The 56,128-nt window shown below is 61.4% G+C and carries 51 protein-coding genes and 1 pseudogene; 21 read left to right on the top strand and 31 right to left on the bottom strand.

Annotated features, from left to right (window positions below):
• Window positions 1-289: 289 nt before the first annotated feature.
• The 3 genes from BFP96_RS18810 to BFP96_RS18800 are packed head-to-tail and all read right to left on the bottom strand — an operon-like array spanning window position 290 to window position 1,983.
• Window positions 290-691 (bottom strand): DUF4440 domain-containing protein, encoded by a 402-nt coding sequence (locus BFP96_RS18810; protein WP_065936804.1) that lies wholly within the window; start codon window positions 689-691, stop codon window positions 290-292.
• Window positions 692-1,504: an SDR family oxidoreductase gene (locus BFP96_RS18805; protein WP_065895308.1), complete on the bottom strand. Its 813-nt coding sequence runs from the start codon at window positions 1,502-1,504 to the stop codon at window positions 692-694.
• Between the two features lie 14 nt (window positions 1,505-1,518).
• Entirely contained in the window at window positions 1,519-1,983 is a 465-nt protein-coding gene (locus BFP96_RS18800; protein ID WP_065895309.1) for a multidrug transporter, read from the bottom strand.
• 195 nt (window positions 1,984-2,178) lie between these two features.
• On the opposite strand from BFP96_RS18800, the gene BFP96_RS18795 reads away from it, so the two are divergent.
• A complete protein-coding gene (locus BFP96_RS18795) occupies window positions 2,179-2,661 on the top strand; it encodes a hypothetical protein (RefSeq protein WP_128875760.1) in 483 nt (160 codons plus the stop codon).
• Window positions 2,662-2,753: 92 nt separating this feature from the next.
• Here the strand turns inward: BFP96_RS18795 and BFP96_RS18790 are convergent, their stop codons facing one another.
• The 14 genes and pseudogenes from BFP96_RS18790 to yaaA all read right to left on the bottom strand — a co-directional run bounded on the left by BFP96_RS18790 (window position 2,754) and on the right by yaaA (window position 21,368).
• Window positions 2,754-4,205 (bottom strand): mannose-1-phosphate guanylyltransferase/mannose-6-phosphate isomerase, encoded by a 1,452-nt coding sequence (locus BFP96_RS18790; RefSeq protein ID WP_065895311.1) that lies wholly within the window; start codon window positions 4,203-4,205, stop codon window positions 2,754-2,756.
• A 95-nt stretch (window positions 4,206-4,300) separates the two neighbouring features.
• Window positions 4,301-4,387 (bottom strand): annotated as a pseudogene (locus BFP96_RS31835) (outer membrane lipoprotein carrier protein LolA); the annotation flags it as partial.
• 40 nt (window positions 4,388-4,427) lie between these two features.
• Window positions 4,428-5,084, bottom strand: coding sequence for an alginate O-acetyltransferase AlgF (locus BFP96_RS18785; protein ID WP_016978194.1), 657 nt, complete (start codon window positions 5,082-5,084; stop codon window positions 4,428-4,430).
• A gap of 16 nt (window positions 5,085-5,100) precedes the next feature.
• Entirely contained in the window at window positions 5,101-6,288 is a 1,188-nt protein-coding gene (locus tag BFP96_RS18780; RefSeq protein WP_065936803.1) for an alginate O-acetyltransferase, read from the bottom strand.
• Window positions 6,289-6,299: 11 nt separating this feature from the next.
• Window positions 6,300-7,832: an MBOAT family O-acyltransferase gene (locus tag BFP96_RS18775; protein WP_065895313.1), complete on the bottom strand. Its 1,533-nt coding sequence runs from the start codon at window positions 7,830-7,832 to the stop codon at window positions 6,300-6,302.
• Window positions 7,833-8,023: 191 nt separating this feature from the next.
• The gene (locus BFP96_RS18770; RefSeq protein WP_065895314.1) at window positions 8,024-9,133 is read right to left on the bottom strand and encodes a mannuronate-specific alginate lyase; all 1,110 of its coding nucleotides are present in this window, start codon (window positions 9,131-9,133) and stop codon (window positions 8,024-8,026) included.
• A gap of 8 nt (window positions 9,134-9,141) precedes the next feature.
• Entirely contained in the window at window positions 9,142-10,590 is a 1,449-nt protein-coding gene (locus tag BFP96_RS18765; RefSeq protein WP_065936830.1) for an alginate O-acetyltransferase, read from the bottom strand.
• Window positions 10,591-10,601: 11 nt separating this feature from the next.
• Window positions 10,602-12,170, bottom strand: coding sequence for a mannuronan 5-epimerase AlgG (algG, locus tag BFP96_RS18760; RefSeq protein WP_065885858.1), 1,569 nt, complete (start codon window positions 12,168-12,170; stop codon window positions 10,602-10,604).
• Window positions 12,170-13,657 carry an alginate export family protein gene (locus tag BFP96_RS18755; RefSeq protein ID WP_065885859.1) on the bottom strand — a complete coding sequence of 496 codons (1,488 nt, stop codon included), beginning with the start codon at window positions 13,655-13,657 and terminating at the stop codon, window positions 12,170-12,172. The genes algG and BFP96_RS18755 overlap by 1 nt, the downstream gene beginning before the upstream one ends.
• The gene (gene algK / locus BFP96_RS18750) at window positions 13,654-15,033 is read right to left on the bottom strand and encodes an alginate biosynthesis TPR repeat lipoprotein AlgK (RefSeq protein ID WP_065936802.1); all 1,380 of its coding nucleotides are present in this window, start codon (window positions 15,031-15,033) and stop codon (window positions 13,654-13,656) included. Before algK ends, BFP96_RS18755 begins: the two co-directional genes overlap by 4 nt.
• A gap of 80 nt (window positions 15,034-15,113) precedes the next feature.
• Window positions 15,114-16,280 carry an alginate biosynthesis protein Alg44 gene (locus BFP96_RS18745; protein ID WP_065895316.1) on the bottom strand — a complete coding sequence of 389 codons (1,167 nt, stop codon included), beginning with the start codon at window positions 16,278-16,280 and terminating at the stop codon, window positions 15,114-15,116.
• Between the two features lie 36 nt (window positions 16,281-16,316).
• Window positions 16,317-17,798, bottom strand: a complete 1,482-nt coding sequence (gene alg8, locus BFP96_RS18740; protein WP_165386538.1) for a mannuronan synthase — start codon at window positions 17,796-17,798, stop codon at window positions 16,317-16,319.
• Window positions 17,799-17,881: 83 nt separating this feature from the next.
• The gene (locus tag BFP96_RS18735; RefSeq protein WP_057724657.1) at window positions 17,882-19,198 is read right to left on the bottom strand and encodes a nucleotide sugar dehydrogenase; all 1,317 of its coding nucleotides are present in this window, start codon (window positions 19,196-19,198) and stop codon (window positions 17,882-17,884) included.
• Between the two features lie 1,390 nt (window positions 19,199-20,588).
• Complete coding sequence (yaaA, locus tag BFP96_RS18730) at window positions 20,589-21,368, bottom strand: peroxide stress protein YaaA (RefSeq protein ID WP_065936800.1); 780 nt, start codon at window positions 21,366-21,368, stop codon at window positions 20,589-20,591.
• A gap of 244 nt (window positions 21,369-21,612) precedes the next feature.
• On the opposite strand from yaaA, the gene BFP96_RS18725 reads away from it, so the two are divergent.
• From BFP96_RS18725 to moaE, 5 genes are all read left to right on the top strand, one after another.
• Entirely contained in the window at window positions 21,613-22,737 is a 1,125-nt protein-coding gene (locus tag BFP96_RS18725) for a polysaccharide deacetylase family protein (RefSeq protein WP_065936799.1), read from the top strand.
• 340 nt (window positions 22,738-23,077) lie between these two features.
• Window positions 23,078-24,472, top strand: coding sequence for a PhoH family protein (locus BFP96_RS18720; protein ID WP_065885865.1), 1,395 nt, complete (start codon window positions 23,078-23,080; stop codon window positions 24,470-24,472).
• A gap of 151 nt (window positions 24,473-24,623) precedes the next feature.
• A complete protein-coding gene (moaC, locus tag BFP96_RS18715) occupies window positions 24,624-25,097 on the top strand; it encodes a cyclic pyranopterin monophosphate synthase MoaC (RefSeq protein WP_056858942.1) in 474 nt (157 codons plus the stop codon).
• The gene (locus BFP96_RS18710) at window positions 25,094-25,336 is read left to right on the top strand and encodes a MoaD/ThiS family protein (protein ID WP_065936798.1); all 243 of its coding nucleotides are present in this window, start codon (window positions 25,094-25,096) and stop codon (window positions 25,334-25,336) included. The genes moaC and BFP96_RS18710 overlap by 4 nt, the downstream gene beginning before the upstream one ends.
• 2 nt (window positions 25,337-25,338) lie before the next feature.
• Window positions 25,339-25,788 (top strand): molybdopterin synthase catalytic subunit MoaE, encoded by a 450-nt coding sequence (moaE, locus tag BFP96_RS18705; RefSeq protein WP_065897346.1) that lies wholly within the window; start codon window positions 25,339-25,341, stop codon window positions 25,786-25,788.
• A 146-nt stretch (window positions 25,789-25,934) separates the two neighbouring features.
• Here moaE and rhlB read toward each other — a convergent pair whose 3' ends face one another.
• The gene (gene rhlB / locus BFP96_RS18700; protein ID WP_065885869.1) at window positions 25,935-27,395 is read right to left on the bottom strand and encodes an ATP-dependent RNA helicase RhlB; all 1,461 of its coding nucleotides are present in this window, start codon (window positions 27,393-27,395) and stop codon (window positions 25,935-25,937) included.
• Window positions 27,396-27,490: 95 nt separating this feature from the next.
• Window positions 27,491-28,147 carry an alpha/beta hydrolase gene (locus tag BFP96_RS18695; protein WP_065897349.1) on the bottom strand — a complete coding sequence of 219 codons (657 nt, stop codon included), beginning with the start codon at window positions 28,145-28,147 and terminating at the stop codon, window positions 27,491-27,493.
• A 345-nt stretch (window positions 28,148-28,492) separates the two neighbouring features.
• On the opposite strand from BFP96_RS18695, the gene BFP96_RS18690 reads away from it, so the two are divergent.
• The 4 genes from BFP96_RS18690 (at window position 28,493) to BFP96_RS18675 (ending at window position 32,662) form a co-directional block, all read left to right on the top strand.
• Window positions 28,493-29,524: an amino acid ABC transporter substrate-binding protein gene (locus BFP96_RS18690; protein ID WP_016978213.1), complete on the top strand. Its 1,032-nt coding sequence runs from the start codon at window positions 28,493-28,495 to the stop codon at window positions 29,522-29,524.
• Between the two features lie 72 nt (window positions 29,525-29,596).
• The gene (locus tag BFP96_RS18685; RefSeq protein ID WP_065936797.1) at window positions 29,597-30,778 is read left to right on the top strand and encodes an amino acid ABC transporter permease; all 1,182 of its coding nucleotides are present in this window, start codon (window positions 29,597-29,599) and stop codon (window positions 30,776-30,778) included.
• Between the two features lie 10 nt (window positions 30,779-30,788).
• Window positions 30,789-31,886, top strand: a complete 1,098-nt coding sequence (locus BFP96_RS18680) for an amino acid ABC transporter permease (protein WP_016978216.1) — start codon at window positions 30,789-30,791, stop codon at window positions 31,884-31,886.
• An 11-nt stretch (window positions 31,887-31,897) separates the two neighbouring features.
• Window positions 31,898-32,662, top strand: coding sequence for an amino acid ABC transporter ATP-binding protein (locus BFP96_RS18675; protein ID WP_003171943.1), 765 nt, complete (start codon window positions 31,898-31,900; stop codon window positions 32,660-32,662).
• A 51-nt stretch (window positions 32,663-32,713) separates the two neighbouring features.
• Here the strand turns inward: BFP96_RS18675 and BFP96_RS18670 are convergent, their stop codons facing one another.
• Together BFP96_RS18670 and BFP96_RS18665 are read right to left on the bottom strand one after the other, a co-directional pair.
• Window positions 32,714-33,193, bottom strand: coding sequence for a type II toxin-antitoxin system MqsA family antitoxin (locus BFP96_RS18670; RefSeq protein WP_065897352.1), 480 nt, complete (start codon window positions 33,191-33,193; stop codon window positions 32,714-32,716).
• The gene (locus BFP96_RS18665; protein WP_065895324.1) at window positions 33,190-33,501 is read right to left on the bottom strand and encodes a type II toxin-antitoxin system MqsR family toxin; all 312 of its coding nucleotides are present in this window, start codon (window positions 33,499-33,501) and stop codon (window positions 33,190-33,192) included. Before BFP96_RS18665 ends, BFP96_RS18670 begins: the two co-directional genes overlap by 4 nt.
• Window positions 33,502-33,721: 220 nt before the next feature.
• On the opposite strand from BFP96_RS18665, the gene BFP96_RS18660 reads away from it, so the two are divergent.
• On the top strand, window positions 33,722-34,987 hold the full coding sequence (locus tag BFP96_RS18660) for a CynX/NimT family MFS transporter (RefSeq protein WP_065895325.1): 1,266 nt from the start codon (window positions 33,722-33,724) through the stop codon (window positions 34,985-34,987).
• On the opposite strand, the gene BFP96_RS18655 is transcribed toward BFP96_RS18660, so the two are convergent.
• The 9 genes from BFP96_RS18655 to BFP96_RS18615 form a co-directional block, all read right to left on the bottom strand.
• Window positions 34,984-35,628, bottom strand: coding sequence for a DUF1120 domain-containing protein (locus tag BFP96_RS18655; protein ID WP_065895326.1), 645 nt, complete (start codon window positions 35,626-35,628; stop codon window positions 34,984-34,986). The genes BFP96_RS18660 and BFP96_RS18655 overlap by 4 nt on opposite strands.
• Window positions 35,629-35,653: 25 nt before the next feature.
• Window positions 35,654-36,793 (bottom strand): DUF1120 domain-containing protein, encoded by a 1,140-nt coding sequence (locus tag BFP96_RS18650; protein WP_065936796.1) that lies wholly within the window; start codon window positions 36,791-36,793, stop codon window positions 35,654-35,656.
• A gap of 11 nt (window positions 36,794-36,804) precedes the next feature.
• Entirely contained in the window at window positions 36,805-39,240 is a 2,436-nt protein-coding gene (locus tag BFP96_RS18645; RefSeq protein ID WP_170876027.1) for a fimbria/pilus outer membrane usher protein, read from the bottom strand.
• Between the two features lie 116 nt (window positions 39,241-39,356).
• Window positions 39,357-40,061, bottom strand: a complete 705-nt coding sequence (locus tag BFP96_RS18640; protein WP_065936795.1) for a fimbria/pilus chaperone family protein — start codon at window positions 40,059-40,061, stop codon at window positions 39,357-39,359.
• A gap of 33 nt (window positions 40,062-40,094) precedes the next feature.
• Entirely contained in the window at window positions 40,095-40,778 is a 684-nt protein-coding gene (locus tag BFP96_RS18635) for a DUF1120 domain-containing protein (RefSeq protein ID WP_065936794.1), read from the bottom strand.
• A 3-nt stretch (window positions 40,779-40,781) separates the two neighbouring features.
• A complete protein-coding gene (locus BFP96_RS18630; RefSeq protein WP_065895331.1) occupies window positions 40,782-41,399 on the bottom strand; it encodes a DUF1120 domain-containing protein in 618 nt (205 codons plus the stop codon).
• A gap of 12 nt (window positions 41,400-41,411) precedes the next feature.
• Complete coding sequence (locus tag BFP96_RS18625) at window positions 41,412-42,032, bottom strand: DUF1120 domain-containing protein (RefSeq protein ID WP_065895332.1); 621 nt, start codon at window positions 42,030-42,032, stop codon at window positions 41,412-41,414.
• A 33-nt stretch (window positions 42,033-42,065) separates the two neighbouring features.
• On the bottom strand, window positions 42,066-42,704 hold the full coding sequence (locus tag BFP96_RS18620; RefSeq protein WP_065936829.1) for a DUF1120 domain-containing protein: 639 nt from the start codon (window positions 42,702-42,704) through the stop codon (window positions 42,066-42,068).
• A gap of 15 nt (window positions 42,705-42,719) precedes the next feature.
• Window positions 42,720-43,343 carry a DUF1120 domain-containing protein gene (locus tag BFP96_RS18615; RefSeq protein ID WP_065936793.1) on the bottom strand — a complete coding sequence of 208 codons (624 nt, stop codon included), beginning with the start codon at window positions 43,341-43,343 and terminating at the stop codon, window positions 42,720-42,722.
• A gap of 408 nt (window positions 43,344-43,751) precedes the next feature.
• Here BFP96_RS18615 and BFP96_RS18610 point away from each other — a divergent pair, with 408 nt between their 5' ends.
• The 7 genes from BFP96_RS18610 to dacB all read left to right on the top strand — a co-directional run bounded on the left by BFP96_RS18610 (window position 43,752) and on the right by dacB (window position 51,886).
• Window positions 43,752-44,570 carry a response regulator gene (locus BFP96_RS18610; RefSeq protein ID WP_065936792.1) on the top strand — a complete coding sequence of 273 codons (819 nt, stop codon included), beginning with the start codon at window positions 43,752-43,754 and terminating at the stop codon, window positions 44,568-44,570.
• 197 nt (window positions 44,571-44,767) lie between these two features.
• On the top strand, window positions 44,768-45,403 hold the full coding sequence (locus BFP96_RS18605; protein WP_065936791.1) for a response regulator transcription factor: 636 nt from the start codon (window positions 44,768-44,770) through the stop codon (window positions 45,401-45,403).
• Window positions 45,404-45,493: 90 nt separating this feature from the next.
• A complete protein-coding gene (locus BFP96_RS18600) occupies window positions 45,494-45,964 on the top strand; it encodes a nuclear transport factor 2 family protein (RefSeq protein WP_065885884.1) in 471 nt (156 codons plus the stop codon).
• 36 nt (window positions 45,965-46,000) lie between these two features.
• Entirely contained in the window at window positions 46,001-46,273 is a 273-nt protein-coding gene (locus BFP96_RS18595) for a GIY-YIG nuclease family protein (RefSeq protein ID WP_065895336.1), read from the top strand.
• A gap of 75 nt (window positions 46,274-46,348) precedes the next feature.
• Window positions 46,349-47,284 carry a glutathione S-transferase family protein gene (locus tag BFP96_RS18590; protein WP_065936790.1) on the top strand — a complete coding sequence of 312 codons (936 nt, stop codon included), beginning with the start codon at window positions 46,349-46,351 and terminating at the stop codon, window positions 47,282-47,284.
• A 110-nt stretch (window positions 47,285-47,394) separates the two neighbouring features.
• Window positions 47,395-49,809: a TonB-dependent siderophore receptor gene (locus tag BFP96_RS18585; RefSeq protein WP_065936789.1), complete on the top strand. Its 2,415-nt coding sequence runs from the start codon at window positions 47,395-47,397 to the stop codon at window positions 49,807-49,809.
• 619 nt (window positions 49,810-50,428) lie between these two features.
• On the top strand, window positions 50,429-51,886 hold the full coding sequence (gene dacB, locus BFP96_RS18580; RefSeq protein WP_065936788.1) for a D-alanyl-D-alanine carboxypeptidase/D-alanyl-D-alanine endopeptidase: 1,458 nt from the start codon (window positions 50,429-50,431) through the stop codon (window positions 51,884-51,886).
• A gap of 1 nt (window position 51,887) precedes the next feature.
• Here dacB and BFP96_RS18575 read toward each other — a convergent pair whose 3' ends face one another.
• Window positions 51,888-52,667: an IclR family transcriptional regulator gene (locus BFP96_RS18575; protein ID WP_065885889.1), complete on the bottom strand. Its 780-nt coding sequence runs from the start codon at window positions 52,665-52,667 to the stop codon at window positions 51,888-51,890.
• A gap of 118 nt (window positions 52,668-52,785) precedes the next feature.
• On the opposite strand from BFP96_RS18575, the gene hmgA reads away from it, so the two are divergent.
• From hmgA to maiA, 3 genes are read left to right on the top strand one after another with little or no spacing between them, the layout of a single operon-like run.
• The gene (gene hmgA / locus BFP96_RS18570) at window positions 52,786-54,069 is read left to right on the top strand and encodes a homogentisate 1,2-dioxygenase (protein ID WP_065895339.1); all 1,284 of its coding nucleotides are present in this window, start codon (window positions 52,786-52,788) and stop codon (window positions 54,067-54,069) included.
• A gap of 3 nt (window positions 54,070-54,072) precedes the next feature.
• On the top strand, window positions 54,073-55,359 hold the full coding sequence (gene fahA, locus BFP96_RS18565) for a fumarylacetoacetase (RefSeq protein ID WP_065936787.1): 1,287 nt from the start codon (window positions 54,073-54,075) through the stop codon (window positions 55,357-55,359).
• Window positions 55,360-55,371: 12 nt separating this feature from the next.
• A complete protein-coding gene (maiA, locus tag BFP96_RS18560) occupies window positions 55,372-56,007 on the top strand; it encodes a maleylacetoacetate isomerase (protein WP_065936786.1) in 636 nt (211 codons plus the stop codon).
• The last annotated feature ends 121 nt before the right edge of the window (window positions 56,008-56,128 follow it).

Genomic DNA, 56,128 nt, shown 5'->3' with positions numbered 1-56,128 from the left:
GCGCCTAAGATCAAAAGCAAAAGCGCGGCGGCCTTAGAGCCGACCGGTATCTTGTGTCGATCCTGGCCCAACTGTGGGAGGGGGCTTGCCCCCGGATGGCGGCCTCGGGGCTAACCCTGCGTCCTGCCGGGTTGCCCACGGATTCAAGCCTGCGTTCGGCCAGCGTGGTTTAACGGGGCGCCTAAGATCAAAAGCAGATCAAGAGCGGCTCGCTTCGCATCGTGGTTACGGTTGAGCGCTACAGAGTTGTGTAATTGGGGGCAAGCCCCCTCCCACATTTAGACCCGCGTTAAGCTTTGATAAACGTCTCGTGCAAGTGTCGCCACAACAGCGCGCCACTCGCCTGCTTCTCAAACACCACGGTCGCGCGACGATCCGTCCGGGTGCCGCTGTTGTCCACCTGATGCTCCCGATACGTCACCGTCGCACCGCGCGCATGCCGGTCAATCCCGGCCATTTCACTCAAGGTGATTTTCAGCCCAGGACGCATGCCGCCCAGGCGAGTAAACAGCGCGTTGACCCCGGCTGCATTGACGCGTGTGCCGGTGGCGGGGGCGATCATGCTGAATTCGGGAGAGAAGCGCGCGAGCAGGTTCTGCAAAGTGCCCTCAGGGGCGACGCCGGCGAACCATTGCTCGATTTCGACGTGGGTCTGGATTACTTCTTCAAAAAAATCGCTGTAGTCGATCATTTACAAATTCCCCTTCAAACCAAAGCGTTTCTTCAGTACGGCTTCCAACAACCCCTTGGGCAACAACGCCGCCATCAACGGCAACGCGCGGCTGCCATTGCCCGAACGCAACAGGCGCGGTGGTCGTGCTTGCTGCACGGCCTTGAGCACATCCGCCGCGAACTCGTTGGCTGGGGTGGGTTTGTCCTGGGACGCCTGACTGCGCGCACGAATACCTTCGCGCAACGGCCACCACGGCGATTGTTCGTTGATCAGCAATTCGGCCTGGGCGCCGGCGTTTTTTGCAAAGCTTGTATTGATTGCGCCGGGCTGTACTTCCATGACCCGTACACCGAACGGCGCCAGCTCCATGCGCAACGCATCGCTCAAGGCATGCACGGCGGCTTTGGAAGCGCAGTAGGCGCCGGCGAACGGCGTGACCAGTACACCGGAAACGCTGCCTATATTCACCACCAGGCCCTTGCGCTTGCGTAGCGCGGGGAACAGCGCCTGGGTGACGCCGACGATGGAGAACACATTGGTTTCGAACTGACGTTGCATGGCGTCGGTGCCGCCATCGAGCAGCGGGCCCATAGCCCCGTAGCCGGCGTTGTTGACCAGCACGTCCAGCTCGCCCAACTGTGCGGCCAGTTGCTGCAAGGCGGCGCTGTCGTTGACGTCCAGTTGCACGGCGTTGAAGCCAGCGGCGGCGAGGGCGGCGACGTCGTCCGGGCGGCGGGCGCTGGCCCAAACGTTAAAGCCGGCGGTTTTGAAGCTGTCGGCCAGGGCACGGCCAATGCCGCTGGAACAACCGGTGATGAGTACGGTGGGCATGGATCAATCCTTTGTCAGTCCGAGAAACTGCCTTGCAGGTGCTCGGCGCGAAATTCCAGGGTTTGCGGGCGATAGCCGGGGCGCAGTGGCGGGGTGGGCAGGCAGTCTTCCCAGGTGGCGCCGGCCTGCAGTTCCCCGGGGCCACGATAACGGGGGGCGGCGTAGACGTTGTCGGCCAGGTTCACCGTGTCGCCCGGTGCATAGGCCGCGACGCGCCAACGCAATTCGGTGAGGGGCACGTCGTTGCCATTGTTCAAGACCAGCTTCAACGGGCGGTCGGCAGGGCATTCCTGCGGGGCGTAGGTGATGCGCAGTTCCAGGCGGGCCAGTTGCGCGGCTTCGCGGTTGTCCAGCCACACCACCCACACCGCCACCAAACCCAGGCCGACGGCAGCGGCCAGCGATACCGGCAAGGCCTTGGCCGGGTAGCGCAGCAGCAGGATCAGCCAAGTGATGATCAGCAGCACACCGAAGAACATAACGATAACCTCACAAGGGATCAAACATCCTACTCGTGGGGCGCCCCGATTGCCTATTGCGCTCGATGCTTTTCCCAGGTGCACAGGTCTCTGGCCCGAGGGCATGGGAACCGCATCGAGCTTTTTTGCCACAACATATTTAAATGGAATGATCTGACGCCAGGGAGGTAACCAACCGATAAGTCAGGTGCCTTTATGACCGTATCAAACATTGCTACACCCGTGCTGACCTCCCTTACCGCACCGATGGCTCCGCCCCCGTCCGCCGCGGCGGCAGCAATCATTCATGCGCCTGACCAGGAGGTCGGATCAACGTCATTGCCACGTATGCAGAACCTGGGGCTGACGAACTTGCGGCAGACTGTCATGCAAGGCCTCAATGACCAGGTCAGTTCGCGCTTTCCCACTGCCCTCAACAACAACGACACCAAAGATAAAGCCGCAGGGGCAGCCCTTACCGTGGGTGGCGCGATGTTGCAAGGGGTCGGAAAGCAGCTCGCCAGGTCGGGTGGTTTTGGTGCGAAAGTTGCGGGTGCGGCAGCCACATGGATGGGCAGGGGCGCCGAGGAAATCGGCAAGGATAAATACAGCAATGCGGGTAGCAGCTCTAACGGGAGCGGGGGCTATAACGCCTACTCCCCATCGAACTGGAAGCGTTCAAGTGATCAGAGGCCATAGGTTCAGAAGCTAACTGAGCTGAAAACCCCCCGCCCAACCGACTGCGGATAGGGAACGCAGTTGGCTGGACGGGGGTTTCTGTTACGACTCGTTTATTGCGCAATAGTTTTCACTGACACGCCACGTTCAATCGGCGTGGAGCGACCGTAGATATCTTCGAAACGCTCGATATCGTCTTCGCCCAGGTAGCTGCCCGATTGCACCTCGATGATCTCCAGCGGGATCTTGCCCGGGTTGCGCAGACGGTGCACCGAAGCGATAGGGATGTAGGTGGACTGGTTCTCGCAGAGCAGGAACACGTTGTCGTCACAGGTGACTTCAGCGGTGCCGCTGACCACGATCCAGTGCTCGGCGCGGTGGTGGTGCATCTGCAGCGACAGGCAGGCGCCCGGCTTGACCGAGATGTGCTTGACCTGGAAACGCCCGCCCATGTCCACCGAGTCGTAGGAGCCCCACGGACGATAGACTTCACAGTGATTCTGGGTCTCGCTGCGGCCTTGCTCGTTAAGGGTGTTGACCATCTGCTTGACGCCCTGGACCTTGTCCTTGTGAGCAATCATCATCGCGTCCTTGGTTTCCACCACCACGATGTTGTCCAGGCCGATCACCGAGACCAGCTTGCCGTTGCCATGCACCATGCAGTTGCGGCTGTCCTGGATCACCACGTCGCCTTTGCTCACGTTGCCGTTGGCGTCTTTGTCATTGACCGCCCACAGCGAGGCCCAGCAGCCCACGTCGCTCCAGCCGGCGCTCAACGGCACCACACAGGCGCGCTGGGTTTTTTCCATCACGGCGTAGTCGATGGAGTTGTCCGGGCAGCAGGCGAAGGTGGCTTCGTCGAAGGTCACGGTGTCGGCGGTCTGCTCGCTGCGTTCCAGGGTCAGCACGCAGGTGTCGTAGATGTCCGGGTCGTGCTTTTTCAGCTCTTCCAGGAAACGACTGGCGCGGAACAGGAACATGCCGCTGTTCCAGAAATAGCCGCCGCTTTTGACGAACTCGACGGCGCGTTTTTCATCGGGTTTTTCCACGAACTGCTGCACGCGGCTTACGCCTTCAGGCAGCAGTGAATCGTTGCTGGACTTGATGTAGCCGTAACCGGTTTCCGGACGGGTTGCCGGCACGCCGAACAGCACCATCTCGCCGCGCTCGGCGGCCACGGTGGCCAGGGCCAGGGCGCGTTGCAGGGCTTTCTGGTCGTCGATCACGTGGTCGGCAGGCAGCACCAGCATCAGCTCGTCACGGCCTTCATTGACCAGCATCATCGCGGTCAGGGCCACGGCCGGCGCGGTGTTACGGCCGAACGGCTCCATCAGGATGCGCTGGCACTCAAGCTTGCGCGCGCTCAGTTGCTCGTTGACGATAAAGCGGTGGTCCTTGTTGCAGACCACGATGGGGGAGTCCATGCCTTCGAACACCAGGCGTTCCAGGGTTTGCTGGAACAACGTGTGCTCGCCGGTCAAGGCCAGGAATTGCTTGGGGAACTGTTTACGCGAAAGCGGCCAAAGACGTGAGCCGCTACCACCGGAAAGGATGACTGGAATCATGGGTGTTTCTCCTTGAATCAGTTTGGGTCAGAGCTACGAAGGTTTGTCGTTTCACTCTTGTTTTTGTCTCGGTCCGAACCGGCGCCTCGATCCCCTGTAGGAGCGAGCTTGCTCGCGAAAAACCTGAGAGCACCGCGATAAACCAAAGGCGCTGCGTCATCGTTGACGTTCTTCGCGGGCAAGCCTGCTCCTGCAGTAGATTGCGTTCAGTTCGGGAAATAATCAGCGGGTCGACACTGGGCGTTTCACCCAGACCGGCGACAGGCTTGAACCGGAACCGGTGACGTACAGCACCGCTGCCTCACCGCGTTCCAGGGCAACCGGCTTCACATCGCCGACTTTCTTGTCACCGTCATACAACGCCAGGCTCACCTTCACCGGGTTGATTTCACGTTCGCCACGGCCCTTGGCGGCCACCGACTTGACCACGTCGGTCTTGCCGTCGGCAGTCTTCAAGGTCAGGGCCTTGTCGCTGAGGTTCTGCACGCGCACCAGGGATTTCTGCTTGTTCTTGAACGGTGGTTCCTCGATCAACTGAGGCTGGCCGCTGCCGCTGTTGACCAGGGTGTAGTAGTGATCGGCGGCGAGCTTGACCGGTACGGTCTGGCTGCCGACTTTGGCGCTGTAGTCGCCGCCCGGCATGAAGCTGAAGTCGCTGCTGGCCAGTGGCGCAACGTCGCTGAGGTTGGTGGCGCCGACCGTGGCGCTGACTTCCTGGTTGCTGGCGTTGTAGATGCGCACGAAGCTCGAGCCTTTCGGCGCCGTTGGGCCGTAGAGCGCGGCATCACCACCGGCGAAGGCGGACATGGATACGAAGCTCAGGCCGGCGGCGATAGCCAGGGTCTTGGCGAGACGACGAGGAGTTGTAGTGAAAGTCATGTGAGTTACCTCTCTTTCAGTTTTGCGCCCGGTCGGGCGTCTCGGATTTCTGATTTTTAAAAGCAGGGGTGTTGCTTGCCATGTTCTGTTGGCGCGAACCGGCTTGTTTAAGCTGCGCAACCCACGCGGGGTCGGCATCACCGATTTCGTTGTTGACGGGCAGATAGCGTTCGGGGAACTCCCAGATCAGCACCTGGGGCGGGTTGTTCTTGAAATCGTCGCTTTTCAGGTAGCTGAGCATCGGCAGGATCGGGCCGTGGCCGTCTTCGGCGTAGCTGACCACGTCGCTGCCCAGGGCTTGCTTGAGGGCGCCGACGAAGTTCCAGTTGGGGTTGGCGCTGTAGCTGGTGCCCACCAGGGCCACCGGGGTTTCGCTGTCGCTGAACAGCGCGTCATCACCTTTCTCTTCGGCCAGGTGGGTGACGCGTTTTTGCAGCGGCTCCTTGGGCGGCATCAGGTTTTCGAACAGCGGGTCCAGGGGCAGGAACAGACGCAGGTCGCCTTTATGCGGTTCGGTCTTCTCGGCTTCGGTGACAAAGCGCTGCGGCTCGCCGCTCAGCGGAGTCTTGTCGGCAATCGCCCTGGCCAGTTGCTTGGCGGCGATTTCCGCGCCGTCCGGGGTCCAGTGGGTATCGGTGCGCAGGAACACTTGCTTGCCGGCGAGCTTGGCCTGTTGCAGCGGGCCGAGCAGGTCCGGGGCAGGGATGTTGTCTGCGGCCACACGGGCATGGAAATCCTGGTACAGGTTGGCGTGGATGCTTGCTGGTTTCACCTCACCCAGGTGTTCCGGGTACAGGCGCACCTTGGCCGGCACGATCGCCATCACCAGTTGGATGCCCTGAGCCTTGAGCTTCTGGCGCACGCCTTCGACCAGTGCGTAATTGCCTTGCAGGTTCTGGTCTTCATTGACGGCGGGGTTGAATTCCTCGTCGCTGTACAGCCAGTGATCGCGGCCCAGCACCACGCCAGGGCGACCTTCGTTGAACAGCTTGTAGTCCAGCGCCGCCCACAGGTTGGTGCCCAGGCGCTTGATCGGGAACGCCTCGTCGTAATGGGTCTCGACGGCCTTGGTCCAGCGCCCGTTGAGCACCGTGGCATCGGCGTTGGTGCTGAAGCCCAGGAAGCTGCGCAGTGACCAGGCGCCCAGTGCCAGCAGCAGCACCAGGAACAGGCTGATATAGAGGATGCGTAATGAACGGGTCATGGTCGGCTCCCTCAGAATTGGAAGTAAAGGAACGGCGAGAAACTCTGCGCCGACAGTTTCAGGATCGAGGCCACGAACAGCAGCAGCACCGCCGCGCGCATCGCGTAGCGTGGCCAGTCAGCGGTCCAGTAGGCCGGTTGCACGGCGGCGTCACGGCCCACGCTGAAGCCGGGCTCGTGGATGCTGCCGGGGTTGTCGCCCGGTACGGCCTTGATCAGGCTCGGATCACTCGGCTTGGATTTCTCGGCAGGGCGATTGCGGTAGAAATCACGCAGGCCAAAGAACGCCAGCGTTGCGTAGGCCACCACCAGGGTCGCCACTTGCAGGCCGGTGAGGTTGGCGCGGTTGAGTTCCGACAGCGACCACTCGCTAAAGCTGAACATGGCACCGTACATACGCCCGGCGACGTGCAGGTTTTCGGCACGGAAGATCACCCAGCCCATCACCACCAGCAGGAAGGTGAAAGCCCAGCGCAGCACGTTGAAGCTGCGTGGCGCCGTATTGAGGCCGATGGCTTTTTCAATCGCCAGCCACATGCCGTGCCAGGCGCCCCACACGATGTAGGTGATGTTGGCGCCGTGCCACAGGCCACCGAGCAGCATGGTCAGGAACAGGTTGCGGTAGGTGGTCAGCGTGCCTTTGCGGTTGCCGCCCAGGGTGATGTACAGGTAGTCACGCAGCCAGGTGGACAGGCTGATGTGCCAGCGCCGCCAGAACTCGGTGATCGACTGGCTGATGTACGGCTGCTTGAAGTTTTCCATGAAGCGGAAACCCATCATCAAGCCCAGGCCGATGGCCATGTCGCTGTAGCCGGAGAAGTCGAAGTACAGCTGCGCGGTGTAGGCCAGCGCGCCGAGCCAGGCGTCACCCGTGGTCGGGTTTTGCAGGGCGAAGCAGTGGTCGGCCACCACCGCCAGGGTATCGGCGATGAAGACTTTCTTGATGAAACCCTGCATGAACCGCGTGCAGCCTTCGGAGAACTTGTCGAGGGTGTGGGTGCGGTTGTTGAACTGGTCGGCGAGGTCGCGAAAGCGCAACACGGGGCCGGCGATCAGGTGCGGGAAGATCGCCACGAACGCCGCGAAGTCGATCAGGTTGCGCGTTGCCGGGGTGTCGCCGCGATACACGTCGATGATGTAGCTGATGGACTCGAAGATGTAGAACGAGATCCCGATCGGCAACAGCACGTGGGTGAGGATAAACGGCTCCAGGCCCGCCGACTTCATCATCACATTGATGCTGTCGACGCCGAAGTTGGCGTACTTGAAGTAGCCGAGGATGCACAGGTCGACGGCCACGCCGAGCAGCAGCCAGCGCTGCGCCGGTTGGGTGCGCACGCCGGCGGCACCGACCTTGAGGCCGATCCAGTAATTCCACAGCGTCACGGCGGCGAACAGCGCCAGGAAGTCCACTCGCCACCAGGCGTAGAACACGTAGCTGGCAATCAGCAGCAGCAGGTTGCGATAGCGTTGCCCGCTCAAGTAGTACAAGCCGAGAAAGATCGGCAAGAACAGAAACAGGAACACGTTGGACGAGAAAACCATCCCGATCTCTCCATGTTTAAACCAACAGTCAAGGGCCGCAGCCCCCCCAAACCCCCCCGCGAAATTCGGGGGAGGCTTTGATCGTTCCCACGCTCTGCGTGGGAATGCCTCTTGTGACGCTCTGCGTCACGCTTTGGGACGCGGAGCGTCCCGTGCTGCATTCCCACGCAGAGCGTGGGAACGATCAGCGACTAGCTGCCTTTGTTGCCTTTTTCATGCGTCGGGTCGTAGACCTTGGTCAGGTCGCCGCCCAGGCGGAAGGTCTTGAACGGTTGCATGCCGTGCTTGCGCTCGATCACTTCCGGGGCACAGGTGTAGAGGGTGCAGAAAGGCTCGAGCCAGGCGAATTTCATGTCCTGCTTCAAGTCCTTCATGTCCTGCTCCTTGCCGTTCTTCTGTTCGAAGATGTCCGGGTCCTTGACCCCGGCCAGCACCTTGTCGCCCAGGCGCTTGAGCGCGCTGTTGTTTTCCTGGCGCAGGTCCACGCCGTTGACCAGGGCAAAACTGGCGATCATCGACAGCGGTGGCAGGGCGTAGTTGTGGTACGACAGGGCGCGTTGCTGACGCTTCAGTTCGTTCGGCAGGAAGCCCTGGTCGTCGACTTGGTTCACACCGACCTTGTATTCCTTGACGGCCCAGTCAAACAGGTCGCGGCGGTTGGTGGCGATGGAGGTCGCCATCACCGACCAGGCGGCCCAGTAGGAATGGTTGTTGGTTTTTTCCAGCGGCAGGTTGTCCCAGTCGCTCACCACCTGATCGGCCAGTTTGTTGAACCAGGCTTCGATCAGTTGCGATTCCTGCTGGTGGTTGGCCAGCGGGTGCGACTCGGAGAACTTCAGGCGCACATAGGCCGAGGCCATGCTGCCCAGTGCCCATTTGCGCATGGACTTGCCGGTGTGGTTGAAGTCCTTGGACATCAAGGCATCGGCCTTGGCCCACGACACCAGCCAGTTCAGCGTGCATTCGAGCTGCTCTGGGCGGCCGTCGCGCATGAACTGCATCACGCGTTTGCTGGTGTCTTTCTCCAGCTTGGTGATGTCGGCGGTGCTGTCGCGAAAGGCTTTTTCCGACTGCACATTCAGTGTCGAGCGAGCCTTGTCCGAGCCTTCGTACTTGCTGCGAAACTGCAACGGCCCGGTGTAGGGCGTCGGCATGGTGTCGCAGTTTTCCTTAAAGTCGCCGGTCTTGAACGCTTCGATCGGGGCGAAATAGCCCTGGGGCGGACGCAGTGGCGCGGCCGCATTCACGGCGCCGGCAAACATGGCCAGGCCCAGCAGGGTGGGGAGCAGTAACTTTTGCATAGGTAACCTCACTTCCCGAGTTGGGCGGTCTGCTGACCACCGCTTGGGAATACGTTGCGTGTGCAAATTTTCGCTTCGACTTTCTGCGCGGCAGCGCCCTTTTCCGGGCCCTGCACTTCCACGGCCAGCAAGTTCTGCGAGGCCCAGTCTTCATCGGTGCGCAGTTCAAAGGCGAAACGCCCGTCTGTATCGGATGTTTCGGGTTTCTCGATCTTGATGTCCTCGTGGCGCCCGTTCATGTACCAGAGGGTGGCTTGCAAGGTTTTCACCGACGGATCGGCGAAGCGGATATCGACCTGATGGGTGGCATTGCGCAGGTCTTTGTTCGCGCTGTTGACCATCAGTTCGTTTTTGCCCGGTTTCAATGTGGTGCTGGCCGACATCTGCGCGGCCTTGCCTTCGCAGCCGTTGTCGAGCAGCGCCATCATCTGGCGGTAGATGGTTTCCTGGTCGAGACGGTACAGCGGCGAGAACTCCCAGATGAGGATCTTCGGCGGGTTTTTCTGGAACTCTTCGCTGCCCAGGTACTGGATCATCGAGCCTTCCAGGCCACCGCCGGGGAAGGCGACGTTGAGGATGTCGGCACCGATTTCTTCCTGCAGGAAGCCGGCGAAGTTGTAGTTCTTGCCGCTGTGGCTGGTGCCCACCAGGGTGATCTGCGGGTCGCCCGAATCGCCGAACAGGTCGCCGTCACCGGCTTCACCCTTGGGTTCGGTGGTGAACTGGTCCATGTACTGGATCGCGTAGCTGGTGCCGCACAGTTGCCCGGCCATGTTGTGCAGGGTGCCGGTCTTGCCCATGCGACCCGAGCGTTTGGTCTCGAATTCGCGCTTGGGGATTTCCGCGTACTGCGGCATCTGCTTGACCTTGGCCGCGACGATTTTTGCGGTGCGCTGGGCGCCGTACGGGGTCCAGTGCTGGTCGCCACGGAAGTAGAAATCATGGGCCGGCAATTCGTCGGGCAGTTGCTCGTTGGTGAGCGGCGACAGGTCCGGCACCACATAGCCCATCTTGGCGAAACGGCCGAGCATGGTTTTGTAGTTGCCCAGGGCCTTGTCGAAATCGAACCTGGCTTTTTCTTCGGGGTTGAGCTTGTTGCGGTTCACCAGGCCACGGGTCGGCTGGTAGACCACCACCAGTTCCACGCCCTTGCTCTTGAACGCATCGTGCAACTGCTGCATGCGCTTGTAGCCGGCCGGCGTGGTGTCGAATTCGGTGCGCAGGTCTTCCTGGGTACGGAACAGCCAGTCGCCCTGGGCTTGCACCAGGGTGGTGAAGTTCTGCTGGTAGCGCGTGGTGTAATTCTTCGCGTCGTGGGCGGCCGGGCACAGGCTGCAGCACGGTTCGGCGGTGAAGGTCGGTGCCTTCACTTCATCGGCGCGCACGCCCTGGCTGGCCGCGAGCAGGCCGAGGGTCAGACCCGAGAGGCTCAGCAGTTTGATCATGTGTGGGTGCATAAGGGTCATCCTCAGTCCTGCAGTTCGGTCTGGCGTTCGACGGGGTCGATCAGCACGGCTTTCTGCTGGCGCACCAGCAGGTCGAGAATTTCTTCCTGGCGCTCGCCCAGAATGCCGGAGAAGCTGATGCCGCTGGATTTGGTCGGCGCCAGCATCGACACGCGGTACAGCTCGATACTCAACGGCGAGTCGATGGACAGCGGTCCGCTGCCGTTACCCGCCAGCTCACCGCCGACCACGATCAGCGAGACCTTGGCGTCGAACGGATCGAGGGCGATGTCACGGTCGGTGTCGGTCAAGTCCTTGATGTGGCCGTACACGCCGGTCAGGCCGTTGGCCATGGCGGTGTTTTCGTAGAGCTTGATGTTCACGCTGTTACGCACGCGGATGCCGTGGCGACGGTTGCTGATCACCTTGTTGCCCCACAGCAGGTTGTCACCGCTCTCGTAGAGGGTGATGCCGTCGGTGTGGTTGCGGTAGATCTCGTTGTCGACGATCAGGTTGTTCACGCTGTTACGGTCGATCACCAGGCCCGACAGTTTGTTGTCGTAGCTGCGGTTGTTGAAGATGAAGCTGTCGTTCACTTCCCGGGAAATGATGATGCCGTGCTTCTTCTTCGTGCCGTACACGGTGTTGTCGGCGATGATCAGGCCGTGGGAACGGTCATGGGGGTCAATGCCGTAGACGATGTTGTCCTTGTAGGTATTACCCTTGATCACAAAGCCTGTGGTCTCGTAGCAGTAGAAGCCGTACCACATGTCCGAGAACTCGGAATCAATGATCCAGCCGGTCGGCTCTGGACGCTTGAGCACCTTGGCCATGTTCGGCGTGTACTGGGAAATACTCACCCCGTACGACTTACTGTTGGCATAGCCGAAGCTGGCCATCTTGGTCTTGGAGATATAAGTCTCGGTGCCGCCCCAGGCCAGCAGGAACGGGCGGAACTCCTTGGGCGACTTGAACAGCGCCGGGCCGTTGGTTTTTTCATCCCAACCGGTGACCTTGGTGTCACGCACGAACAGTTGGCCGTCGTTGATCAGGAACGAACCGGCTTGCTGGGACAGGCGCAGTTCCTGGGTGTTCTTGTCGATATCGAGGATGCCTTTACGACCGACCACGATGGGCAACTTGGCCAGGAACACGCCAGGCGATGTCTCGCTGAAGTACTGCTTGGGCACCTTGCCCAGCAGGTCCTTGAGGTTCATGTAGCCGTCGTCGACAAAGATCGCCTGGGGAATGCCATGCTGGCGCACCACCCATTCGGCCATCTTGTTGTCGCCGCCGATAAAGTCCTTGAGCGCGTCTTCCTGCATCATGCGGCGGATGCTGATCTTGCCCGGTTTGCTTCTGACGATCTTTTTTTCCATGGCCGCAGCGGTGTAGCCCGACAGGTCGGGCAGCGCCGGCTTGGCCATTTCCAGCGGCGCGGTGGGCGGGCTGGAAATGGTGTAGGTCTTGGCCTGTTGCAGTTCCTTGGCGATGGTCGGCGCCTTGGCCGCCGTGTCGGCAAACGCTGGGGCACTGGCCACCAGCATTGCCGCGACGAGTAGGCTTTGAGCATTCATTGCGCAGGCTCCCATCAGAATTTCCAGACCACGTCGACAAAGGCGCGGTGCATGTAGGAGTCGACCTGGCTGCCATAGGCGTCGCCCGGCTTGAACACGCCGGCACGCAAGCGCACCAGGGCCGAGGGCTCGTCGATCGACTGGCTCAGCGCGGCGGGCAGCAAGCCTTTCTTGAAGTACTTGGTGACGACCAGGTCCATCTCCTGGCCAAGGTCCTTCTTGCCGTCTTCAAGGGGCAGGGAGGTGCTGGAGAGGATTGCGCCGGTCACGTCGTCGGTGTTGTTCTGCACCGCATCGATGCCGTTGCTGCCCACCGGCTTGTTGCCGTCGACGCGCCAGAACTTGTGGTACACCAGGCTGGCGTCGTAGTCCTCGCGCAGTTGCCAGGAACCGAACAGGCTCATGGACTGCATGTTGTTCATCTCGCCGCGAAACGCCTCGCCGAAGCGGTGCACGCGGGACTGGGTGCCGGTCCAGTTTGAACGGTTGCTTTGCAGGCCGTTCTGTTCGTATTCGGCGCTGGCGCGCGAATAGGCCGCGCCCACTTGCCACTGCGGATCGAGGCGCAGGCGCACGCCGATATCGGTGGCCCAGCCGCTGACGTCATCACTGCGCTTGGCATTGGTCGGGCGGCTGCCATCGGCGTTCAAGGCGTTGACCGTGTCGCGGTCGCCCTTCATGCCGGTGATGCTGGCCCAGTAGTTGACCGTGTTGGTGTTGCGCCAGTTATAGGCGTCGCTGTTGGCTTCGATGCCGAGCCAGGTCAGGTCGCCGTTTTCGCGCTTGTCCAATGGGTCGCTGGCCACGCCCGGTTCGGCGTAGTCGAGCTTGCCGTCGTCATGGGTATGGTGCCCGCGCAGGCCGATCCACTGGCCCGGCGTCCATTGGTAGGCGGCGTCGGCGTAGAAGTGCTGGCGGTCCTTGTCGACCGGCGACAGTTCCTTGAGGTCGGTGCGGTATTCGCTGAAGCGTTCGGCGGCGCCGACGTTGGCCTTGAGCAGGGTGGTGTCGAAGGTCCAGTTCAGCGCTTCGATGTTGGTGTCGCGCCATTGACCGTCGTCATTGCGCAGGCGCTGGCGACCGAACTTGAGGATCTCGCCGGGGTAGGGCGTGAAGCCGCTGTAGCCGACCCAGAACTCGCGCAGGGCCAGATAGTTTTTCTTCGCCTTGCGGTCGTCGTTGCTCGATTGTTCGGTCGTGTCATCCGCCGACTGTTGCAGGGTGTCGGTCTCGATAATGTCGCTGGAGGCCACCGCCTGGCCCATGGCGTAGGCGCTCCACGCGCCGCTTTCGCCGTAGATCCACGGGCGCAGGTCGAGGCCGATACCGTTGACGTCGCCGCCTTTCTGAGTGCCCAGGTCGCGGTCGTCTTCGGACTGCGCGGTGGCTTTGACTTCCAGGCCGAAGTTCTTGGCTTCGGTCAGCGCGGCCAGGGTCGGGCACGACCACAGCAGGGCGAAGGACAGGCCGATGCCGGCCTTGACGAATGGATTGAGCTTCATAGGGATTCCTCGCCGTCTTCTTCTTGCAGGGCGTGCAGTTGCAGCGTGCTTTGGGCCAGGGTGCCGCGGGCGGCCAGCTCCTGTTGCACCAGGCGTTGGCCTTCGGCGCGTTGCTCAGGCGTCAGCGGGGCTTCGAGCTGGGTGGCCAGCTCATTGGCTTCCGGCGTGTCCTGGGCCTTGGCCAGTTGGCTGAAAACATAGGCGTTGAGCGGGTCGGGCTTGGTGCCCTTGCCCTGGGAAAACAGTTGGGCAATGGCGAAATCGGCGCTGTTCTGGCTGTTGCGCGCTGCGGTCAGCAGGTGGTCCAGGGCTTTTTGCGAGTAGACCTTGCCCAGGTAGCCACGGCGGTAGATCTGGCCGAGGTAGTAATCGGCGGCCACTTCACGGCCCACGGCTTTCTCGAAATGCGCCTCGGCAGCCTTGGCGTCGGCCGGCACCCATTTGCCCTCGTAGTAAAGCTTGCCCAGCAACAGCTCGGCGCGTGGCTGGTCGGCGGCGCGGCCGTTGTCCAGGTACTTCATCATCTGGTCGACGTCGCCCAGTTCGGGGAAGTCGTAGAGCAGTTGCGCCAGGCTGACCCAGGACGCGGGGTAACCTGGGGCGATTTTTTCCAGCAACGCCTGGGCGGTTTTTTCGTCCGGCGTGCCGAGGGTGGCATCGCCGAGTACGCGGGCGACGCTGTCGACGCGCTGGGCGGTGACGGTGCCACGGCTGTAGCCTGCTTCCATCTGCTTGAGCAGCTCGGCCTGTTTTTCCGGCTCGGATTTTTTCTGGTAGACGGTGGCCAGCTCGACGTAGCAGATATCGGTGGTGTTGAGCGCCGCCTTGCAGATGCGCTCGACATCATCCAGATGCTGGTCGTAGGTGTTCTGGGTGCGGTACAGCAGCACCTGGGCCAGGCCGGCTTCCGGGTAACCGGCGGCCTGCCATTGGCTGATCTGTTGCTGGGTGTTCACGTCGGGGAAGCTGTGCGGGTATTGCAGGTACAGCATCGCCAGCGGAATCAGGGTATTGCCTTCGCCATTGGCAAAGGCTTTTTTCAGCAGCATTTGCGCTTCATGGTGTTCGGCTTCGGTGGCGCCGGGCTTGGCCACCAGCAGACGGCCGAGACGTGCCTGGGCGCGGGGCGAAGTGTCCGCCGCTGCGCGGTAGGTGGCTTCGGCCTGTTTGATTTGCGCCGGATCGCGGGTACCGACCTGGATATCGGCCAGGCCCACCTGGGCCTCGCTGTAGCCCAGGTCTGCCAGTTGCTGGTAATTCTGCTGGGCGGTGACGGTGTCGCCACGCTTGAGCGCTTCATTGGCCAGGCGTTGGTCGGGCAGGCCGGCACAACCGGCCAGGCTCACCGCAACCGCCAGCAACGCCACCGAACCCATGTGGGAGGGTTTTTTGTGGCAAGCCCGCTCCCACAGGGATTGTGTTGTTCTTGAAATAGGGTTCACAGGCATGTCCTCGCTTACAGACCGTGAGCCATGGCTTTATCGATCAGCCAGTTCAGCGAAGGGCCGCGGTCACTGGTGACTTCCACCGGGCGGCCGGCGTAGGTGCTGTCCAGCGGGGCATCCGGCTTGATCTGCACGCGGATGTCGGAGGACAGGTCGGCGCTGTTCAGGCTGGTGCTGCTGACGATAGTGCCGGTGCGCACCTGCTCTTCGTCGGCGACCTGGAAGCTCACCGGCGTACCTGGACGTACATCGCCAAACTGGCGGTAGGTGAAGCGGGCTTCGACGTTAGCCTGACTGCCACGCGGCACCAGTTGGAAGATCACATCGCCCTTGCTGGCGTACTGGCCGTCGGCGACCAGTTGCTGGGCGACCACGCAATCGCACGGCGAGGTCAGGGTGCCGGTCATTTGCTTGCCGAACAGTTCTTCAACCTTGGCCGGTTGCAGTTGGTCTTCGTCCAGGTGGCCCTTGAGCACATCGAGCATGCTGGTGCTGAAGGTCGCCAGCGGCGCGCCTTTGGCCGCTACCGCGTCACCCTTGAGCAGGCTTTGCACGGTGCCGTCACGCGGCATGGTCACGTTCATGCCCGGTACGCTGACGATACCTGCCTGGGCGTGGCTGACGAAGTACATGCCGTAGAGGGATTTGAAGACGAAACCGAACGCGGCGAGGCCGACCAGGAAGATCGCCAGGCTGAAGGTCACGGCGCGCAAGCGGCCAAAGGCGCTCATGTTGCTGCCGCCGTCCTTGACCTTGCGGGCCTTGGTGAAGTTGTCGCGTTGCAAGGTGGCCAGCACGTCGCCCATGGTCACGATGTCACCGGACAAGTGCGAGGTGATCAGGTGGCGCAGGGTGGAAATATCCTGGGCATCGAGGTTCTGGAACTGGCAGCCGGTGCGGCCGGTCTGGCGGTCGTAGGAGCGAATCTGCAGCTCCACATCCATCGCCAGACCGAGGTTGTCGATCACGAACTGCAGGCGACCCTTGTGCACCTCACCGATGGTCAGCGGCTGGGTGGCGGTGAACGCCAGGCCGCCCGCGGACAAGTCGATCACCCGTGCTTCGGTCTGCGTGCGGTCGGTGTTGAAGAAGCGCAGCTTGGCCGGGATTTTGACCCGGGCGTGCTGGCGCTGGGCTTCGGATTCGTGGACTACGTTGGCGTTTACTTGGCTGTTCATCAGGGCATTCCTTAAGTTAATTCAGGCTTGGCAGGGTCAGACCATCATCAGCAACACGGCGACGAAAATGCTGCCGGCGGAGAAGGTCATGGTCCGAGACGACCAGGTGTTGAACCAACGTTGAAAGCTGGCCAAATCGCGGGTCAGTTTGGTGTCCTGGCGGGTCCAGGACTGTTGATCAAGGCGGAAGAACACGTAGATCTTCACCAGCGCGCCCATGATCTGGTTGTAATAGAGAATCAGCGGATAGGCCGGGCCGATCTTGTGGCCGGAGCACGACAGCAGCAGCGTAAGGATCAGGCGGGTGATGCCGATCCACAGCAGGTACGCGAGGATGAACGCGCCGCCGTATTTGAAGGTGGCGATGATTGCCACGGTCAGGCCGAGCAGGGAGGTCCACATCGACACGCGCTGGTCGAACAGCACCACGCTGGTGAACATACCGAGGCGGCGCACACCCAGGCCCAGGGCGCGGGAGTTCTGGCGCAGGTTGTTGCCGTACCAGCGGAACATCAGCTTACGGCTGGCCTTGATAAAGCTCTTTTCCGGCGGGTGTTCCACGGTGTTGATCGCGGCATCCGGCACGTAGAAGGTGTCGTAGCCCAGGCGCATCAGGCTGAACCAGCTGGACTTGTCATCACCGGTGAGGAACTTGAAGCGGCCCAGGCGCCAGTGTTGCAGCGAGTCGCTTTCCACGTCGGCGATAAAGCCCGGGTCAGTCACCACGCTGGCGCGGAACACCGACATACGCCCGGTCATGGTCAGCACGCGCTTGGACAGGGCCATGGAGCACATGTTGATGTGGCGCTGGGCGAAGCGCAGCTTGTGCCACTCGCTCATGATGTAGCCGCCGCGCACTTCGCAGAATTCGTTGGTGGTCAGGCCACCGACATTGCCGAACAGCTGGAACCACGGCACGGTCTTGCGCACCACGCCTTCGGCCAGCACGGTGTCGCCATCGATCACGGCCACCACGGCGCGGTCATCCGGCAGGTGGCGCGAGATGGCGCGGAAACCGAAAGCCAGGCCGTCGCGCTTGCCGGTACCGGCGATGCGCACGAAGTCGAGCTTGACGTGAGCCGGTGGGTTCATTTTTTCCCAGAGGCTCTTGACCAGCAGCTCATCGGACATTTCCACCAGCGAGCAGACCACGGTGGTGGGGAAGCCGCATTCGATGGCTTCGCGAATCACCGAGCTGTAGACCTGCGCAGTGGTCAGCGCATCGATCCTGAAGCTGGTGACCATCAGGAACACATGGGATGGGTCGGCGGCCTTGCCCAGCTTGCGCACTTTGCGGCGCAGGTGCGGGTAGACCACGTACAGGAACAGCATGCCGCGAAAGAAATGCGTTGCGCCCATCGAGTAGCGCCAGATACCGACGGCGCCAATCAGGAAAATAAAATTCTTCGATTGCGAATCGAAGGTGCTCGCCGGCAACAGCAGGGCGAGTCCCATCAGCAGGCTGAGAAACAACAGCCAGCCGGCGGCTTGCAGAAATACATGTTTTAACTTGGACATAAGCGTCATCCGGAAGGGGAGGAGGCTTCAGGCTGCAAGCGCTGGGGATTAAGCCACTGGCAGCCTGAAACTTGCCGTTGCTGTTACCAGCAAATACCTTCAGTACGGCCGCTTACGCTGGTGGCCTTGGACATGAAGCCCACCAGGTCGACCACTTGCTTGCCTTCCGGAGCGTTATGCGCCAGGGCACGGAACTTCTCGTCACGGTTACCGAGGATGATCACGTCGGAGTTGTTGATCACATCATCGAAGTCCGAGTTGAGCAGGGACGACACGTGGGGGATCTTGCCTTCGATGTAGTCCTTGTTCGCACCGTGCACGCGGGCGTACTCGACGTTGCTGTCGTAGATGCTCAGGTCGTAGCCCTTACCGATCAGCATTTCCGCCAGTTCTACCAACGGGCTTTCACGCAGGTCATCGGTACCGGCCTTGAAGCTCAGGCCCAGCAGGGCGACTTTGCGCTTGTCGTGGCTGGAAACGATGTCGAAGGCGTTCTGCACCTGGGATTCGTTGCTGCGCATCAGCGAGTTGAGCAGCGGCGCTTCCACGTCCAGGGAGCCGGCGCGGTAGGTCAGGGCGCGCACGTCTTTGGGCAGGCACGAGCCGCCGAAAGCGAAGCCCGGGCGCATGTAGTACTGGGACAGGTTGAGCGTCTTGTCCTGGCAGACCACGTCCATCACTTCACGGCCATCGACGCCGACGGCCTTGGCGATGTTGCCGATCTCGTTGGCGAAGGTGACTTTGGTGGCGTGCCACACGTTGCAGGTGTACTTGATCATCTCGGCAACGGCGATGTCCTTGCGGATGATCGGTGCGTCGAGTTCTTCGTAGAGCGACTGCAGGACATCGCCGGAAGCGGTGTCGAACTCGCCGATGACGGTCATCGGTGGGAGGTCGTAGTCGGCGATGGCGGTGGATTCGCGCAGGAATTCCGGGTTGACCGCAACGCCGAAATCGACGCCGGCTTTCTTGCCGGAGCAGTCTTCGAGGATCGGGATCACCACGTTGGCGACAGTGCCCGGCAGTACGGTGCTGCGCACCACGATGGTATGGCGGGTGGTCTTGTCGCGCAGGACAAAACCGATCTCGCGGCATACCGATTCGATGTAGTTGAGTTCCAGGTCGCCGTTCTTCTTGCTTGGCGTGCCCACGCAAATCATCGACAGGTCGGTATCGCGGATGGCTTCGGCGAAGTTGGTGGTGCCACGCAGTCGGCCGGTCTGGATACCCTGGCTCAACAGCTCGCCCAGACCCGGTTCAACGATCGGCGATTTACCGGCATTGATCAGGTCGATCTTTTCCTTGGAGATGTCTACGCCGACCACTTCGTGGCCACGGGCAGACAGGCAACCGGCACATACTGCGCCAACGTAACCCAAACCGAATATGCTGATGCGCATCGCAATTACCTCAATATTTAAATCATGCCATTAGATGGCCGGAGTTCATGTTTACAAGCGTCACTGATGCCGCAAAAGTTAGGCGAATAGACGCCGACTTATCGCGTGCAGGCATGTTGAATAAACGAGTGACTCACTAGTGCACTCAAGTTGTGCGCAGCCAGGCCTTATTATTGGGGCTTGCCCTGAAATGCAGCCGTGCTTCCCTGGAGGAAGACTTCGGCGCCGGTGCGGCAAGGTATCGATGCAGGCAAATTGCCTTTTTTCTCAATGCCTTGGGTGGTTGCACGGGCTCATTTAGGTCAGCGCTGCCTTGGCCTGTAGGGGATAGCAATGCGTACTTATCGCCACCCTTAACTCGATCAGTTGATGGTGTGACCATAGAGTCAAAGTGTTTTAAGACAACTTGACTACTTCCATTGGTCGTTATGTAAGTCATCTCTTACAGCAGCAGAGAATTTCGTTACCGGTGGTATGAGCGGTGCTTCAGGATGAAGTTCCAGCCCGCTCATCCTGTTTCCGGAAATTTCTTGAAATATTGGGAAAGATGGCACTAGTAGTATATTGATAGCACTTGCTATTTAGACCAGTAGTTGTGGGGAGTTGGCGCGAGGGGATAGTTTTGTGCCACTACTGAATAAAAAAAGTGGTGCCACTACGAAAAAAAACGATGAATGTCGAGTGAATAAATCGTTAGGGTTGTGTCTGAGTGTTTTTCTGGCGTCAAATAAGTGACGTTTCGCTGATTTGGAATACCATCAAAATGTGGGAGGGGCTTGCCCCCGATAGCCATAGGTATCTACACAATTTTGGTGCGACACCGCACCTGTGGCGAGGGGATAACGCGTATCTACCTGACGCTCCGAGATCCAAATGTGGGAGGGGGCTTGCCCCCGATGGGGGCCTCAGGGCCGACCAGGATGCTGGATCAGACCGAGTACATATCCGTTTCTGCGGTAACGGCTTCTATTGGTTCCGCTTTTACAGCGGGTCACTTTTGGAAAAGAGCCCCAAAAGTAACCAAAAGGGCTCTTGCCCCACCACTCGGCACCTCGCCCAGGCTCGGTGTGCCCGAACGCAGGCTTGAATCCGTGGGCCGCCGCAATGGGCCATCCATGGCCCAGTGCGGCTAACCCGGCGTCCTGCCGGGTTGCCCACGGATTCAAGCCTGCGTTCGGCCAGCGTGGTTAACGGGGCGCCTGAGATCAAGATCAAAAGCAGATCAAGATCAAGAGCGACTCGCTTCGCATCGTGGTTACGGTTGGGCGCTACAGAGTTGTGTAGATACCTATGCCCAGATAGCGGTCTTTCAGTCAGCTTGTTTGTAGCTGAACCACCGCCATCGGGGGCGAGCCCCCTCCCACATTTGATCGTCAGTCTCCGTACGGCCTTATTCCGGTGCGTGATCGCGCAAGAACACCAGGTTATCCGGCTTGGACTGCTCTGCATTGAAGCGATAGCCCTGCACATCGAACTGCTGGAGCTTGGCCGGATCGTTGATGCGTTCTTCAATCACAAACCGGCTCATCATGCCCCGGGCTTTTTTTGCGTAGAAGCTGATGATCTTGTACTGACCGTTTTTCAGGTCCTTGAACTCGGTGTTGATGATTCGCGCGTTCAGGGCCGTGCGCTTGACCGCCGAGAAGTATTCGTTGGAGGCCAGGTTGAGCAGCACGTCATCGCCTTGCGCGGCCAGCGCTTCGTTCAACCATTCGCTGATGCGCGTGCCCCAGAACGCGTAGAGGTCCTTGCCACGGGCGTTGGCCAGCTTGGTGCCCATCTCCAGGCGGTACGGCATCATCAAATCCAGCGGGCGCAACAGGCCGTAGAGGCCCGAGAGCATGCGCAGGTGGTCCTGGGCGTAGCTGAAATCGGCATCGCTGAAGGTTTCGGCGTTAAGGCCGGTGTATACATCGCCCTTGAACGCCAGCAGGGCCTGCTTGGCATTGGCCGGGGTGAAAGCGGGCGTCCAGCTGCCGAAGCGGGCGGCATTGAGGCCGCCGATCTTGTCGGAGACGTGCATCAACTCGCTGATCTGCGCCGGGCTCAGTTCGCGCAGTTGCTCGATCAGTTCCTGGGAATGGTCCAGGTACTGCGGCTGGGTGAAGCGCGCAGTGACCGGCTTGGACTCGAAGTCGAGGGTTTTGGCGGGGGAAATCACCATCAGCATGAAGTTGGCTCCTGGAATCGTGTGCGCGATTCTAGGGGGTTGGAGCGTTCGACTCCACCTATCAAGCCAATAGGCCCCGGTTTTTGTGTAGGCGCGAGCTTGCTCGCGAAAGTCGTCAACGATAATGCTGGCAGGCTGAATAAACGCGATGCCCAGACGTTTTTCGCGAGCAAGCTCGCGCCTACACAAAAAGGGCGGGGCAGTCCGCTATGATGGGCGGTAACTCTGGAGAGGGAGACCCCCTGTGCGATTAGCGCTTTTATTATCGGCTTGCCTGCTCTGCCTGAATGCCCAGGCCGCGCCGGTTGATGTCGCCAGCCTCGACCGCGCCACCTGGCCGGAAAAACTCGGCAGCCCGGCGCTGTTCGATGTGGCCTCGCGGGCGGAAATCCTGATGTTTGCCCACGGCCTGTTGGCCAGCGAAGCCCTGGACGAGCCCGCGCTCAAGCAGCGCCTGGGGCTGAAGATCATCAACCTGGCCACCATTGACGACCTGCGCCGCCAACTCTGGCAGCGGCTGTTGGAGAACTACACGTTCGCCCAGCAAAGCTGCGAAGAGGACGCTTCGTTCTGTTATCTGGTGGAAAACATGGACGACCTGCGCGAGCAGGCCGGCAAGTTCGCCGTCAGTGACGACTCGTTCTATATAGGCTGGGCCGCGCCCAGCCGGCACTTTCATGAGCGCTATCTCGATGAACTGCTGCGCAAGGCCGCGCTGATGCCGCAGATCAGCAGCGAAGTGGCGCGCTTTGGCGACCACGAGCGCAATGGCGATGAGCTTAACGATCGCATGTTCCTGCTGACCTTCGATGGCGGCCCGGCAACGGTCGGCGGCAATACCGACTGGCTCGCCGATTACCTGCGCAAGCAAAAGATCAACGCTACGTTCTTTGCCCTCGGCAGCAGCCTGCAAACCCGTGTGGAGCGCAGTTCCGCTGCGGATGTGCAGGCGTTGTACCAGGGGCAGTGCGTGGGTATCCAGGGTTGGCAGTATCGCTCTCACAGCCACTGGGTCGATTGGCAGGACTCCATCACCCGCAGTGCATCACTGGTGCAAAACCTGCTGCCGGAAAACTATGTGCCGCTGTTTCGGCCGCCTTACGGGCAACGGCGCGCGGACAGCCAGGGCTTCTTTCAGGCCCAGGGTCTGCAAGTGGCGCTATGGGACATCGATTCCCAGGACGATCCGGGCAAGCTCAAGGCCGAAGAGTCGGCGCAGCGGGTGCTGACGCTGATGCTGCTGTGGCGCAAAGGCGTGATTGTGTTCCATGATCCCCAGGACAAGGCGCGGGTGGCATTGCCAATGTTGTTGCAGTCGACGGCGCAGAGTGGCCTGGGTTGGCAGGACTGTCGTGAAGCATTTCGATGAAATGCCCGGCCCTGTTGGTCGAGGGGGATTTTCGGGGTGATTTGCCGCTACATTTCGATGCAGGCGGACTTCCGACTTTAACGGGGTGTATGGCACTCGGCTAGTGCTATTCGTCATCCTGAAAAATAAACTTCAAAAAAGCGTCAAAGTGCTTTTTCCTGTCATGGGTTTTGCGGTATTACGAAGTCAGACCGCCGAAACCTGCAGCACAGGTGGCGTCTTCCAAGACTCCTAATGTGGGCACTGCACTTGACGTCACACCAGGTGCAGTCGGTGGTCGAATCGAGGCGCAGCACCGCCCAGGTATTGCGTCGACTGGCTCCCACAAAGGTGACCGAGTATGGATGATCATGGACGCACCCCTTCTTCCGACCAGCCAATCCTTTATGTGCTTGATACCAACGTATTGATTCACGATCCAAACGCACTGCTTAACTTTGAAGAACACCACGTCGCCATCCCCATGATCGTGCTGGAGGAACTGGACAAACTCAAAAGCGGCCACCACAGCGTCGCTGCCGAATGCCGCCAGGCCATCCGCCTGATCGACAAGACCCTGGGCGAAGCCTCGCCCGAGGACGTTGAAGTCGGCGTGCCGATCCAGCGTGGCAAGAGCGGGCCCAAGGGGTTGCTGTCGATCCTGATGAACAAACGCAGCGAGCCCAGCAGCCTGCTGCCGGAAAACCTCAACGACAACAAAATCATCAACCAATTGATCGACCTGCACGCGCGCGACAAGGACCTGCGCCTGGTGCTGGTGACCAAAGACATCAATATGCGCCTCAAGGCACGAGCGTGTGGGATCGCTGCCGAGGACTACAGTACCGACCAGTTGGTGGACGACGTGTCGATGCTGTCCCGTGGTTATCACATGATGACCGGCTCGTTCTGGGACCGCGTCAGCAAGGTCGAAACCCGCCAGGACCACGGCCGCACCTGGCATCAGGTACAACTGACCGACAACCTGCCGGCAGTGCATATCAACGAATTCATCGTCGACGAGCAGGGCTTCGTGGGCTGGATCAAGGAGATTCAGGTCGACAAGCTGCTGATCCTCGACCTGCATCAGGAACCCCTGTTGCATCAGGAAGCCTGGGGCCTGAAACCGCGTGACATCTATCAGAGCCTGGCGCTTTATGCGCTGCTCGACCCGGACATTCACCTGGTCAACCTGACGGGCGCCGCAGGTTCGGGGAAAACCATCCTCGCCCTGGCCGCCGCCATCGAACAGACCATGGTGACCAAGCGCTATCGCCGCATCATCGCCACCCGCAGCGTGCAGGGCCTGGACCAGGAAATCGGCTTTTTGCCCGGCACCGAGGCGGAAAAAATGGAGCCGTGGCTGGGGGCGATCACCGACAACCTCGAAGCCTTGCACATGGATGACGAAAACACCCATGGCAGCGTCGACTACATCCTCAGCAAAGTGCCGTTGCAGTTCAAATCCCTCAACTACATTCGAGGTCGCAGCTTCCAGCAGAGCCTGATTTTGATCGACGAATGCCAGAACCTTACCCCGCACCAGATGAAAACCATCATCACCCGTGCCGGCGCCGGTTCCAAAGTGGTGTGCCTGGGCAACCTGGCACAGATCGACACCCCTTACCTGTCCGCGACCAGCTCCGGGCTGACTTACCTGACGGAACGCTTCAAGGACTTCCCGAACGGCGTGCACATCGCGCTGCAGGGCGTACCACGTTCGATTCTGGCCGAGTACGCCGAGTCTCATTTGTAATCGCGATCAATGTGGGAGGGGGCTTGCCCCCGATAGCGGTGGCACATTCAACATCTCTGTTGACTGACCCACCGCAATCGGGGGCAAGCCCCCTCCCACATTTTGTTCCGTGTTGGGTTTACAATCGTTGCTCCTGATCAGGAGTATCGCTGTGCTGACTCATCTCGATTCCCAAGGTCGCGCCCACATGGTCGACGTCACCGACAAAGCCGTGACGTTCCGTGAAGCTGTGGCCGAAGCGCGGGTGCGCATGTTGCCCGACACCCTGAAAATGATTGTCGACGGCGCCCATCCCAAGGGCGACGTGTTTGCCGTGGCCCGCATTGCCGGGATCCAGGCGGCGAAAAAAACCAGTGACTTGATCCCCCTGTGCCACCCGCTGATGCTCACTGGCGTCAAGGTCGAACTGCGCGCCGATGGCGTGGATGCCGTGCATATCCTGGCGCGCTGCAAGCTTTCCGGGCAGACCGGTGTAGAGATGGAAGCGCTGACGGCGGCGAGTGTCGCGGCACTGACCATCTACGACATGTGCAAGGCCGTGGATCGCGGCATGACCATCGAAAGTATTCGCCTGCTGGAAAAGCTGGGCGGTAAAAGCGGGCATTTCAAGGCGGACCAGGCATGAGCATCAACGTATTGTTTTTTGCGCGTTACGCCGAAGCGGTGGGCTTTGATTCGCTGGAGATGGAAGGCGAGTTTGCTACGGTCGATGCTGTGCGCCTGGCGCTGGCCGGTGATCCGGAGTTTGCAGTGCTCAACGAGAGCAGCCTGATGTGCGCACGCAATGAGGAACTGTGCGGCCTTGAAGAACCGGTGCAGGCTGGTGACGACGTCGCGTTTTTCCCGCCCGTGACCGGAGGCTGAGCATGGCCATTCGTGTGCAGGTCGAGGCCTTTGATCCCGGTGCCGAAGTCAACGCCATGCACGCAGCCAATGTGGGCGTGGGCGCGGTGGTGAGTTTTGTCGGCTATGTACGCGATTTCAATGACGGCCGCGACGTGTCGGGGATGTTTCTGGAACACTACCCGGGCATGACCGAAAAAGCCCTGGCCAAGATCGCCGTAGAGGCCGAGCAGCGCTGGCCGCTGCTCAAGCTGGAGGTGCTGCATCGCATCGGCGCGCTGGAGCCGGGTGAGCCGATTGTGTTTGTGGCGGCGGCCAGTGCCCATCGCCAGGCGGCATTCGATGCTTGTGCGTTTGTGATGGATTACTTGAAAACGCGTGCGCCGTTCTGGAAGAAAGAGAACACGCCGGAAGGTGCGCGTTGGGTTGAAGGGCGGGCCAGTGATCACTCGGCAGCAGATCGCTGGAAATAGCCAGCCCGGCGCCGATCTCAAAACCAGCAGAGATCAAAATGTGGGAGGGGGCTTGCCCCCGATGACAGTGGATCAGCCAGCTTATGTCTAGCTGACCCACCGCTATCGGGGGCAAGCCCCCTCCCACACTTTTATTGCATTTCAGCTTAAGGGCGTTTGCGTTCTACAGCCCGCAGCAAGTGCGTCGGCGGCGTCTCACAGCTGATCTTGCGCCCCAGCAGCGTCTCGATCGACGGCAGTTGGTACGAGTCATCCTCGCCCGCAAAGCTGATCGACACGCCCGCAGCCCCGGCACGCCCGGTACGACCGATACGGTGTACGTAGTCATCCGGCACTTCCGGCAGGGTGAAGTTGATCACGTGGCTGATGCCGTCGATGTGAATCCCGCGCCCGGCCACGTCAGTGGCCACCAGCACGCGGATCTTGCCTTCGCGAAAGCCTTCCAGGGTCTTGATGCGCTTGTGCTGCGGCACGTCGCCGGACAGTTGCGCGGCGTTGACGCCATCGCGCACCAGGCGTTCTTCGATGCGGCGCACTTCGTCCTTGCGGTTGGCGAAGACCATCACGCGTTCCCAACCGTTGTCGTTGATCAGGTTGTAGAGCAATTTGTACTTGTCGGCACCGGCCACGGCATAGATGTGCTGCTCGACGTTTTCGCTGGCGACGTTCAGCGCCTCGATCTCGACGATGGACGGGTCGGTGGTCCACTGCTTGGCGAGGTTCATCACGTCTTCGGTGAAGGTCGCAGAGAACAGCAGGGTCTGGCGCTCGGCTTTTGGCGGGGTCTGGCGAATGATCTGGCGCACTTGCGGGATAAAACCCATGTCGAGCATGCGGTCGGCTTCGTCCAGCACCATCACTTCGACCATGTCCAGGTGCACGTCGCCACGCTGGTTGAAGTCGAGCAGACGGCCTGGGGTGGCAACCAGGATGTCGCAGTGACGCGCCTCGAGGTGCTTGAGCTGCTTGTCGAAGTCCATGCCGCCGACGAACGTCATGACGTTGAGGCCGGTGTACTTGGTCAGGTCGGCGGCGTCCTTGGCGATCTGCACCACCAGCTCCCGGGTAGGGGCGATGATCAGCGCGCGCGGTTCGCCCATGTAGCGTTCCTTGGGCGGTGGCGTTTGCAGCAGTTGGGTGATGATCGAGATCAGGAACGCGGCGGTCTTGCCGGTGCCGGTCTGGGCGCGGCCGATGGCGTCTTTGCCGGCCAGGGTGAAGCCCAGCACCTGCGCCTGGATCGGCGTGCAGTACGGGAAGCCCAGGTCCTGGATGGCGTGCATCAGTTCCGGGGCCAGGTCGAAGTCGTGGAAGCGGGTCTTGCCTTCCTGGGGCTCGACGACGAAGTCTTCGAGTTTCCACGGGATGACGACCGGCTTTGGGGCGTGCTCGCGGCGAGGCTTTGGCGCGACCGGCGCGGCAGCGACCTCAACCGGTCTTGTCTGTTCAGGCGCTGTCACGTTCGGCTGGGCAACAGGTGCCGTGCGGGCGGGCTGCCTGCCGTCATTGCGGCTGCCGGTTGGCGGGACGGGAGCACTGGGAACAGGCGCGAGCGGCTCAGCCTCGCTTTTGCCGAACATCTTCTTGAGTGCTTTGAGCACGGTCATCTCATTAATTGGTTAAGGAATGTACGCCGGCCAGTGTAATGCAAGAATCGGGCGCGGCGTAGTGCGTCTGTCATACAACTACATAAACGCGCGAGTCAGCGCAGGCGCTCAGCCAGCCAAGTGCCGATATCGCGTATCTCTTCGGGTAACACTTCGTGGCCCATTGGGTATTCCTGCCATGTCACGGTGACACTACGGGTCTTCAGATGCTCATAGGCGCTGCGGCCCATGGCGTTCTGTACCACCTCGTCGTACTGGCCGTGCAGGCACAGGGCCGGAATGCGTTGCTGGCTGGCGGATAATTCCAGCTCATCGTCGAACGTCGGCGCGTAAGTGGAGAGGGCGATCACGCCACCCAGCGGGCCCTGCCATTTTTTAAAGGCTGTGTGGAAAACCACCGCACCCCCTTGGGAAAAGCCAGCCAGGAAAACACGCGAAGCGTCTACCCCGGTTCTTTTCTGCGCTTCGATCAAATCCGTGACCGTATCGGTCGACGCTTCCAGTTCTTCCAGGCTGATCGAACGGGCCGGGCTCATGGCCTTGATGTCGTACCAGCTCGGCATCTCGTAGCCACCGTTGATCGTCACCGGGCGGCTGGGTGCCTGGGGCAAAACGAAGCGGGTGGTCAGTAACGTTTCCTGCAGCATTTCGGCTACCGGCAGAAAGTCATAGCGATCGGCGCCCAGGCCATGCAGCCAGATTACGCAGGCGTCTGCGGGCTTGGCGGGCTCTAGAATCAAGGGTTCGGTCATGTTTGCTCCATAGATGTGCAGGCGCTCCGATTGGGTGCGTCGCAACGGTGCGCGACAGGTTGATCTGTTAAGAGAATGTCGCAAGGTTGAATCTTTTGCTATTGAACCGGGTACTCAGCGACTCAGCCGGCACTCTGGTACGGGCCTTGCTATGTGTAGGTCGATGTCAGAACTCTCCCAGGGCGGTAACACTATCAGTGACTGCCGCTTGTGGGGAAGCAACTGGAATTACCGCAAAGATCTCATGCTGCTTGACCCCAAAAAAAGCCAACACGGGTCGATATCGCCTCATAAGGGTGCGCTGAGGTTGGAGCTCCGACACAACAAGAGCAACTGGAGGTTTGAATGAAGGTATTGAAATCCACCCTGGCCATCGTGACCGCGGCGGCCGTATTGGGTGTCAGTGGTTTTGCCCAGGCTGGCGCCACCCTGGACGCCGTGCAGAAGAAAGGCTTTGTACAGTGTGGCGTGAGTGACGGCCTGCCGGGTTTCTCGGTGCCGGATGCCAGCGGCAAGATCCTCGGGATCGACGCTGACGTGTGCCGTGCCGTCGCCGCCGCCGTTTTCGGCGACGCGACCAAGGTCAAGTTCAGCCAGTTGAACGCCAAGGAGCGTTTCACCGCGCTGCAGTCCGGCGAAGTCGACATCCTGTCGCGCAACACCACCATGACCAGCTCCCGCGATGCGGGCATGGGCCTGAAATTCCCGGGCTTCATCACCTACTACGACGGCATCGGCTTCCTGGTTAACAACAAGCTGGGCGTGAAAAGCGCCAAGGAACTGGACGGTGCAACCATCTGCATCCAGGCCGGTACCACCACCGAGCTGAACGTTTCCGACTACTTCCGTGGCAACAACCTCAAATACACCCCGATCACCTTCGACACCTCCGATGAAAGCGCCAAGTCGCTGGAATCCGGGCGTTGCGACGTGCTGACCTCCGACAAGTCCCAACTGTTCGCCCAGCGCAGCAAGCTGGCCGCGCCGAAGGACTACGTGGTGCTGCCGGAAACCATTTCCAAGGAGCCCCTGGGCCCGGTCGTGCGTAACGGCGACGACGAGTGGCTGGCCATCGTGCGCTGGGTTGGCTACGCCATGCTCAATGCTGAAGAAGCCGGTATCACCTCCAAAAACGTTGAAGCTGAAGCCAAGTCCACCAAGAACCCGGACGTCGCCCGTCTGCTCGGTGCTGACGGCGAATACGGCAAAGACCTGAAAGTGAAGAAAGACTGGGTCGTGCAGATCGTCAAGCAAGTTGGTAACTACGGCGAAGTGTTCGAGCGCAACCTGGGCAAGAGCACCCCGCTGGAAATCGACCGTGGCCTGAACGCGCTGTGGAACAACGGCGGCATTCAATACGCACCGCCTGTGCGCTGATCGCTGATGGTTCTGTCACCCGGTGGGCCAACCGCCGGGTGATGTTCTGTTCCATTCTTTTCGGGGCACTTCATGCAAAATCAAATCGGCGCACCCAAGCAGAAGCTCAGCTTCAGCGATCCCAAAGTGCGTGCGTGGCTCTTCCAGATCATCACGATTGTGGCGGTGGTCTCGCTGGGCTGGTACCTCTTCAATAACACCCAGACCAACCTGCTGCACCGGGGCATTACCTCGGGTTTCGACTTTCTCGAGCGCAGTGCCGGCTTCGGCATCGCGCAGCACTTGATCGATTACACCGAGTCGGACAGCTATGCCCGGGTGTTTGTGATCGGTTTGCTCAACACCTTGCTGGTGACCGTGATCGGTGTGGTCCTGGCGACCCTGCTCGGCTTCATCATCGGCGTGGCGCGGCTGTCGCCGAACTGGATGATCAATAAGCTGGCGACCGTGTATGTGGAAGTATTCCGCAACATTCCGCCGCTGCTGCAAATCCTGTTCTGGTACTTTGCGGTGTTCCTGACCATGCCGGGGCCGCGCAACAGTCACAATTTCGGCGACACCTTCTTTGTCAGCAGCCGTGGCCTGAACATGCCGGCTGCGATTGCCGCTGATGGTTTCTGGCCGTTCGTGGCCAGCGTCGTGGTTGCCATCGTGGCAATCGTGCTGATGGCACGCTGGGCCAACAAGCGCTTTGAAGCCACCGGTGTTCCGTTCCATAAATTCTGGGCGGGGCTGGCGTTGTTCATCGTGATCCCGGCGTTGTGCGCGTTGCTCTTCGGCGCGCCGCTGCACTGGGAAATGCCCGAGCTCAAAGGCTTCAACTTCGTCGGCGGCTGGGTACTGATCCCTGAACTGCTGGCACTGACCCTGGCGCTGACCGTCTATACCGCTGCGTTTATCGCCGAGATCGTGCGTTCGGGCATCAAGTCGGTCAGCCATGGCCAGACCGAAGCGGCACGTTCCCTGGGCCTGCGCCCCGGGCCGACGCTGCGCAAGGTCATCATCCCGCAGGCCCTGCGGGTGATCATTCCGCCGCTGACCAGCCAATACCTGAACCTGGCGAAAAACTCGTCACTGGCCGCCGGTATCGGTTACCCGGAAATGGTTTCGCTGTTTGCCGGCACGGTGCTCAACCAGACCGGCCAGGCCATCGAAGTCATTGCCATCACCATGAGCGTGTACCTGGCGATCAGCATCAGCATTTCCCTGCTGATGAACTGGTACAACAAGCGCATTGCGCTGATCGAGCGGTGAGGAAACGCCCATGAGTTCACATACGTTCAAACCTGATATGCCGCCGCCGAACAAAGTCTTCGGGCCGATGGCATGGATGCGCGCCAACCTGTTTTCCAGCTGGCTCAACACGCTGCTGACGTTGCTGGCGTTCTACCTGATCTACCTGGTAGTGCCGCCGATCCTCAGCTGGGCGATCATCGATGCCAACTGGGTCGGCACCACCCGCGCCGATTGCACCAAGGAAGGCGCCTGCTGGGTATTCATCCAACAGCGCTTCGGCCAGTTCATGTACGGCTACTACCCTGGCGATCTGCGCTGGCGCGTAGACCTCACCGTCTGGCTGGCGATTGTCGGCGTAGCGCCGTTGTTCATCTCGCGCTTTCAACGCAAGGCGGTCTATGGCCTGAGCTTTCTGGTGCTGTACCCGATCATCGCGTTCTTCCTGCTTCACGGCGGTGCGTTCGGGCTGACCAACGTGGCCACCAGCCAGTGGGGCGGCTTGATGCTGACCCTGGTCATCGCCACCGTGGGCATTGCCGGCGCGTTGCCGCTGGGCATCATGCTGGCGTTGGGACGGCGTTCGAACATGCCGGCGATTCGGGTGGTCTGCGTGACCTTCATCGAATTCTGGCGCGGCGTGCCGTTGATCACCGTGCTGTTCATGTCCTCGGTGATGCTGCCGCTGTTCCTGCCTGAAGGCATGGGCATCGACAAGCTGCTGCGCGCATTGATCGGCGTGATCCTGTTCCAGTCGGCCTACGTGGCCGAGGTGGTGCGCGGCGGCTTGCAGGCGATTCCCAAGGGCCAGTACGAAGCGGCTGCGGCGATGGGCCTGGGTTACTGGCGCAGCATGGGCCTGGTGATACTGCCGCAAGCCCTGAAGATGGTGATCCCCGGCATCGTCAACACGTTCATCGCGTTGTTCAAGGACACCAGCCTTGTGATCATCATCGGCCTGTTCGACCTGCTCAACAGCGTCAAGCAAGCCGCCGCTGACCCCAAATGGCTGGGCATGGCCACCGAAGGCTACGTGTTCGCCGCCCTGGTGTTCTGGATTTTCTGTTTTGGTATGTCGCGCTATTCCATTCATTTGGAACACAAGCTCGACACAGGCCACAAGCGTTAGGAGTTGTTGTTATGAGCGAAGCGATCAAACAGCCTGTGAGCCCTGAAGGCATTATCCAGATGCAGGGCGTCAACAAGTGGTACGGCCAGTTCCACGTGTTGAAAGACATCAACCTCAACGTCAAGCAGGGCGAGCGTATCGTGCTGTGCGGCCCGTCGGGTTCGGGCAAGTCCACCACCATCCGCTGCCTCAACCGTCTGGAAGAGCACCAGCAGGGCCGCATCGTGGTCGATGGCGTGGAACTGACCAACGACCTCAAGCAGATCGAAGCGATCCGCCGCGAGGTCGGCATGGTGTTCCAGCACTTCAATCTGTTCCCGCACCTGACCATCCTGCAGAACTGCACGCTGGCGCCGATGTGGGTGCGCAAGATGCCCAAGCGCAAGGCCGAGGAAATCGCCATGCATTACCTTGAGCGCGTGCGCATCCCGGAGCAGGCCCACAAGTTTCCGGGGCAGCTTTCAGGTGGCCAGCAACAGCGTGTGGCGATTGCCCGCGCGCTGTGCATGAAGCCCAAGATCATGTTGTTCGACGAGCCGACCTCGGCACTCGACCCGGAAATGGTCAAGGAGGTGTTGGACACCATGATCGGCCTGGCCGAAGACGGCATGACCATGTTGTGCGTGACCCATGAGATGGGGTTTGCGCGCACCGTGGCCAACCGCGTGATCTTCATGGACAAGGGCGAGATCGTTGAGCAGGCGGCGCCGAATGACTTCTTCGACAATCCGCAGAATGATCGGACCAAGTTGTTCCTGAGCCAGATTTTGCATTGATCGATGGGTGAAAAATAAACCCGGCCTGGTGCCGGGTTTATTGCTTGAAGGCTATGAAATTTTCGCCTCATGCTCTGTGTTGACGGTATGGGTGAACCCCCGCATGTCAGCACCCTCGGCCAATACCTTGGCATCAGCTAGCAGGTGCGGGTAGCGATCCAATAACCGCATCAGTAGCACCAGGGGTTTGGGTGGCAGGAGCTCACCGCGTTCGTAGCGTGAAAACGCGTTGTGGCCACCGCCTGACAAAAGCTCCACCGTTTCTTTTTGTGTGAGATGCAGCTTACGGCGGATGCGTTTCATCTCGGTGCCGATCATTTTTCGTGCAGCGTGGATGAGTTCATCACCTGCTTTCGCGTGGCGCGCTGAGCTATCGGGGTCATACATGCCGTCCCGGCATACATGGCATTCCCAGCCAGAAAGGTCATCAACACGACGCTCCATCCCTTTGACGCTAAGGGTTTCGCTGCGCCCCTCGAAGCGTGTCATTCCTTCGGGCGCACCGCATATACAGCATTGTTGGGTTTTCATGAGTTGCACTCCTTGAAGGAGATTACCGGTGGGGTGCCGCCTATGCAGTAAGTGACCTTTATGTAAATCTCCATGCCGTGTGAACTGATGTGGTACACGTCCTGCCAGACCCTATGGTCGGCATAGGAAGTCATTGATTTGTACAACATCCTTGCTTGCAATTGACAAACGATCTCTCGCATTTCATGGATTGTGAAACCGAGTTTCCTTCCTGTGGTCCTGGCAGTTGCGGTAAATGCCTGGTCTCCAAGCCGCCTGACATCCGCCTTTATCACCGCCAAATCGTAATGAGGTGTGTACTTTTCCATAAGACACCTGAGGCCAATAATTACCCTCTAAGGGTAATTTTACCAATCGAAAATACTGCTCCTTTTCCTGCCTAAGAACCCTAGTGCGTTGCCTTTGTAGGCAGCTCCGAATAGCCTGTGGGAAAATTCATCCCATGATTGGCCGTACTGCAGGCGAGCTGCAGGCACTGCGCTCGGCAAGATCCGCAACGCGCCAAATCCCTCTGCCGGCAGTTGATCAATGACCCCTGAAACGCAACGCAAGACTGAACTTGAAGAGCTGCTGATTGACGCCGAGGCCGACGATGAGGGTGTGCAACGCGCGCAGCCGAGCGTGGCGCGACCCTGGTTGCTGTTGCTCGGCCTGGTTCTGGTGGCGCTGAACCTGCGCCCGGCGCTGTCGAGCCTGTCGCCGCTGCTGGCTGAAGTCTCCAGCAGCCTGGGTTTGTCGGCCGCCAAGGCCGGCTTGCTGACCACCTTGCCGGTGCTGTGCCTGGGCCTGTTCGCGCCGACCGCGCCGATGCTGGCGCGACGTTTTGGCGCCGAGCGCGTGGTGCTGGGCATTCTATTGACCCTGGCCGCCGGGATCATCCTGCGCAGTTCGTTCGGCGAAGTGGGCCTGTTCGTCGGCAGCCTGATTGCCGGTGCGAGCATCGGCATCATCGGCGTGCTGTTGCCGGGCATCGTCAAGCGTGATTTCGCCAGGCAGGCCGGGACCATGACCGGGGTCTACACCATGGCGTTGTGCCTGGGCGCCGCCATGGCAGCGGGCGCTACCGTGCCGTTGAGTCACTACTTTGGTGACCGTTGGACCATTGGCCTGGGCTTCTGGATACTGCCGGCGCTGGCGGCGGCATTGGTCTGGTTGCCGCAGGTCGGCCAACAGCACGGCAGCCACCGCGTTGCTTATCGTGTAAAGGGTCTGCTGCGCGACCCACTGGCCTGGCAGGTCACGCTCTACATGGGCTTGCAGTCGTCGCTGGCCTACATCGTGTTCGGCTGGTTGCCGTCGATCCTGATCGGTCGCGGCCTGAGCGCCACCGAGGCCGGGTTGGCATTATCCGGCTCGATCATCGTGCAACTGCTCAGCTCCCTTGCCGCCCCCTGGCTCGCCACCCGTGGCAAGGATCAGCGCCTGGCAATCGTGGTGGTGATGCTGCTGACCCTGGGCGGTTTGTTCGGTTGTCTTTACGCACCGCTGGAGGGCTTATGGGGGTGGGCGATTGTGCTGGGCCTGGGGCAGGGCGGTACCTTCAGCCTGGCGCTGACCTTGATCGTGTTGCGTTCACGCGATTCCCACGTGGCGGCCAACCTGTCGAGCATGGCCCAGGGCATCGGTTACACCCTGGCGTCTCTCGGCCCTTTCGCGGTCGGCCTGGTGCATGACTGGACCGGCGGCTGGACAGCCATCGGCTGGATTTTCGCCGTGATCGGCCTGGGGGCTATCGTCGCGGGCCTCGGTGCCGGGCGTGCGCGCTACGTGCAAGTCACCAGCGAGCAAGTCTAGAGGTACACCACTTCCAGCGTGGCCGATCCATCAAGCGCGGTCTCCACGCTCAAGTCCAGGTTCTGCCGGGCATTGATCACGGTCTGCACCGTGACAATGCCGTCCAGGAGACTGATGGCCGTGGGCCCGCTGACGCTGCCTTCGACAGCGGTAAAGCCCAGGTAGCTTCTGGAACCGATGTCGATGGGGTTGAGATTGGACGTGCGCCACGCCAGGCCACCGGTGGTGGATTCGGTGCCATAGACCTGCGCGGTGTTGCCGGCCTGGGTTTGCCTTGGGTCGAAGGTCATGGAGTAAACCCCCAGGCGATTGCCGCTGTTATCGAACCCCAGGCCGTAATAAATCTCGCTGTTGACCATGGCTGAACCGTCACGGTTGTCGCGCATGCGCAAGGCATAGCGCACGGGGCCATTGCAGGCGATGCCAATATGCAGGGTCTTTGGCGGCAGGCGCGTGGCGGTCTCCAGGTTCAGGTCCTGCCGGGCGATCTTGCCGTAGTCGATCAGGCCGCCGCTGGACAGCTGCGGTGAGCAGGCGGCGGGAGTGATCAGGCCATGGACACTCAGGTCCACAGTCGAGGCGGCCAGTACCGAGGGGGTGCTGGCCAGTAGCAACAGGCTGGAAAAGAGACGGGTTTTCATGGGACGGACTCCTCACAGTGATGGCTCAGGGGTAGACGATTTCGAGCGTGCCGGAACCGTTGATCCGCACGACCTCGCGCAGGTCCAGGGTTTGCATGGGCGCAAGATAAGTCTTGATGCGCATCGTGCCGGTCAGGGTCTGCAGGGCCACTGGCCCGCTGGTGACGCCGGTTTTGTCGGTAAACCCCATGATGCTGTTGGCGGCCATGGGGATTTGCCGCGCGGTGGAACTGCTCCACGCCACGCCATTGCTGGTGGAGTCGGTGCGGTACAACGCGGGGAAGGTATCGGCACTGAACTCCGCCGGATCGAGGGTGAGGTAAAAGCGCCCGATCTTGCCACGGCTCGCATCCAGGTCCAGGCCATAGGCGGTTTCGTCGATGCCGCCGGTGGCCGAGCCATCGCGGTTGTCCTTCATGTGCAGGGCGAAGCGGATCGGCGCGTCGCACGTCACGTTCAGGCGCAGGGTGCGAGTGGGCAAGGGCGTTTCAGTGCTGCTGTTGAGGTCTTTGGCATACAAAGTGCTGTAGTCCACCACACCCTGGTCGGATAGCGTCGGCAGGCACGCGATCGGGGCAAAGTGCGCACGCAGCGTCAGTTCGCGGTAGCGCCCATGGCGTGCGCCGTACAGCATGTCGGAGATTTCCCAGGTGGTGGCATCGCGCACTTGGGTGGCGGCAGGGTCAGCCCAGGCGCGCACGGTCAATTGCAGCGCCAGGGTTTTTCCCGTGAGCACAGCGCCTCGTTCGACCGGCGCGATGCCATGACCGGGTCGCCATTGCACGACGCTGCCATTGGCGACGGGTGCCTGACCCACGGCCGGCAGCAAACCCAGTTCCACCGCCCGGCCATCGAGCAGGGCATTCCCGGCCTCAATGGCATAGCTGCCGTGTTCGGTAAACCGCAGGCGCTGTGGGCTGGCGGCTTTTGCACGGTAGAACAGGCTGAGGTCTTCGGCCTGCGGGCAGTTGACGGTCACACTCAGACGGCGTTCGCCGAGCAGGCGTTCCGGCGCGCCGTCGCTTTGCGCCAGGCGGTTCATCAGGCCGAAATCCAGCAGCGGTTCGCTGACGTTCAGTTGGCATTCGTCCATGGCCTGGGCAGTGCCGGCGACGCCGATCAACAGCCACAGGCACAGTTGACGCAAGCAGGTTGCAAGGGGCATGGCGGAAATCCTCAAGGTGCATGACAGCGTGCGGGGGCCGTTTCGAAGTACACCGAGGGGTCGGCTTTTTCCGGCAGTGAGTAGCGCAATTGGCAACGACGCCCTTGCGGCGTGGTTATCCACAGCGTCGATTGGTCCAGCACATTGGGCAGGAACACCTGGCTGCTGTCCTGCACCAGGGTGATGAACTCGCCATCAGCGCTGCTGACGGAGGCCCCTGCGGGCAGCGGTTCGCCCTGTTCCGTGCTGACGGTGAGCAACAGGCGGCGGGTCAGGCCGACGCCGAATTCGACGCGCTCCACGGCACCGCGTCCGGCCGAGATCATTGCCAGGCCGTTATTGATATCGGCGTTGCGCGGCAATGAACGCGTCTGCACTTCCACCGGGCTGCGACCGTAGGCAGCCACTTGCGGCACCACGGCCTGGCCTTGCCAGTCGGTCCATACCGGGCCGCTGGGGGTGTTGAGCTTGATGCCGCTCATGTCGCCCACCGATGCCAGGGCGAAGGTGTCACGCACCGGGTAGGGGGAAAAGGTCACGCCGCCGCCGTGCAGCACCACACCGCCGCGCGCACTGCCCTGGTAGCTGGAGCGCTCGGCATCGGAGCGGCTGTAGCTCACGTCGAGCTGGCTGTAGCGCGGCAATGCCGACACGCCCAGGGTGGTTTCCACCTGATGGTCGCTGCTGTCGTGTTCGGCGCTGACGCGATAGCCGAGTTGGTCGTCGATCTGTTCCGTGATGCCCAGCCCGGTGCGGTTCTGGCCGCCGGAATTACGCACCCAGCTACGTAGCCGGCGACTCTCGCCCAACGGCACGCCGATCGTGAGGTACACCGCGTTGTCCTGCTGCTGGCGACCGCCCATTTGCCACTCGGCACTGGCTGACAACGACACCACGCCCAGGCTTGTGCCCCAGGAGGCCAGCGCACGGCTGCTGCTGTCGCCGGCAAAATTGGCCGAGCGCGACACCCCGGCGCTGAATGCACCCAATCGTGGGTGGGACCAGCCCAGGTTGAGGCTTTGCTGGTCGCGGTAGCGCGAATCGCGGTGGTTGTCGTCGCGCGCGTAAGTGCTTTCTTCGAGTTCGCGGTAGCCGATGCTGCGCCAGGAATTGGCTGCGCTGATCGACCATCGCTCGCCCAGGCGCTGGGACCAGGAAAGATCTGTCTGTATGCCGGACACCTTTTCCCGGGCCTGGGTGTTGGACAGTTGAGTGGACAACTGAAGCTGACTATCCAGCCACGGCAACACGCCCAGGGTGGCGCCCATCGAGCGGTATTCACTGGCCGCCAGCACGCCCGTGCCCAGGGTCAACTGCGGGTGCAGAGCGCCGGTCCAGCCGCCACTGATTACCCACGGATCATCGCCTTTGGCATCGCCCACATTGCGCACCCGGCCCGCCGCCACGGAGTAACCCGGCGCCGGCAGCCCGAGCCCGAGCATCGCCGCCGGCACGGTAAAACGCCGCTCGCCGCCGATGCTTTCCTTGACCGTGACTTCGACGTCCGAGCGCGTGTTCAAGCGACGCACATCGGTGAGGGTAAAGGGCCCGGCGGGCACGACGGTGGAATGAATCAACGCGCCGTTCTGGCGCACCTCCACCTGGGCCGGGCTGTTGGCGATGCCCTGGATCTGCGCGCCCTGGCCCTGTTCTTGAAGGGCGTGTTCGGTGAGCACCTGCACGCCGGTGATCTGCGCGCCGGACAGTACCGGGTTGTACAGGTTGATTTGCCCTGCCTGGAGTACCGCCTGGTGGCTGGCGAAGGTGCGCTGGGCATAGGCTTCCAAGTGGGTGCTGCGTGACAGGCCATCCTGCCAGGTCTGCACCTGGCGACTGCGCACGATCCAGTCGCCGGCATTGAATCCCACCTCGGTATTGGCCGAGCCAAAGCGACTGGCGTCATCACCGAAGCGATTGTAGAAGCCGCTGAGGTCGTAGTTGAGCAGCCCGGCTAACCCACCGGTTTGGTAGCCGGAGATATCCTGCTGCACCGTGCGCAGGGCTTGGGTGGGTACCACCAGCGACACCGTCAGCGTTGCCGGGTCCGGCTCCACCAGGGTTTGCGGGTAGCGGACAAGGAAATCCTCGCACCCGGCCGCCTCATCGGCACGCATCAGCTGGGCGCCGTCCAGCAAGGTGCGGTCAAAGCACAGATTGCCCTGCTGATCGAAATTCACCGCCAAGCGGCCACGGGGCTGACCGTTGACGCGCAGATTGACGGTATGTTGCCCGGCCGCGTAGCGCGGTGCAGAAAGCAACAGGCTGGCCAACTGCGGATCGATGCCACGTTGATGCAAGGTCTGTGCATCGAACCCGGACGGGCTGGCATCCTCGGCGCAGACCCTGGCCGGTAGCAGCGCACACAGCAGCAACACCAGCGGCAGGGCGGCGCCGGCAGAGGGATCGGGCACGGCTTCGCCGTCACGGTAACTCAATACTGTTTTCAAGCAAGGTACTCGGGTGGTGAACGCCTAGGGCTTGTGGTCCAGGCGTTCGGGTGACGCTCAATGAGCGGTCACTGCGTGACTCAGGCGGCGGTGGATGATGCCGCCTGGGTGTTGCGTCAGAAACTGATCGGTGCGTCGTAGGCCTTGACCGCAAACCCGTACACGGTGGCCGGTTGCAGCCTTACCGTACGTGCCTGGCTACCGCTGGCCGGGACGCTCAAGGCTTCGCCCGGCAGTACGTAGGTGCGCGGCAGCATGGCCCTGCCGTCGCCGGGCAGCAGTCGCAGCTCCTGCGCCAGCCGCACCACATACGGCGTGTCGTTGCGCACCTGCAACTGGCCGTCGCGCAGTGTCCAGGTCAGGTCGGTCCAGGGTGTGCGGTTGGGGGCCAGGCCCTTGGGGTGCACGATCACCGGCAGGTTCTGGCGCACGGTCACGCCCACGCGGGCATGCCCGGCGGCGGTGGCTGCGCGGCCTTGGGGCATGCCTTCGAACACCACGCGTTTAAGCCGTTGGGTGAGCAATGGCTGCTGGTTTTGCAAAATGAAACGCACCAGCTGGGATTTGGACGCTTCGACCCGTGACAGCGGCGGCGTCACCACCAGCAATGGTTCGGTGTCCTCCGCAATATCCTGCAAGGTGACATGCAAAAGGGCGAGCTGGTTGTCGGTGTTGGTCACCGACACGGACGCTTCGCTGTCTTCTTCATGCACGATTACCACGGAGGTGTCCGGGACCATACCGTCGGCTTTTACCTGATTGCCGAGCACGAGGAACAAGGCAAGGAGGCCCACAGCGGTGTTTGAGAATGTCGTCGTCATGACGGGTTTCCATTAGGCCAAAAAGAGGATCGATCAGAGGTAGCGCAGGTCCAGAACGATGGCTCCGTCGAGCGGGACTTCCTGGTCCAGGGTCAGGTAACGCGAGAAGTTGATGGCGGTGCTCACTTGAAGCTGGACGATCAACTGGCTGATGAAGTCGGGTTGACGGTCACCCGTCGGTGCAAAGGCCATATGGGTACCGGGGTAGGCATTGGGCTCCTGCGACCAGGTTTCACCGTTGTCGGCGGAGGCCAATACCTGCATGGGCTGCGCGTCGCCCACCGCGTTGCGATAGGCCAGCGCCACGGAGCCCAGGCGCTCTTCGGGGACGTGGATGTTCCTGCCCAGCCCGTAGAAATAATCGGGAGCCGACGAAGATTCGGCGCGATTATCGATGCCCACCAGCGCAAACAGCATAGGCCTGGCGCACTGCACGCGCAGTTCGAGCATCTGGATCGGCAGCACGGTGAACTCGTCGTCTTTGAGGCTGTGGGACGCAATCTTGCCGTGATCGACGGTGCCGTCATGGGTCAGCTCGATATGGCAGGCATCCGGGGTTACCCGGCCGGTGACCGTCAGATCGACGACCGAAGCCCCATGGGCTGCGGTCATCGTGGCCAGGCAAAGCCCGGCGATGAAGATGCGCATCCATCTACAGGGCTCGGGCAACGTAAGACGCAGCCCATGCCTGCAGGTGGTCGGAGGATGGGCGGCCATAGGTTAGAGGTACTTCACTTCAAGGGTGGCCGAGCCATCGATGGTGACTTCATTGCTAAGGTCCAGGCTGTCGGCGCGGTTAATGATCGTGAGCACTTCCAGATCCACGCTCAGGTCTTTGATCGACAGCGGCTGGGTGTCGTCGCTCATCGACGCCGCCGCCATGTACATGCTCGGTTCCCAGAATTTCTCGGCGTACCAGGTTTTGCCCTGGTCCATTGATGCGATGGGTTGAACGCTCACGCCGTCGGCAACCATGCCGCGCCACGTGAGGGAGAAGTGGCCCAGCTTCTGGGTTTCATTGATAAAGCCCAGGCCGAAGTCCGTGCTTAGGCCTGAGGCCGCGCGGTTATCGATGGGGTGCAGGGCAAACTGGATCGGCGCGTCACAGTTGACGCTCATCGACAGGGTATTCACCCCAATCGCCGTTCCCCTGTCCGGGTGCAAATCCTTGGCGGACACCTTGCCGTGGTCGATCACGCCGCCGCCGGAAAGGCTGGGGGTGCAGGCGCTGGGCACAATCAGGCCCTTGACGGTCAGGTCCACGCTGGACGCGGCAAAGGTCGTTGCCGAGTTGAGCAGCAGTACGCTGGCGGCCAGGGTGGTCAATCGGGTTTTCATCGGGGGAGCTCCTTAGAGGTAATTGACTTGCACAGTGGCGTGGCCGTCGATGGGCACTTCGTCGGTCAGCGTCAGGCTGCTGGCGGGGGCGATGTGCGTGATCAGGCGTATTTCGGCGTCCAGCGCCTGGACCGCAATCGGCGCCAGGCCGTCGTTGTCGGCGACCGCCGTCAGCAAGGTATGGCTGAGCATCACCGAGGGCATCCAGGTCACGCCGCCATCCCGGGAGGTGATGGTGCGTACCGGCACGCCATCGGCCACTGGCCTGTACAGGCCGAGCCCGGCATCGCCGACTTTTTCATCGTTGGCTGTCACGCCCAGGCCATGCCAGGCGAAGTGGCTGGCGGTGGTGCCGGCGCGGTTGTCGATGGTGTTCAGGGTGAAAATGGTCGGCCCTTCACAACGCACGCTCAGCAGCATGGTTTCTCTGGGCAGGTCGGTGTAGGTGTCGGGGTTGAGGTCTCTGACTGATACCTTGCCGAAGTCAACCGTGCCATCACCGGAGACCATGGGCGCGCAGGCACTCGGGGTGATGATGCCCTTGACCGTGAGGTCCTGGCTGCTGCCTGCCAGCGTGAAAGATGAGGCGCCCAACAAGAGGACGGCCAAGGGAACAGCGCTCAGGTAAGTCATCGTTTAAACCTTCCTTAGTACGAAGATGAAGGGTTAGAGGTACACCACTTCCAGGGTGGCGGAGCCATCGATCGGTTGTTCCCGGGTCAGGGTCAGCTCACTGGACGCGGCGATAAAGGGGTGTACCACCAGGTTGCTGTTCAGCGTCTTGATCGCGATGGGCGCCCAGTTTCCATTGGCGTTGTTCCCGAAGGCGGTGAGTCGGCCGCGCATCCAGATGGCGTCCTCACTGTTCTCGTTCCAGGTGGTGCCGTTGTTTGTTGAGACCAGCTTGCTCACCGGCAGGCCGTCTGCGAGGTAATCCCTGACGATGATGACAAAATTGCCCACCCGCTCCGTGTCGTTGATCACCCCCAGGCCGTAGGAGTAATCGTCGGGGCTGTTCGAGGAGCCGGCGCGATTGTCCACACCGTCGAGTGCAAACAGCGTTGCCGCCTCGCAGCTCAGGTTCAGCTGCAGGGTGGTGGCCGGCAGGGGGGTGGATTGGTTTTCGCGAAGATCCCTGGCGGCGATCTTTCCATAGTCGGCAACGCCGCCCTGGGCCAGCGTGGGGGTGCAGGCGCTGGGCGTGATCAGCCCTTTGACGGCCAGGTCGACGCTGCTGGCGGCAAACACCGAGGCGGTCATGGTGAGCAGCAGGGCAGCGCTCAACAGGCACAGGGAGGTTTTCATGGTGGAAGCGTCCATTTACAGGTACTTGACTTCAAAGGTCGCGGAACCGTCGATCGCCACTTCGTCGGTCAAGGTCAGGTCTCTTGCCGGGGCAATGGAGGTGTAGAGCGTGACGTCCAGGATCGCGTCCTTGATCGGGTGCGGCGCCCAACCGGTGTCGCCACGACTGCCCAGTGCCACCAGGTCGTTGGGGGCGATGCCATCGTCAGGCATCAACTGGCTCCAGCGTTCCTCGCCGTTGTACCTGGCCAGGAGCGTGGAGGGGATCTCGGCGACGGGGTTGCTGAACGCCAATTGATACCTGCCCAGCTTCTGGTTTTCGTTGATCATGCCCAGCCCGAAGGAGCTAGGGTAGATAGCGGAGCCGACCCGGTTGTCGATGGGGTCAATGGCGAACAGCGTCGCCGCATCGCAGTTGACGCTCAGTTGCACGGTCTTGCGCTCAAGCGTGGTGGTTTTGTCGAGGTTCAGGTCTTTTGCGGCGATTTTCCCGAAGTCCACATCACCTGGCAGGCTGGGTGTACAGGCACTGGGTGTGATCAGCCCTTTGACGGTCAGGTCGACGCTGCTGGCGGCGAACACCGAGGAGGTCATGGCGAGCAGCAGGGCACTGCTCAACAGGGATACAGGGGTTTTCATTTCAACTCATTCCATTGCAGTCGGGCAGATTGAAACGCGTGCAGGTCAACGCCCGTTCCTGAGTGAGCGAGGGGGTTGGCTTGGCGGCGGTTTCGAAGTTTTTTGCGGTTGCCGGGGAGTGGCAAACCTTCCCTCTTTTTGGGGTGGACACAATTTAGCGAGGGGGCTGCGAGGGGGAAATACAACTAATACGACATTGGCCAGGCGTGGCTGGCGCGCTGTTTTGAAGGCTGTTTCGCGGTGCTTTTCGTAGTTGTTGTATGGGCTTGAATGGACTTGAAAGGTTATAGGTGCTGCGGTCGATAACCTTCGAAAGGGTATGTCTGGCGCTGCTGCGTGACAGCTCGCCCTGGCGACTGCGCCAATGCCGCAAACGGCTGCCCGATTAACCACCACGAAGAGGTACTGATGGGCTCGCCAGGAGGTTCAACCGCAGGAGCGAGCCAGACAGTCAGACCGCCTTTTTCCCCCCGGCCTCATTGGCAGCACCTGAATGTGCTGGTGGTGGAGGATCATTCGGCCTATCGCCTGTTGTTGGGGTGGCTGCTGCAAAAACTCAGCCTCGGCCACCAGCTTGCCGCCAATGGCCTCATGGGGTTGGACGCCTTTACCCATAGGCCCTTCGACCTGGTCATCAGCGATTGCCGGATGCCCCTCATGGACGGTTACAGCATGGCCCGCGCCATTCGCCGGCACGAGCGCGAAAACAGGTTGAAGCGAGTGCCGATCATCGCCTTGACCGCGAATCTGCAAAACGACAGCCCGAAACGTTGCCGCAAGGCCGGCATGGATGCCTGGCTGGTCAAGCCGCTGACGCTTGAACAATTGCACGCTGTACTGGTGCGTTGGTTGCCGGGCGATGAAGGCCCGCGCGCCGGAAAAGAAGCCGCGATGCCAATTATCAATTGGCCAACCCGTGCTTCGCTGGTCGCCACGTTTGGCAGCGACGTCATTGTCGACCAATTGCTGGAAAGCCTGCTGGTGGAGGCTTGGGAAGACCTGCGTGTGTTACGCCATGCGCGTGCGACGTTGAACGCATCACTGACCGCCGAGCACTTGCATCGGTTGATCGGCAGCCTGGTGTTTCTGGGGGGCGCGGGCCTGGAAACCAGCGCCGTGAGTGTGATCAGGCAGGTCCTGTGCGATGGCGTCGCTGCGCATAAGGCGCAGTTGGAAGGGTTCGAGGCACAGCTGTGCACCTATCTCGATTACCTGTCCGACATTTGAAGAATGCTGGTGCTGGGCATTCATCTCCACAGCGATCTGGTTTTGACTGTAGGCGCTTTCCTATTGTGTTGTAGTCCAAAAAGTGGCCGCTACTGAACATTGGGTTCGGCCGCAAGCGGCTCTTTGTTAGCAGTTGTTGATGATCGCAGGCAGAGGTATTTTGCGCGGATTCAAGTTGCCATCATTCGTGGGTGCCTATGCTTAGAGTAATTATTGCTGACGATCACCCCATTGTCCGAGTCGGGCAAAAAGTCGTGATCGAGGCGAATGGCAAGTGCAAGGTGGTCGGTGAAGCCGACGGCCCCGATCAACTGCTAGGCGTGCTGGGTGATACACCGTGCGACGTACTGGTCACCGACTTCGCCATGCCCGGCGGCCAGCAGGCTGATGGTTATTGCCTGTTGGGCCTGCTGCATCGTCAGTATCCGCAGTTGCCGGTGATTCTGGTGACGATGTTCGCCAATGTCGCCACCTTACGCGCCGCCTTTGCCCATGGCGCCAGGGCGGTGGTCGCCAAAAGCGCCTCGGCCAAGGAGTTGCCCCTGGCGATCAAGGCCATACAGGCCGGACAGACCTTCGTCAGCGAATGCCTGCGCATGCAACTGGTGGAGGCCGGCACCGGTGACCAGTCCCAGGAACCCCAGCTATCGGGCAAGGAGCGCGAGGTGGTGCGCATGTTGGCCAGCGGCATGACCGTCAGCCAGATCGCAGCCCAGGTCAACCGCAGCGTCTCCACGATCAGCAAGCAGAAGAGCACGGCCATGCAGCGCTTGAGTATTTCCACCGACGTTGACTTGTTCGCCTACGCCCGCAGTACCGGCATAGCGCCGTAGCCCGCCCATTTGTCTGGCGAATGAGAGTAGCCAGGGCGGCGTGGGCAGCTTATCGTGCGCCTACTCTTTCGACCCCTGCGGAGCCTGCCCATGAGTGATGCCCACAACGCCCTGATCAGCCGATTCTACGGCGCCTTCCAGCGTCTGGATGCCGAAGCCATGATCGCCTGCTACAGCGATGACGTGGTGTTCAGCGACCCGGCCTTTGGTGAGCTGCGCGGCCGTGACGCGGGGGATATGTGGCGCATGCTCACCACGCGGGCCAAGGATTTTTCCTTGACCTTCGACCAGGTAAACAGTGATGAACGCACCGGCAGTGCACACTGGGTGGCCACCTATTTGTTCAGCGCGACCGGCAATACCGTGGTCAACGATATCCAAGCGCGCTTCGTCTTTCGCGAGGGCAAGATCTGCGAGCACCATGATCAGTTCGACCTGTGGCGCTGGTCGCGCCAGGCGTTGGGCACCAAGGGCCTGCTGCTGGGGTGGACACCGCTGGTGCGAAACGCCGTGCGCGCCCAGGCGAACAAAGGCTTGAAGGCATTCCAGGCCAGTCGTTGATAAACTGGGCGCCCCTTTGCCTTGCCGAATCCATCCGTGAGCACGCCTGAACCCAAGCCCTGGTACGTCTACCTGGTGCGCGCCGCCAATGGCGCGCTGTATTGCGGTATCAGCAACGACCCGGTGCGCCGATTCGCTTCGCACCAAAGCGGCAAGGGCGCGCGGTTTTTCCTGTCCAGCCCGGCCATAGCGCTGGTGTACACCGAGCAATGCGCGAGCAAGAGTGAGGCGTTGCGCCAGGAGCGCTTGATCAAGAAATTGAAGAAGAGCGCCAAGGAGTGCCTGGCGGCAAGTGGCTCATCACGCTGACTGATAGGTTCCCATTACACCGTCGGGACCTTTTGCGCGGTAATCTGCTCGTTCATTCGCCATCCGGAGCCTCGTATGTCCGAGCTCATCCTGCATCATTATCCAACCTCACCTTTTGCGCAAAAAGCTCGACTTTTACTCGGCTTCAAGGGGCTCTCCTGGCATTCCGTACACATTTCGCCGGTGATGCCCAAGCCCGACCTGACGGCCTTGACCGGCGGCTATCGGAAAACCCCGGTGCTGCAGGTGGGGGCGGATATCTATTGCGACACGGCGCTGATCGCGCGTCGTCTGGAGCAGGAAAAGGCTGCGCCTGCGCTGTTCCCGCCGGGCCAGGAAATGATCACCCAGGCATTCGCCGCCTGGGCCGACAGCGTCGTGTTCGCCCACGCCGTGAGCCTGGTGTTCCAGCCGGAGTCGGTGGCGGTGCGTTTCGGCAAATTACCACCCGAAGCCATCAAGGCCTTCATCGCCGACCGCGCCGCGCTGTTCAGTGGCGGCACGGCCAGCAAGCTCCCGGCCGAGTTGGCCAAGCATCAGTGGCCGGCGATCATGACGCGGCTGGAGCAACAGCTACAACGCGAATCCGGCGATTTCCTGTTCGGCGCGCCTTCGATTGCCGACTTTGCCCTGGCCCACTCACTGTGGTTCCTGAAAGCCACGCCGGTCACCGCGCCGTTTGTGGATGCCTATCCGGCCGTGTTGGCTTGGCTTGAACGCGTGTTGGGTGTTGGCGACGGCACCGCCAGTCCGATGACCGCAGAGCAGGCCTTGAAGATCGCCCGCGATGCCACCCCGGCACCGCTGCCGGATGAGGCGTTCGAGGACTTGAACGGCTTCAGGGCGGGACAGCAGGTGACCATCGCGGCCATCGACTATGGCGTCGACCCCGTGGCCGGTGAGTTGCTGTTTGCCGGGCGCGAAGAACTGATCCTGCGTCGTACTGATGAACGTGGCGGCACCGTGCACGTGCATTTCCCTCGGTGGGGGTTTCGCATCCAGGCGCAATAACAAAAAAATAATTACTCACTGATGTGAGGTAAACCTGCGGCCCATCCGTGTAGTGCATGAAACTGCGATCAATTCGCATTAACAGCGTTTTCTACACGGGTTCTCACAGCATGAAGTCGACGGCGGGCGGTTGGGTCAAACAGTGGCTGGGAGCCTCGGTACTGATGGTGTCGGGGGTGGCATTGCTGCCCCTGGCGGTGGCGCAGGCGCAGGAGCAACAAAGCGCCCGGTTCAATTTTGACCTGGCAGCCAAACCGCTGCCTCAGGCCCTGAGTGATTTCAGCCGGGTGACCGGCATCAGCGTGATCTATACCGATGAAGCGCCCTACGGTTTCAACGCCCCGGCGCTCAGCGGGCAAATGAGCGCGACCCAGGCCCTGCAACGCCTGCTGGGTCAATCAGGCTTCACCTTCCGCCGGATCGACGCCCGCACCCTGGCCCTGGAACCTGTGCCAACCGATGGCGCGGTCAATCTCGGCGCTACCACCATCAGCGGCGCCAACCTCGCCCAGGACAGCACCAGCTACCAGCCGCCGCCGACCAGCTCGGTGATGCGCTCCCGTGGCCTGTTGCTGGAAACCCCGCAGACCGTCAACGTGGTCCCGGCTCAAGTGCTGCGCGATCAACAACCGCGCAATCTGGATGATGCGCTGGGCAATATCAGCGGTATCACCCAGTCCAACACCCTCGGCAGTACCCAGGACGCGGTGATGCTGCGCGGTTTTGGCGACAACCGTAACGGCTCGATCATGAAGGACGGCATGCCTGTGGTGCAGGGTCGCGCCTTGAATGCGACGGCCGAGCGTGTCGAAGTGCTCAAGGGCCCGTCGTCGTTGCTGTATGGCATCCAGGACCCCGGCGGCGTGGTCAATATCGTCAGCAAAAAGCCCGAGCTGCTGCAGTCCACTTCCCTGACTGCGCGCGGCTCCACCTTCGGCAGCGGCAAGAACGGCAGCGGCGGCAGCCTGGACACCACCGGCCCGGTGGGTGACAGCGGCCTGGCCTATCGCCTGATCGTCGACCATGAAGATGAAGACTACTGGCGCAACTACGGCACCCACCGCGAGACCTTGGTGGCGCCGTCGCTGGCATGGTACGGCGACACCACCCAAGTGGTGTTGGCCTATGAGCACCGCGAATTTCTTTCGCCGTTCGACCGTGGCACCGCCATCGATCCCAAGACCAACCATCCGCTGAACATCCCCGCCACCCACCGTCTGGACGAGCCGTTCAACAACATGGAGGGCCGCTCCGATCTGTACCGCCTCAGCGTCGATCATGATCTGAACGACGACTGGAAAGCCCATTTTGGCTACAGCTGGAACCGCGAAACCTACGACGCGAGCCAGGTACGCGTGGTCAAGGTCAACACCAACGGCACCCTGACCCGCAGCATGGACGGCACCCAGGGCGCGCTGACCACCGACCGCTTCGCCACCGCCAGCCTTGAAGGCAAGGTGAATGTGGCAGGTATGCAGCATGACCTGGTGTTCGGCCTGGATGACGAATACCGCAAAATCTACCGCGCCGACCTGATCCGCCAGACACCGCGTGGCGTTTTCAACTACAACAACCCGGTATACGGCAACGAAGTGGCGGGCTCCAAAGTCAGCGCGCCGGACAGCAACCAGACCGACCTGCTGCGCAGCGACTCGTTGTTCTTCCAGGACGCCATTCACCTGAACGATCAGTGGATCCTGGTCGGCGGCGCGCGCTACCAGATGTACGACCAATACGCCGGCAAAGGCGTGCCGTTCACCGCCAACACCGATGGCAACGGCCAGAAATGGGTGCCGCGTGCCGGGTTGGTGTATCGCTACACCGATGAGCTGTCGTTCTATGGCAGTTATACCGAGTCGTTCAAACCCAACTCCACCATCGCGCCGTTGGCCAACAAGACCGTGCTGGATGGCAGCCTGGACCCTGAAGAATCCAAGGCGTGGGAGCTGGGTACCAAGTTCGACCTGCCGGGGCGCATCACCGCGAGCGCGGCGCTGTTCACCATTGATAAACGTAATGTGCTGGTGCAGGTGGGCGACGGTTTGACCTCGGTCTACAGCGTGGCGGGCAAGGTGCGATCCCGTGGACTGGAAGTGGATGCCAGCGGCCAGTTGACCGACAAGTGGAGCCTGATCGGCAGTTACGCCTACACCGATGCCGAGGTCACCGAAGACCCGAGCCTCAAAGGCAATCGCCTGCAGAACGTGGCGAAAAACACCGGCTCGCTGTCGGCGGTGTATGATTTCGGCAGTATCCTGGGTGGTGATCAACTGCGCGTCGGCGCCGGAGCGCGTTATGTCGGTGAGCGGGCAGGGGATGCGGCCAACAGCTTTGAATTGCCGAGCTATACCGTGGCCGATGTGTTCGCCAGCTACGACACTCGGCTCGAGGGGCAGAAGGTCAAGTTCCAGCTCAATGTGAAGAACCTGTTTGACCGTACCTACTACACCTCGTCGGTGAACACGCAGTTCGTGTCTATTGGCGATGCGCGGCAGGTGTCGGTGTCCAGCACCCTCACTTTCTGACTGCGGTTCGCTTTATGTGGGAGGGGGCTTGCCCCCGATAGCCATAGGTATCTACACAACTCTGTAGCGCCCAACCGTAACCACGATGCGAAGCGAGTCGCTCTTGATCTTGATCTGCTTTTGATCTTAAGCGCCCCGTCAAACCACGCTGGCCGAACGCAGGCTTGAATCCGTGGGTAACCCGGCAGGACGCCGGGTTAGCCGCACTGGGCCATGGATGGCCCATTGCGGCGGCCCACGGATTCAAGCCGGAGTGAGGGCACACCGAGCCCAGGCGAGGTGCCGAGTGGTGGGGCAAGAGCGTTTTGCTTACTTTTGCGCTTTTCAAAAGTGAGCCGCCGTCAGGGCGGAACCCTAAGCAGCCGTTACCGCAGAAACGGATATGTACTCGTTCCAATCCAACACCCTGGTCGGCCCAGAGGCCGCCATCGGGGGCAAGCCCCCTCCCACATTTGGACCTCGGAGCGTCAGGTAGATACGCGTTAGCTCCCTCGCCACAGGTGCGGTGTCGCACCAAAATTGTGTAGATACCTATGGCCATCGGAGGCAAGCCCCCTCCCACATTGGCACCTGAGCTGTTAGCGTTGCGGACATTCGATGCTTACGGAAAACGCGACTGATGCATTTCGCAAAATGGTTACACACCAGCACCCTGCTGGTCGGCTTGAGCTTTTTACTGGGCGGCTGCGCTAGCGTTTCCCAGACCTCCACTCCGGCAACCCTGGATAAGCTGTTGAGCGACCCGGCATTGCAAGGCGCGACGGTCTCGCTGATGGTGCGCGACGCCCGCACTGGCGCCACGCTCTACCAGCACAACCCCCGTACACGGTTGGTGCCCGCCTCCAACCTCAAACTGCTGACCACCGCCGCAGCGATGGATGTGCTGGGCCCGCAATACCGCTTCGCCACGCAACTGTTGAGCGATGGCACCCGCCAGGGCGATCATCTTACCGGCAATCTCTACCTGCGCGGCCTGGGCGACCCGACCCTGCAGTACGCCGACTATCAGGCGCTGGCGGCGCAACTGGCCAGCCAGGGCGTGCGCCAGGTGCAGGGCGACCTGGTGTTCGACGATACCTGGTTCGATGCCGAGCGGCTGGGGGTCGACTGGTCCCATGATGATGAAACCACCTACTACGGCGCGCAGATTTCCGCGCTGACGGTGTCGCCCAATGCGGACTTTGATGCCGGCAGCGTGTTGGTCACCGCCAGGGCGCCGGTGCGGGTTGGCCAGCCCGTGAGTGTCGATATCTATCCGCCCACCGACTACCTGCAATTGAGCAATCGCGCCGTCAGTGGGCCGGGTAACAGCTATGGGATCAATCGCCGGCATGGCACCAACCTGTTGCAGCTCAGCGGCGCGGTGGCAGCGGGACGGCAGAATCAGCAGCTGATCAGCGTCTGGGAGCCGACACAACTGGTGGCCAATCTGTTTGAACAAGCCTTGGCGCAACAGGGCATTACGGTGCAGGGGCGTCGCGTAATGGGCGGGGCGAGCCCGTCGGCGGTGACGATGCTGGCCGAGCACCAATCGGCGCCGTTGCAGGCGTTGATCGTGCCGCTGCTCAAACTCTCGAACAACAACATGTCCGAAGCCTTGCTCAAGGCCATGGGGCGCCAGACCGCCAGCAGCGGCACGGCGGCGGCGGGCGCAGTGGCGGTGGCCGGCTTTCTCAAACGTCAGGGGCTGGACACCGCCACGTTCAGCCAGGTCGACGGCTCCGGCCTGTCGCGGCGCAATCTGGTGTCGTCGCAAACCTTCACCGACCTGCTGCTGGCCGCCGGCAAACAGCCGTGGTTCACCGCCTGGTACGACGCACTGCCGATTGCCGGCAACACTGACCGCATGACCGGTGGCAGCCTCGGCTATCGCCTGCGCGGCACCCCGGCCGAAAACAATTTGCACGCCAAGACCGGCTCCATGACCGGTGTTTCCTCATTGAGCGGCTACGTGACCGATGCCCACGGGCGCAGGTTGCTGTTCTCTATGCTGACCAACAACTACGTGGTGGCCGGCGCGCAGGTCAAGACGCTGGAAGATCGTGTGGCAGTGGCGCTGTCGCGCTGGGACGACTGATTCAGGGCTGATAGCCCATGCGCCAACTCACGGCCCGGGTCGCCGCCAGCAAATGCTGCGCCGCCGGGCCGTCTTCATCGGCGTGGAACAGCGAGGTGGGACCGACCACGGTCATGACCGCCGCCACGTGCCCGGTCGCGTTGAACACGGGCGCTGATAACGCATCCACCCCGGGCATCAGCAAGCCATGCACAAAGTGCAGGCCACGGCTGCGGATCTGTTCGCGCAGGGTGGCGTAGGCCGCATCGTCCGCCAAGGCGTGGGCGGTACCGGCCTGGATCTCGCGCTCACGCAAGTCCACGGTCTCCCGGGACGGCAGGTAGGCGCTGAACACCAGCCCGGTGGACGAGCTCAAGAGCGGCAATACCGACCCCAACTGCGTCACCACCGTGACGGCGCGCACCGCCGGCTCGATCTGCACCACGGTCGCCCCCTGGTTGCCCCACACCGCCAGAAAGCAGGTTTCATTCAACTCATCGCGCAGCTCCGCCAGCGGCAGTGCGCCGACCTTCAGCACATCCATGCTGCCCAGCGCCGCCAGGCCCACGCGCAACGCTTCGCGGCCCAGGCCATAGTGGTTGGTGGCGGGGTTTTGTTCGGCAAAGCCCGACGCGATCAGCGCCTGCAAGTAGCGGTGCACCTTGCTCGCCGGCATCTGCACATGGTCGGCCAGGCGCGACAATGACGTGGACGGCGACAGTTGTGCCAATGCCTTGAGGATATCGGTGCCCACCTCAGCCGAGCGGACTTTCTGTTTACCGGTGTCGCGGGGCTTTTCCATGGGAGAGCGAGAATCCGAAAGATAAGTGGGCGTCTTTATAGCTTGACGCTCCCTGGCGATCAAATTACGTTATGCGTAACTGGATTACGATAAAAACAACTGACCCAGAGGACGCTCCATGAACCTCGAATACCTGTCGGGCTTTGGCAACGAATTTGCCAGCGAAGCCTTGCCTGGCGCACTGCCCGTTGGCCAGAACTCGCCGCAGAAAGCGCCCTACGGGCTGTACACCGAACTGTTCTCCGGCACCGCGTTCACCATGGCGCGCAGCGAAGCGCGGCGTACCTGGCTGTACCGCATCCAGCCGTCGGCCAATCACCCGGCCTTTATCAAGCTGGAGCGGCAATTGGCCGGTGGGCCGCTGGGCGCTGTGACGCCCAACCGGTTGCGCTGGAACCCGTTGGAAGTTCCAGCTGAGCCGACCGACTTTATCGACGGGCTCGCAGGGATGGTCGCCAACGCCGGGTCGGAAAAACCCTCAGGGATCAGCATTTACCACTACCGCGCCAATCGGTCGATGGAGCGGGTGTTTTTCAACGCCGACGGCGAATGGTTGATCGTGCCCGAACAGGGCCGGTTGCGTATCGTCACTGAGCTGGGCGTACTGGAAGTCGAGCCGCTGGAAATTGTGGTGTTGCCACGAGGTCTCAAATTTCGCGTCGAACTGCTCGACGCCCAGGCACGCGGCTACGTCGCCGAAAACCACGGCGCGCCGCTGCGCCTGCCGGACCTTGGCCCGATCGGCAGCAACGGCCTGGCCAACCCGCGCGACTTCCTGACGCCGGTCGCGCACTACGAAGACCGCAAGCAACCGACCACCCTGGTGCAGAAATTCCTCGGCGAGCTGTGGGCCTGCGAGCTCGACCATTCGCCGCTCAACGTGGTCGCCTGGCACGGCAACAACGTGCCGTACAAGTACGACCTGCGCCGCTTCAACACCCTCGGCACGGTGAGCTTCGATCACCCGGACCCGTCGATCTTCACCGTCCTGACCTCGCCCACCAGCGTGCATGGCCTGGCCAACCTCGACTTCGTGATCTTCCCGCCGCGCTGGATGGTCGCCGAGAACACCTTCCGGCCACCGTGGTTCCACCGCAACCTGATGAACGAATACATGGGCCTGATCCAGGGCGCCTACGATGCCAAGGCCGAGGGTTTCCTGCCCGGTGGCGCGTCGTTGCACAGCTGCATGAGCGCCCATGGCCCGGATGGCGAAACCTGCACACGGGCGATCAATGCCGAGCTGGCACCGCACAAGATCGATAACACCATGGCCTTCATGTTCGAGACCAGCCAGGTGCTGCGTCCCACCCAGTTCGCCTTGCAATGCCCGCAATTGCAGCCTTCTTACGACGCGTGCTGGGCCGCGCTGCCCGCCACCTTCAATCCGAATCGGAGATAACCCATGACTCAACCAACGCAGACCCGCAGCTGGGTGGCCTCGGCCAACGGTCACGCGGACTTTCCCCTGCCGAACCTGCCGCTGGGTGTGTTCAGCATCAATGGCTCGGCGCCGCGCAGTGGCGTGGCGATTGGCGACGCGGTTCTCGACCTGCACGCGGCACTGGACCAGTTCGACGGTGACGCCCGGCGAGCGGTAGAAGCCACCGCCGGTGGCCAATTGAACGGCTTTTTCGAACTCGGCCGCGGCCCCCGCGTGGCTCTGCGCGAGCGCCTGCTGGAATTGCTGGCCGAAGGCAGCACGTTGCAAACCCGTGAAGCGCAGGTGTTGCACCGTGCCGCCGATTGCCAGATGCACCTGCCGGCCAGGATCAATGACTACACCGACTTCTATGTGGGCATTGAACACGCGCAGAACGTCGGCAAACTGTTCCGTCCCGACAACCCGCTATTGCCCAACTACAAGTACGTGCCGATTGGTTACCACGGCCGTGCCTCGACCATTCGCCCCTCGGGCACCGAGGTGCGTCGCCCCAAAGGCCAGACCTTGCCCGCCGGCCAGACCGAGCCGACGTTCGGCCCCTGCGCGCGCCTGGACTATGAGTTGGAACTGGGTATCTGGATCGGCCAGGGCAATGCCATGGGCGACGCGATTGCCATTGGCGACGCGGCCGAACATATTGCCGGTTTCTGCCTGCTCAACGACTGGTCGGCGCGGGATATCCAGGCCTGGGAATACCAGCCGCTCGGGCCGTTTCTTTCCAAGAGCTTCATCACCAGCATCTCGCCATGGGTGGTGACGGCCGAAGCGCTGGAGCCATTTCGCAAGGCGCAACCGCCGCGTCCCGCAGGCGATCCGCAGCCGCTGCCGTACCTGCTGGACGTTCGCGACCAGAAGGCCGGCGCCTTCGATATCGAGTTGGAAGTGCTGCTGACCACCGCATCAATGCGTGAACAGAACCTGCCGGCCCATCGCCTGACCTTGAGCAACACCGAGCATATGTATTGGACTGTGGCGCAAATGGTGGCGCACCACAGCGTCAACGGTTGCCAATTGCAAGCCGGTGACCTGTTTGGTTCGGGGACCTTGTCGGGCCCGCAGCCGGGGCAGTTCGGCAGCCTGCTGGAAATCACCGAAGGCGGCAAAAAGCCGATTGAGTTGGCATCCGGCGAGGTGCGTAAGTTCCTCGAAGACGGTGATGAAATCATCCTGCGTGCCCGCTGCCATCGTGAAGGCTTCGCCTCCATCGGTTTCGGTGAATGCCGCGGTACCGTGGTCGCCGCGCGCTGAGAGGGCAGGGGCATGGAACTGTATACGTATTACCGTTCTACCGCGTCGTACCGGGTGCGCATCGCCCTGGCGCTCAAAGGCCTGGATTTCACTGCGGTACCGGTCAATCTGCTGGTGCCGGCCGGCGGCGCCAATCGCCAGCCCGAGTACCTGGCGATCAATCCGCAAGGGCGCGTGCCGGCCTTGCGCAGCGATGAGGGGGCGCTGCTGATCCAGTCACAGGCGATCATCGAGTACCTGGAGGAGTGTTATCCACAGGCGCCGTTGCTTTCCAAAGACCTGGTCGTTCGAGCCCATGAACGCGCGGTGGCGTCGATCATTGCCTGCGATATCCATCCGTTGCATAACTCCAGTACCCAGAATCTGCTGCGCCAGTGGGGTCACGATGAGGAGCAATTGCTGGAGTGGATTGGGCATTGGATCAGCCAGGGCCTGGGCGCGGTGGAGCAGTTGATTGGCGACACAGGATTCTGCTTTGGCGAGCAGCCGGGCTTGGCGGATGCGTTTCTGATTCCCCAGTTGTATGCCGCCGAACGTTTCAGCGTGCCGTTGGGTGCGTACCCGCGTATTGGGCGAGTGGCGGCGTTGGCGGCGCAGTGTCCGGCCTTCATGCAGGCCCATCCGGCCAACCAGCCTGACACGCCATAGGCTGCATGGGGCCAAATGTGGGAGGGGCGGTGCGACGATTCGACTTGCCCCCGATGGCGGCCTCTGGGCCGACCAGGATGTTGGATCAGACCGAGTACATATCCGTTTCTGCGGTCACGGC

It is taken from the genome of Pseudomonas sp. 34 E 7 (assembly GCF_900005715.1).
Taxonomy (GTDB): Bacteria; Pseudomonadota; Gammaproteobacteria; order Pseudomonadales; family Pseudomonadaceae; genus Aquipseudomonas; species Aquipseudomonas orientalis_A.
This window is presented reverse-complemented; position numbering and strand designations above follow the sequence as displayed.

Bases quoted from the DNA above. Each gene is read 5' to 3' on its own strand.
- BFP96_RS18690 (WP_016978213.1), top strand. From the start codon at position 28,493: ATGAAGGTATTGAAATCCACCCTGGCCATCGTGACCGCGGCGGCCGTA.
- BFP96_RS18615 (WP_065936793.1), bottom strand. From the start codon at position 43,343: ATGAAAACCCCTGTATCCCTGTTGAGCAGTGCCCTGCTGCTCGCCATG.
- hmgA (WP_065895339.1), top strand. From the start codon at position 52,786: ATGAACCTCGAATACCTGTCGGGCTTTGGCAACGAATTTGCCAGCGAA.
- BFP96_RS18665 (WP_065895324.1), bottom strand. From the start codon at position 33,501: ATGGAAAAGTACACACCTCATTACGATTTGGCGGTGATAAAGGCGGAT.
- algK (WP_065936802.1), bottom strand. From the start codon at position 15,033: ATGGGTTCGGTGGCGTTGCTGGCGGTTGCGGTGAGCCTGGCCGGTTGT.
- fahA (WP_065936787.1), top strand. From the start codon at position 54,073: ATGACTCAACCAACGCAGACCCGCAGCTGGGTGGCCTCGGCCAACGGT.
- BFP96_RS18770 (WP_065895314.1), bottom strand. From the start codon at position 9,133: ATGCAAAAGTTACTGCTCCCCACCCTGCTGGGCCTGGCCATGTTTGCC.
- algG (WP_065885858.1), bottom strand. From the start codon at position 12,170: ATGGGAGCCTGCGCAATGAATGCTCAAAGCCTACTCGTCGCGGCAATG.
- BFP96_RS18585 (WP_065936789.1), top strand. From the start codon at position 47,395: ATGAAGTCGACGGCGGGCGGTTGGGTCAAACAGTGGCTGGGAGCCTCG.
- BFP96_RS18635 (WP_065936794.1), bottom strand. From the start codon at position 40,778: ATGGCCGCCCATCCTCCGACCACCTGCAGGCATGGGCTGCGTCTTACG.
- BFP96_RS18620 (WP_065936829.1), bottom strand. From the start codon at position 42,704: ATGAAAACCTCCCTGTGCCTGTTGAGCGCTGCCCTGCTGCTCACCATG.
- BFP96_RS18775 (WP_065895313.1), bottom strand. From the start codon at position 7,832: ATGGTTTTCTCGTCCAACGTGTTCCTGTTTCTGTTCTTGCCGATCTTT.
- BFP96_RS18650 (WP_065936796.1), bottom strand. From the start codon at position 36,793: ATGCCCCTTGCAACCTGCTTGCGTCAACTGTGCCTGTGGCTGTTGATC.
- BFP96_RS18670 (WP_065897352.1), bottom strand. From the start codon at position 33,193: ATGAAAACCCAACAATGCTGTATATGCGGTGCGCCCGAAGGAATGACA.
- dacB (WP_065936788.1), top strand. From the start codon at position 50,429: ATGCATTTCGCAAAATGGTTACACACCAGCACCCTGCTGGTCGGCTTG.
- BFP96_RS18800 (WP_065895309.1), bottom strand. From the start codon at position 1,983: ATGTTCTTCGGTGTGCTGCTGATCATCACTTGGCTGATCCTGCTGCTG.
- BFP96_RS18640 (WP_065936795.1), bottom strand. From the start codon at position 40,061: ATGACGACGACATTCTCAAACACCGCTGTGGGCCTCCTTGCCTTGTTC.
- BFP96_RS18735 (WP_057724657.1), bottom strand. From the start codon at position 19,198: ATGCGCATCAGCATATTCGGTTTGGGTTACGTTGGCGCAGTATGTGCC.
- BFP96_RS18625 (WP_065895332.1), bottom strand. From the start codon at position 42,032: ATGACTTACCTGAGCGCTGTTCCCTTGGCCGTCCTCTTGTTGGGCGCC.
- moaE (WP_065897346.1), top strand. From the start codon at position 25,339: ATGGCCATTCGTGTGCAGGTCGAGGCCTTTGATCCCGGTGCCGAAGTC.
- BFP96_RS18675 (WP_003171943.1), top strand. From the start codon at position 31,898: ATGAGCGAAGCGATCAAACAGCCTGTGAGCCCTGAAGGCATTATCCAG.
- BFP96_RS18780 (WP_065936803.1), bottom strand. From the start codon at position 6,288: ATGACCCGTTCATTACGCATCCTCTATATCAGCCTGTTCCTGGTGCTG.
- BFP96_RS18785 (WP_016978194.1), bottom strand. From the start codon at position 5,084: ATGACTTTCACTACAACTCCTCGTCGTCTCGCCAAGACCCTGGCTATC.
- BFP96_RS18795 (WP_128875760.1), top strand. From the start codon at position 2,179: ATGACCGTATCAAACATTGCTACACCCGTGCTGACCTCCCTTACCGCA.
- BFP96_RS18720 (WP_065885865.1), top strand. From the start codon at position 23,078: ATGGATGATCATGGACGCACCCCTTCTTCCGACCAGCCAATCCTTTAT.
- BFP96_RS18660 (WP_065895325.1), top strand. From the start codon at position 33,722: ATGACCCCTGAAACGCAACGCAAGACTGAACTTGAAGAGCTGCTGATT.
- BFP96_RS18610 (WP_065936792.1), top strand. From the start codon at position 43,752: ATGGGCTCGCCAGGAGGTTCAACCGCAGGAGCGAGCCAGACAGTCAGA.
- rhlB (WP_065885869.1), bottom strand. From the start codon at position 27,395: ATGACCGTGCTCAAAGCACTCAAGAAGATGTTCGGCAAAAGCGAGGCT.
- BFP96_RS18745 (WP_065895316.1), bottom strand. From the start codon at position 16,280: ATGAACAGCCAAGTAAACGCCAACGTAGTCCACGAATCCGAAGCCCAG.
- yaaA (WP_065936800.1), bottom strand. From the start codon at position 21,368: ATGCTGATGGTGATTTCCCCCGCCAAAACCCTCGACTTCGAGTCCAAG.
- BFP96_RS18630 (WP_065895331.1), bottom strand. From the start codon at position 41,399: ATGAAAACCCGATTGACCACCCTGGCCGCCAGCGTACTGCTGCTCAAC.
- BFP96_RS18605 (WP_065936791.1), top strand. From the start codon at position 44,768: ATGCTTAGAGTAATTATTGCTGACGATCACCCCATTGTCCGAGTCGGG.
- BFP96_RS18790 (WP_065895311.1), bottom strand. From the start codon at position 4,205: ATGATTCCAGTCATCCTTTCCGGTGGTAGCGGCTCACGTCTTTGGCCG.
- maiA (WP_065936786.1), top strand. From the start codon at position 55,372: ATGGAACTGTATACGTATTACCGTTCTACCGCGTCGTACCGGGTGCGC.
- BFP96_RS18590 (WP_065936790.1), top strand. From the start codon at position 46,349: ATGTCCGAGCTCATCCTGCATCATTATCCAACCTCACCTTTTGCGCAA.
- BFP96_RS18680 (WP_016978216.1), top strand. From the start codon at position 30,789: ATGAGTTCACATACGTTCAAACCTGATATGCCGCCGCCGAACAAAGTC.
- BFP96_RS18655 (WP_065895326.1), bottom strand. From the start codon at position 35,628: ATGAAAACCCGTCTCTTTTCCAGCCTGTTGCTACTGGCCAGCACCCCC.
- BFP96_RS18600 (WP_065885884.1), top strand. From the start codon at position 45,494: ATGAGTGATGCCCACAACGCCCTGATCAGCCGATTCTACGGCGCCTTC.
- BFP96_RS18755 (WP_065885859.1), bottom strand. From the start codon at position 13,657: ATGAAGCTCAATCCATTCGTCAAGGCCGGCATCGGCCTGTCCTTCGCC.
- BFP96_RS18805 (WP_065895308.1), bottom strand. From the start codon at position 1,504: ATGCCCACCGTACTCATCACCGGTTGTTCCAGCGGCATTGGCCGTGCC.
- BFP96_RS18685 (WP_065936797.1), top strand. From the start codon at position 29,597: ATGCAAAATCAAATCGGCGCACCCAAGCAGAAGCTCAGCTTCAGCGAT.
- BFP96_RS18765 (WP_065936830.1), bottom strand. From the start codon at position 10,590: ATGCACCCACACATGATCAAACTGCTGAGCCTCTCGGGTCTGACCCTC.
- BFP96_RS18575 (WP_065885889.1), bottom strand. From the start codon at position 52,667: ATGGAAAAGCCCCGCGACACCGGTAAACAGAAAGTCCGCTCGGCTGAG.
- BFP96_RS18810 (WP_065936804.1), bottom strand. From the start codon at position 691: ATGATCGACTACAGCGATTTTTTTGAAGAAGTAATCCAGACCCACGTC.
- BFP96_RS18710 (WP_065936798.1), top strand. From the start codon at position 25,094: ATGAGCATCAACGTATTGTTTTTTGCGCGTTACGCCGAAGCGGTGGGC.
- alg8 (WP_165386538.1), bottom strand. From the start codon at position 17,798: ATGTCCAAGTTAAAACATGTATTTCTGCAAGCCGCCGGCTGGCTGTTG.
- BFP96_RS18695 (WP_065897349.1), bottom strand. From the start codon at position 28,147: ATGACCGAACCCTTGATTCTAGAGCCCGCCAAGCCCGCAGACGCCTGC.